General features: G+C 59.3%; 54 protein-coding genes (2 of these 54 only partly in view). 29 read left to right on the top strand and 25 right to left on the bottom strand.

The features are described from left to right. Window positions 1-1,713 carry the 3' portion of an NADP-dependent malic enzyme gene (locus tag AC13QY_RS15020; RefSeq protein WP_113355273.1) on the top strand. 564 nt of this gene lie to the left of the window's left edge, so the window shows 1,713 of its 2,277 coding nt (coding positions 565-2,277); its start codon lies beyond the left edge, outside the window; its stop codon occupies window positions 1,711-1,713. 195 nt (window positions 1,714-1,908) lie between these two features. Continuing rightward, complete coding sequence (locus AC13QY_RS15015; protein ID WP_113355271.1) at window positions 1,909-2,664, top strand: hypothetical protein; 756 nt, start codon at window positions 1,909-1,911, stop codon at window positions 2,662-2,664. A 52-nt stretch (window positions 2,665-2,716) separates the two neighbouring features. On the opposite strand, the gene AC13QY_RS15010 is transcribed toward AC13QY_RS15015, so the two are convergent. From AC13QY_RS15010 to AC13QY_RS15000, 3 genes are all read right to left on the bottom strand, one after another. Further along, window positions 2,717-4,450, bottom strand: coding sequence for an ankyrin repeat domain-containing protein (locus AC13QY_RS15010; protein ID WP_113355267.1), 1,734 nt, complete (start codon window positions 4,448-4,450; stop codon window positions 2,717-2,719). Window positions 4,451-4,614: 164 nt separating this feature from the next. After that, window positions 4,615-5,439, bottom strand: coding sequence for a TolB family protein (locus AC13QY_RS15005; RefSeq protein ID WP_113355263.1), 825 nt, complete (start codon window positions 5,437-5,439; stop codon window positions 4,615-4,617). 31 nt (window positions 5,440-5,470) lie between these two features. After that, the gene (locus tag AC13QY_RS15000) at window positions 5,471-7,150 is read right to left on the bottom strand and encodes an NAD+ synthase (protein WP_113355301.1); all 1,680 of its coding nucleotides are present in this window, start codon (window positions 7,148-7,150) and stop codon (window positions 5,471-5,473) included. 189 nt (window positions 7,151-7,339) lie between these two features. Between AC13QY_RS15000 and AC13QY_RS14995 the strand changes: the two genes are divergently transcribed. Both AC13QY_RS14995 and AC13QY_RS14990 read left to right on the top strand, forming a co-directional pair. Then, window positions 7,340-9,271, top strand: coding sequence for an LTA synthase family protein (locus AC13QY_RS14995; RefSeq protein WP_113355261.1), 1,932 nt, complete (start codon window positions 7,340-7,342; stop codon window positions 9,269-9,271). 157 nt (window positions 9,272-9,428) lie between these two features. After that, window positions 9,429-9,965, top strand: a complete 537-nt coding sequence (locus AC13QY_RS14990; RefSeq protein ID WP_113355259.1) for a DUF1003 domain-containing protein — start codon at window positions 9,429-9,431, stop codon at window positions 9,963-9,965. Window positions 9,966-9,968: 3 nt separating this feature from the next. Here AC13QY_RS14990 and AC13QY_RS14985 read toward each other — a convergent pair whose 3' ends face one another. The 5 genes from AC13QY_RS14985 to rpiA form a co-directional block, all read right to left on the bottom strand. Further along, on the bottom strand, window positions 9,969-10,394 hold the full coding sequence (locus AC13QY_RS14985; protein ID WP_113333144.1) for a GFA family protein: 426 nt from the start codon (window positions 10,392-10,394) through the stop codon (window positions 9,969-9,971). Window positions 10,395-10,552: 158 nt separating this feature from the next. Then, window positions 10,553-11,926: a class II 3-deoxy-7-phosphoheptulonate synthase gene (locus AC13QY_RS14980; protein WP_113355255.1), complete on the bottom strand. Its 1,374-nt coding sequence runs from the start codon at window positions 11,924-11,926 to the stop codon at window positions 10,553-10,555. 154 nt (window positions 11,927-12,080) lie between these two features. Then, a complete protein-coding gene (gene gor, locus AC13QY_RS14975; RefSeq protein ID WP_152096064.1) occupies window positions 12,081-13,466 on the bottom strand; it encodes a glutathione-disulfide reductase in 1,386 nt (461 codons plus the stop codon). A 184-nt stretch (window positions 13,467-13,650) separates the two neighbouring features. Continuing rightward, window positions 13,651-14,205, bottom strand: coding sequence for a DUF2059 domain-containing protein (locus AC13QY_RS14970; protein WP_488493629.1), 555 nt, complete (start codon window positions 14,203-14,205; stop codon window positions 13,651-13,653). Between the two features lie 13 nt (window positions 14,206-14,218). After that, a complete protein-coding gene (gene rpiA, locus AC13QY_RS14965; protein ID WP_113333105.1) occupies window positions 14,219-14,920 on the bottom strand; it encodes a ribose-5-phosphate isomerase RpiA in 702 nt (233 codons plus the stop codon). Window positions 14,921-15,115: 195 nt separating this feature from the next. On the opposite strand from rpiA, the gene AC13QY_RS14960 reads away from it, so the two are divergent. Next, the gene (locus tag AC13QY_RS14960; protein ID WP_113333104.1) at window positions 15,116-15,790 is read left to right on the top strand and encodes an HAD family hydrolase; all 675 of its coding nucleotides are present in this window, start codon (window positions 15,116-15,118) and stop codon (window positions 15,788-15,790) included. Window positions 15,791-15,967: 177 nt separating this feature from the next. After that, window positions 15,968-17,143, top strand: a complete 1,176-nt coding sequence (locus AC13QY_RS14955) for a TIGR02281 family clan AA aspartic protease (protein WP_173004624.1) — start codon at window positions 15,968-15,970, stop codon at window positions 17,141-17,143. A gap of 99 nt (window positions 17,144-17,242) precedes the next feature. On the opposite strand, the gene AC13QY_RS14950 is transcribed toward AC13QY_RS14955, so the two are convergent. Continuing rightward, on the bottom strand, window positions 17,243-19,141 hold the full coding sequence (locus AC13QY_RS14950) for a L,D-transpeptidase family protein (protein ID WP_488493628.1): 1,899 nt from the start codon (window positions 19,139-19,141) through the stop codon (window positions 17,243-17,245). Window positions 19,142-19,547: 406 nt separating this feature from the next. Between AC13QY_RS14950 and fumC the strand changes: the two genes are divergently transcribed. The 4 genes from fumC (at window position 19,548) to AC13QY_RS14930 (ending at window position 24,658) form a co-directional block, all read left to right on the top strand. Then, on the top strand, window positions 19,548-20,939 hold the full coding sequence (gene fumC, locus AC13QY_RS14945) for a class II fumarate hydratase (RefSeq protein WP_113333101.1): 1,392 nt from the start codon (window positions 19,548-19,550) through the stop codon (window positions 20,937-20,939). Between the two features lie 122 nt (window positions 20,940-21,061). Beyond that, entirely contained in the window at window positions 21,062-21,622 is a 561-nt protein-coding gene (locus AC13QY_RS14940) for a nucleotidyltransferase family protein (protein WP_113354613.1), read from the top strand. Between the two features lie 163 nt (window positions 21,623-21,785). Then, window positions 21,786-23,393, top strand: coding sequence for a fumarate hydratase (locus AC13QY_RS14935; protein WP_113354612.1), 1,608 nt, complete (start codon window positions 21,786-21,788; stop codon window positions 23,391-23,393). Between the two features lie 197 nt (window positions 23,394-23,590). After that, window positions 23,591-24,658: a GGDEF domain-containing protein gene (locus AC13QY_RS14930; protein ID WP_488493627.1), complete on the top strand. Its 1,068-nt coding sequence runs from the start codon at window positions 23,591-23,593 to the stop codon at window positions 24,656-24,658. A gap of 54 nt (window positions 24,659-24,712) precedes the next feature. On the opposite strand, the gene AC13QY_RS14925 is transcribed toward AC13QY_RS14930, so the two are convergent. Beyond that, window positions 24,713-25,321, bottom strand: a complete 609-nt coding sequence (locus AC13QY_RS14925) for a pyridoxamine 5'-phosphate oxidase family protein (RefSeq protein ID WP_112721185.1) — start codon at window positions 25,319-25,321, stop codon at window positions 24,713-24,715. 56 nt (window positions 25,322-25,377) lie between these two features. Continuing rightward, window positions 25,378-26,343, bottom strand: a complete 966-nt coding sequence (locus AC13QY_RS14920) for an alpha/beta hydrolase (protein WP_113354610.1) — start codon at window positions 26,341-26,343, stop codon at window positions 25,378-25,380. Between the two features lie 45 nt (window positions 26,344-26,388). Here AC13QY_RS14920 and AC13QY_RS14915 point away from each other — a divergent pair, with 45 nt between their 5' ends. Then, complete coding sequence (locus AC13QY_RS14915) at window positions 26,389-26,874, top strand: MarR family winged helix-turn-helix transcriptional regulator (RefSeq protein WP_113354609.1); 486 nt, start codon at window positions 26,389-26,391, stop codon at window positions 26,872-26,874. Here AC13QY_RS14915 and AC13QY_RS14910 read toward each other — a convergent pair. After that, window positions 26,868-28,067 (bottom strand): low temperature requirement protein A, encoded by a 1,200-nt coding sequence (locus AC13QY_RS14910; protein WP_113354608.1) that lies wholly within the window; start codon window positions 28,065-28,067, stop codon window positions 26,868-26,870. The genes AC13QY_RS14915 and AC13QY_RS14910 overlap by 7 nt on opposite strands. A gap of 31 nt (window positions 28,068-28,098) precedes the next feature. Continuing rightward, entirely contained in the window at window positions 28,099-28,473 is a 375-nt protein-coding gene (locus tag AC13QY_RS14905) for a gamma-butyrobetaine hydroxylase family protein (RefSeq protein ID WP_113354607.1), read from the bottom strand. A gap of 133 nt (window positions 28,474-28,606) precedes the next feature. Here AC13QY_RS14905 and moaA point away from each other — a divergent pair, with 133 nt between their 5' ends. Together moaA and AC13QY_RS14895 are read left to right on the top strand one after the other, a co-directional pair. Continuing rightward, entirely contained in the window at window positions 28,607-29,656 is a 1,050-nt protein-coding gene (moaA, locus tag AC13QY_RS14900) for a GTP 3',8-cyclase MoaA (protein WP_113354606.1), read from the top strand. Between the two features lie 20 nt (window positions 29,657-29,676). After that, window positions 29,677-30,429, top strand: a complete 753-nt coding sequence (locus AC13QY_RS14895) for an MBL fold metallo-hydrolase (protein WP_113354605.1) — start codon at window positions 29,677-29,679, stop codon at window positions 30,427-30,429. A gap of 103 nt (window positions 30,430-30,532) precedes the next feature. Here AC13QY_RS14895 and AC13QY_RS14890 read toward each other — a convergent pair whose 3' ends face one another. Beyond that, window positions 30,533-33,082: a methyl-accepting chemotaxis protein gene (locus AC13QY_RS14890; protein ID WP_113354604.1), complete on the bottom strand. Its 2,550-nt coding sequence runs from the start codon at window positions 33,080-33,082 to the stop codon at window positions 30,533-30,535. A 334-nt stretch (window positions 33,083-33,416) separates the two neighbouring features. Between AC13QY_RS14890 and AC13QY_RS14885 the strand changes: the two genes are divergently transcribed. The 3 genes from AC13QY_RS14885 to mobB are packed head-to-tail and all read left to right on the top strand — an operon-like array spanning window position 33,417 to window position 35,516. Beyond that, complete coding sequence (locus tag AC13QY_RS14885) at window positions 33,417-34,328, top strand: DMT family transporter (protein WP_113354603.1); 912 nt, start codon at window positions 33,417-33,419, stop codon at window positions 34,326-34,328. A 10-nt stretch (window positions 34,329-34,338) separates the two neighbouring features. Then, window positions 34,339-34,989 (top strand): molybdenum cofactor guanylyltransferase MobA, encoded by a 651-nt coding sequence (gene mobA / locus AC13QY_RS14880; protein ID WP_113354602.1) that lies wholly within the window; start codon window positions 34,339-34,341, stop codon window positions 34,987-34,989. After that, window positions 34,986-35,516 (top strand): molybdopterin-guanine dinucleotide biosynthesis protein B, encoded by a 531-nt coding sequence (gene mobB / locus AC13QY_RS14875; protein WP_113333089.1) that lies wholly within the window; start codon window positions 34,986-34,988, stop codon window positions 35,514-35,516. The genes mobA and mobB overlap by 4 nt, the downstream gene beginning before the upstream one ends. 50 nt (window positions 35,517-35,566) lie before the next feature. On the opposite strand, the gene AC13QY_RS14870 is transcribed toward mobB, so the two are convergent. Further along, window positions 35,567-38,095 (bottom strand): OmpA family protein, encoded by a 2,529-nt coding sequence (locus tag AC13QY_RS14870; protein ID WP_488493626.1) that lies wholly within the window; start codon window positions 38,093-38,095, stop codon window positions 35,567-35,569. Between the two features lie 357 nt (window positions 38,096-38,452). On the opposite strand from AC13QY_RS14870, the gene AC13QY_RS14865 reads away from it, so the two are divergent. The 4 genes from AC13QY_RS14865 to AC13QY_RS14850 all read left to right on the top strand — a co-directional run bounded on the left by AC13QY_RS14865 (window position 38,453) and on the right by AC13QY_RS14850 (window position 41,443). Further along, window positions 38,453-39,235, top strand: a complete 783-nt coding sequence (locus tag AC13QY_RS14865; protein WP_113354600.1) for an ABC transporter substrate-binding protein — start codon at window positions 38,453-38,455, stop codon at window positions 39,233-39,235. Window positions 39,236-39,353: 118 nt separating this feature from the next. Continuing rightward, entirely contained in the window at window positions 39,354-40,166 is an 813-nt protein-coding gene (locus AC13QY_RS14860) for an ABC transporter permease (protein ID WP_113354599.1), read from the top strand. Further along, window positions 40,163-40,993: an ABC transporter permease gene (locus tag AC13QY_RS14855; RefSeq protein WP_113354598.1), complete on the top strand. Its 831-nt coding sequence runs from the start codon at window positions 40,163-40,165 to the stop codon at window positions 40,991-40,993. The genes AC13QY_RS14860 and AC13QY_RS14855 overlap by 4 nt, the downstream gene beginning before the upstream one ends. A gap of 183 nt (window positions 40,994-41,176) precedes the next feature. Then, complete coding sequence (locus AC13QY_RS14850; protein ID WP_015340141.1) at window positions 41,177-41,443, top strand: usg protein; 267 nt, start codon at window positions 41,177-41,179, stop codon at window positions 41,441-41,443. A 44-nt stretch (window positions 41,444-41,487) separates the two neighbouring features. On the opposite strand, the gene AC13QY_RS14845 is transcribed toward AC13QY_RS14850, so the two are convergent. After that, a complete protein-coding gene (locus tag AC13QY_RS14845) occupies window positions 41,488-42,213 on the bottom strand; it encodes a DUF2270 domain-containing protein (RefSeq protein WP_113354597.1) in 726 nt (241 codons plus the stop codon). Window positions 42,214-42,359: 146 nt separating this feature from the next. On the opposite strand from AC13QY_RS14845, the gene AC13QY_RS14840 reads away from it, so the two are divergent. From AC13QY_RS14840 to AC13QY_RS14825, 4 genes are all read left to right on the top strand, one after another. Then, the gene (locus tag AC13QY_RS14840) at window positions 42,360-43,184 is read left to right on the top strand and encodes a methyltransferase domain-containing protein (RefSeq protein WP_113354596.1); all 825 of its coding nucleotides are present in this window, start codon (window positions 42,360-42,362) and stop codon (window positions 43,182-43,184) included. A gap of 115 nt (window positions 43,185-43,299) precedes the next feature. Beyond that, complete coding sequence (locus tag AC13QY_RS14835; protein WP_113333082.1) at window positions 43,300-43,992, top strand: glutathione S-transferase family protein; 693 nt, start codon at window positions 43,300-43,302, stop codon at window positions 43,990-43,992. Next, a complete protein-coding gene (locus tag AC13QY_RS14830) occupies window positions 43,985-44,329 on the top strand; it encodes an ArsR/SmtB family transcription factor (protein WP_069613092.1) in 345 nt (114 codons plus the stop codon). The genes AC13QY_RS14835 and AC13QY_RS14830 overlap by 8 nt, the downstream gene beginning before the upstream one ends. After that, window positions 44,326-44,802: an SRPBCC family protein gene (locus AC13QY_RS14825; protein ID WP_488493625.1), complete on the top strand. Its 477-nt coding sequence runs from the start codon at window positions 44,326-44,328 to the stop codon at window positions 44,800-44,802. The genes AC13QY_RS14830 and AC13QY_RS14825 overlap by 4 nt, the downstream gene beginning before the upstream one ends. Here the strand turns inward: AC13QY_RS14825 and AC13QY_RS14820 are convergent. The 4 genes from AC13QY_RS14820 to AC13QY_RS14805 all read right to left on the bottom strand — a co-directional run bounded on the left by AC13QY_RS14820 (window position 44,799) and on the right by AC13QY_RS14805 (window position 48,809). After that, complete coding sequence (locus AC13QY_RS14820) at window positions 44,799-45,599, bottom strand: ABC transporter ATP-binding protein (RefSeq protein ID WP_145317116.1); 801 nt, start codon at window positions 45,597-45,599, stop codon at window positions 44,799-44,801. The two genes, AC13QY_RS14825 and AC13QY_RS14820, sit on opposite strands and share 4 nt — an antisense overlap. 10 nt (window positions 45,600-45,609) lie before the next feature. Then, complete coding sequence (gene ssuC, locus AC13QY_RS14815; RefSeq protein WP_152096070.1) at window positions 45,610-46,446, bottom strand: aliphatic sulfonate ABC transporter permease SsuC; 837 nt, start codon at window positions 46,444-46,446, stop codon at window positions 45,610-45,612. Between the two features lie 24 nt (window positions 46,447-46,470). Continuing rightward, window positions 46,471-47,646 (bottom strand): FMNH2-dependent alkanesulfonate monooxygenase, encoded by a 1,176-nt coding sequence (gene ssuD, locus AC13QY_RS14810; protein WP_113333078.1) that lies wholly within the window; start codon window positions 47,644-47,646, stop codon window positions 46,471-46,473. A gap of 194 nt (window positions 47,647-47,840) precedes the next feature. Next, window positions 47,841-48,809, bottom strand: coding sequence for an aliphatic sulfonate ABC transporter substrate-binding protein (locus AC13QY_RS14805; protein WP_113354593.1), 969 nt, complete (start codon window positions 48,807-48,809; stop codon window positions 47,841-47,843). A 140-nt stretch (window positions 48,810-48,949) separates the two neighbouring features. Here AC13QY_RS14805 and AC13QY_RS14800 point away from each other — a divergent pair, with 140 nt between their 5' ends. Continuing rightward, window positions 48,950-49,948 carry an NAD(P)-dependent oxidoreductase gene (locus AC13QY_RS14800; protein ID WP_488493624.1) on the top strand — a complete coding sequence of 333 codons (999 nt, stop codon included), beginning with the start codon at window positions 48,950-48,952 and terminating at the stop codon, window positions 49,946-49,948. 62 nt (window positions 49,949-50,010) lie between these two features. Here the strand turns inward: AC13QY_RS14800 and AC13QY_RS14795 are convergent, their stop codons facing one another. From AC13QY_RS14795 to AC13QY_RS14785, 3 genes are all read right to left on the bottom strand, one after another. Further along, on the bottom strand, window positions 50,011-50,499 hold the full coding sequence (locus AC13QY_RS14795) for an Lrp/AsnC family transcriptional regulator (RefSeq protein WP_069613098.1): 489 nt from the start codon (window positions 50,497-50,499) through the stop codon (window positions 50,011-50,013). A gap of 67 nt (window positions 50,500-50,566) precedes the next feature. Next, window positions 50,567-51,199 (bottom strand): uracil-DNA glycosylase family protein, encoded by a 633-nt coding sequence (locus AC13QY_RS14790; RefSeq protein ID WP_113354591.1) that lies wholly within the window; start codon window positions 51,197-51,199, stop codon window positions 50,567-50,569. Continuing rightward, the gene (locus AC13QY_RS14785) at window positions 51,196-51,765 is read right to left on the bottom strand and encodes a thermonuclease family protein (RefSeq protein ID WP_152096071.1); all 570 of its coding nucleotides are present in this window, start codon (window positions 51,763-51,765) and stop codon (window positions 51,196-51,198) included. The genes AC13QY_RS14790 and AC13QY_RS14785 overlap by 4 nt, the downstream gene beginning before the upstream one ends. Window positions 51,766-51,888: 123 nt before the next feature. Here AC13QY_RS14785 and AC13QY_RS14780 point away from each other — a divergent pair, with 123 nt between their 5' ends. Then, window positions 51,889-53,418, top strand: a complete 1,530-nt coding sequence (locus tag AC13QY_RS14780) for a sensor histidine kinase (protein ID WP_113354589.1) — start codon at window positions 51,889-51,891, stop codon at window positions 53,416-53,418. A gap of 117 nt (window positions 53,419-53,535) precedes the next feature. On the opposite strand, the gene AC13QY_RS14775 is transcribed toward AC13QY_RS14780, so the two are convergent. Then, window positions 53,536-53,928, bottom strand: coding sequence for a diacylglycerol kinase (locus tag AC13QY_RS14775; protein ID WP_092716218.1), 393 nt, complete (start codon window positions 53,926-53,928; stop codon window positions 53,536-53,538). Between the two features lie 186 nt (window positions 53,929-54,114). Next, on the bottom strand, window positions 54,115-55,131 hold the full coding sequence (cobT, locus tag AC13QY_RS14770) for a nicotinate-nucleotide--dimethylbenzimidazole phosphoribosyltransferase (protein ID WP_152096072.1): 1,017 nt from the start codon (window positions 55,129-55,131) through the stop codon (window positions 54,115-54,117). A gap of 127 nt (window positions 55,132-55,258) precedes the next feature. On the opposite strand from cobT, the gene AC13QY_RS14765 reads away from it, so the two are divergent. The 3 genes in view from AC13QY_RS14765 to AC13QY_RS14755 are tightly spaced (at most 19 nt apart) and all read left to right on the top strand, a layout consistent with a single transcriptional unit that may run on beyond the window. Further along, a complete protein-coding gene (locus AC13QY_RS14765) occupies window positions 55,259-56,035 on the top strand; it encodes an adenosylcobinamide-GDP ribazoletransferase (protein ID WP_113354588.1) in 777 nt (258 codons plus the stop codon). A gap of 19 nt (window positions 56,036-56,054) precedes the next feature. Continuing rightward, window positions 56,055-56,276: a DUF1289 domain-containing protein gene (locus AC13QY_RS14760; RefSeq protein ID WP_113354587.1), complete on the top strand. Its 222-nt coding sequence runs from the start codon at window positions 56,055-56,057 to the stop codon at window positions 56,274-56,276. Beyond that, window positions 56,273-56,945: the 5' portion of a retropepsin-like aspartic protease family protein gene (locus AC13QY_RS14755; protein ID WP_113354586.1), read on the top strand. Its footprint extends 29 nt past the window's final position; the window shows 673 of its 702 coding nt (coding positions 1-673); its start codon is at window positions 56,273-56,275; the stop codon falls past the right edge of the window. Before AC13QY_RS14760 ends, AC13QY_RS14755 begins: the two co-directional genes overlap by 4 nt.

Below are 56,945 nucleotides of genomic sequence, written 5' to 3'. Positions count from 1 at the left end.
GTCAAGATCGTCGCTTCCGGCGCGGGGGCGGCGGCGCTCGCCTGCCTTAACCTGCTCGTCATCCTCGGCGCCAGGCGCGAGAACATCTGGGTCCACGATATCGAGGGTCTGGTCTACAAGGATCGCAACGTCCTGATGGACGCGTGGAAATCCGTCTACGCTCAAGATAGCGACAAGCGCGTGCTCGCCGAATCCATTCCGGGCGCCGACGTCTTCCTCGGCCTGTCGGCTGCCGGCGTGCTGAAACCCGAATTGCTGGCGCAGATGGCCGAAAAGCCGCTGATCATGGCGCTCGCCAACCCGACGCCGGAAATCATGCCGGATCTCGCCCGTGCCGCCCGTCCCGATGCAATGATCTGCACTGGCCGCTCGGACTTCCCGAACCAGGTCAACAACGTCCTCTGCTTCCCCTATATTTTCCGCGGAGCGCTCGATTGCGGCGCCAAGACGATCAACGAAGAGATGAAGATGGCCGCCGTGCGCGCCATTGCCGCGCTTGCCCGCGAGGAACCTTCCGATGTCGCCGCCCGCGCCTATACAGGCGAAACGCCGGTCTTCGGGCCCAATTACCTGATCCCCTCGCCCTTCGACCCGCGCCTGATCCTGCGCATTGCGCCGGCTGTGGCGAAGGCAGCCGCGGAAAGCGGCGTCGCCCTGCGCCCGATCAAGGATTTTGACGCCTATATGGACGAGCTCAACCGCTTCGTCTTCCGTTCGGGCTTCGTGATGAAGCCGATCTTTGCGGCTGCGAAGATTGCCGAGCGCAAACGCGTCGTCTTCTCCGAAGGCGAAGATGAGCGCGTGCTGCGCGCCGCCCAGGTCCTGCTCGAGGAAGGCACCGCCGTCCCGATCCTAATCGGTCGTCCTTCCGTCATCGAGACGCGCCTCAAGCGCTACGGCCTGAAGATTCGCCCTCATACGGATTTCGCTGTCATCAATCCCGAAGACGATCCGCGCTTCCGCGAGTATGTCGAACTTTATTTCTCGCTGGTCGGCCGCGCGGGCGTTATCCCAGAAGCAGCCCGCACGATCGTCCGTACCAACACAACCGTTATCGGCGCGCTTGCCCTCAAGCGCGGCGAAGCTGATGCGCTCATCTGCGGTCTCGAAGGCCGTTATGAGCGTCATTTGCGCATCGTCCGCCAGGTCATCGGCAAGCGGCCTGATGTTCGGGATTTCTCGGCATTGAGCCTGCTCATTTCGCAGCGCGGCGCCACCTTCTATACCGATACCTATGTGACGTTTAATCCGTCCGCCGAGGAAATCGCGGAATCCACCTGGCTGGCAGCCGAGGAGATCAAGCGCTTCGGTATCGAGCCCCGCGCCGCTCTCGTCTCCCATTCCAACTTCGGCTCACGGGAGTCGGAAAGCGCTACCAAGATGCGCGAAGCGCTGGCTCTCATTCGCGAGGCAGCGCCGGATCTGGAGGTCGACGGCGAAATGCATGGCGACAGTGCCATTTCCGAGAGCCTGCGCCGGCACGTAATGCCGGACAGCGCGCTCTCCGGCGAAGCCAATCTACTGGTCTTCCCCAATCTCGATGCGGCCAATATCACGCTCGGCGTGGTCAAGACCATGACCGATGGTCTGCATGTCGGCCCGATTCTGCTCGGGACGGCGCTCCCGGCCCACATTCTCTCGCCGTCTGTCACTTCGCGCGGCGTGGTCAACATGGCGGCGCTCGCCGTCGTCGAAGCCTCGCAGATCGCCTGATATCACGTCTAGCAGCCACAGCCAGAATGACACCGCGTTTCATGCATTCGCGGTGTCGCCTATCCCCTGGCTATCGGCGGCTGCGACCTGCAATTTCACGAAAATCCTCTCGAAATCCGTGCTTTTTCATGGATACGTTGTTAAGCTGCTGCGTGTAATCTTCAGCGACTTAAAACCGCTTTCGAGAGCAGAACCGTGAACCGCGGCATAAAACAAGCTTCCATTGCCTTCTTTTCCCTGCTGACGGCCACATCGGCGGCCCTCGCACAGGTCGATCTCTGCGACGAACTGCGCGGCCGCTATGTCGACATCAGCGAAGTGATCGGCGCCAGCCAGGAAACACGCCAGCTCTCGCGCGCCATCGTGCAGCAGAACCTGATGATCCGCCGGACGATGAGCGATCTGCGCAACCAGGGCTGCGTCGAAGGCGACGATGGCGTTTTTGACGGCCAGGACAGTCAGGGCGTCTGCGATGACATCAGGCAATCGATCGATCAGATGCGGCACGATCTCTCCCTGCTGATGGATCAGCGCGAGCAGAGCGTTGGCCGCGTCGATGCCGTTGCCATGCAGCGCCGGCAGTTGCTGGACACGATGCAGCGCAACGGCTGCAGCCTGCCGGCTTCGGCAACGCCGGATATTGTCATCGATACCCACACGAAAATGGATGCCTATGCGCCGCAGGAGCAGTCCCTGGCCAAGCCCGAAAGCTCCATTACCGTCATCGAGACGCCAAGGCTCCAGAAGAATTCCAGCCTCGAACAAAAGCAGGCACCACCGACGGCGGCGCCCAAGGTAACACAGGCGCAGCCGCAGCAATTTCCGCCGGATCGCCCCTACGATCCTTCGGCCCATAAGGTTCGCCAGGTCGGCCCGCAATTTCTCGCGACCGACCAGGGCAGCATCGACCTTAAACATCCGAAAGAGGCCGGGCCGCAGCCGGCACAATAATGCGTGGGCGGATGTTGCCCATCTCCGCCCGACTGCGTTGATTTCATGTCGTTCAAGGCTGGCGCAACAAGGAGATGATGGCCTCATCGCCCGTCTCTCTCGCGAGATCGCGATAGGACTGTCCGGAAACATCCCTGACCGAGCGATCCGCACCCTTCGCCAGCAGGATGCGCACCGCCTCGCCGCAGCGATTGACAATGGCAAAGCCAAGCGGCGTCATCCAATCGCGATCGGTGGCCTGCCCATGAGGGCGGAAGTCTCCGAAGCGGATATTCACCTGTTCCGGATGCCTATCGAGAATAGCAGCCAGCTGATCGACCTGACCGAAAGTGGCCGCCGCGAAAATATCGAGCGGATAGGCCTTCAGAAACTCGACCATCTCATCCTTGCCGTTATATTCGGCCCAACCGATCGGCGGCGCATGAAAATTGGGATCACGAACGGTGGTGTCCGCTCCATGCTCGATCAGCAGCTTCGCCATCTCCATATGGCCATGCAGCGCGGCTTCATGCAGCGGTGTTCGGCTTGTCATTGCATTGACGTCAAAATCCAGCGCCAACATGAGACCCACGGCGCGCAGATCATTTTCGCCAGCAGCCTCGTGCAGCATGTCGGGATGAGCTTTATCCATCGCTGCTACGATATTAAGATTGTTTCCGCCCTGCTGCTTGAAAAGCATCATGATCTGCTCTGCGTCGATGTCACCCGCCTTAATCTGAAGATAGGCCCAATCCTCCAGCTTCAGGCGAACCGCGACGGCACCCTTCTGAATAAGGTATGCTGCCAGCTTGCTATCGCCACTCAGGCGAACCCATTCATAGGGAGTCCTGCCGTTAATGGGCTTATGGACATCAGCGCCATTCTCCACCAGCAGACGTACCCGCTCGCCCATGCGATGTTCCAGCGCCCAGGCAAGCTGATAGTCGAAAACAGTCTGCATGTTCTCGACGAATTTGCCGTCTTCGCGCACGAACCAATTGTTCTTATCCCTAGCGGACAAGCCATATTCGATCAGCAATTTCAGGCATGTATCGTCCCGCTCGAACATGCGGTTGTAGAGCGCCTGACTATCATTGGCTTCAGCGCCCGCATCGAGCAGCAGCCGCGCGAATGCCTCGCATTCCGGATGCGGCGGCTGACGATCCTTTCCCGCCTCGCCTTCGCCGAAGACGCCGGTCAAAACGGTGAAGCGATACTGACCGGCATCGAGAAAGAAGGCGTTGACATCGGCCCCGCGCCGAACCAGCTCACGGGCTGCCGGCAGGCTGGAACGACCCGGCACGCGAGCATAGGCTGCGTACATCAGCGGAGTGAGATCATGCGGCCCGCCCCTGCGATCGAGAAGCTGTGGCTGTCGATCAAGCCAGCGACCTACCCGGTCGGCGTCGCCAAGCGCGGCGGCGACATGGATGCTTTCGTCGGCAATCTCCGGATGGGACTCCAGCAGCATTAGCGCCTCATCGAAGCGCGCGGGATCGGCGGGAATATTGGCAAAATACGAAACGGTCGCCAGCGACAGGAAACGGTTGGCGAGCTGATCCCGTGGGATATGCTTGCGATCGCCGCTTTCCAGATGTGCCTTGAGCTTCGCCCAACTCGAAAAGCCGAATTCGCGGGCAAGAACGAGCTGAATGTCCTGCAGTCCAACGCTGGCTATATCCGCAAAATAGGGCATAACGCGGCTGCGCGCCGAAGTATCGCCGGCTTGAACGGCCTTAAGGAAAGACTTGGCCTGCTTTTTAAGGGAATCGAGAGTGGCGTCGACAGCCAAAGAGCGCGTGGTCACGGTAGACCTCCTTCCATTTACGTCCGGTATCCGCGCCCACAGACTGAAAAGAGGTGTGGCAGTCTCACTTTAAATGCATCAGGTGGGCCTAGCCCTTCCCGCGGATCGGATGCGCCCTGAGAACGCATCCAGATCTATCGCGCCGGTTGCGCTCTGTCCAGAGCTCAGGCAGGCTCGTAGCGGACATAGGCGAACTCGTCCCCATCCGGTGACCAGTTCGGCACATTGATCGATCCCTGCCCGCCAAAGAGCTCGAACAGCGTCGTCAGGTTGCCGCCATCCATATCCATCAGCCGCATCCGCACATTGAGATCGCGCGGATGATCAAAGACGTCAGGATCATAGGAGATCAGGACCACCTTGTCGTTCTTTGGCGACGGATGCGCGAACCAATTGCCGTAATTATCATGGGTCACCTGCTCGAGGCCGGTGCCATCAGGATGGATGCGCCAGATTTGCATCAGGCCGGTGCGGCTCGAATTGAAATAAATCCATCGCCCGTCGGCCGAATAGTCAGGTCCGTCATTGCGGCCCTCGCCATGCGTCAGGCGGGTCTCTTCGCCGCCATCGATCGAGATCGTATAGATATCGAAAACGTCGTTGCGGATGCCGCAGTAGGAGAAGCGCTTTCCGTCCGGCGACCAGCCATGCCAGTAAGAGGGCAGATTGGTCGTCACCTGCCTTGGCGTGCCGCCCTCTGCCGGCAGAACATAGATGCAGGATTTGCCATGCTGCGTCTTGTCGGAAATGGCAATCAGTGAACCGTCCGGCGAGATGCCGTGATCGTTGTTGCACAGGGTCGCAAAGCCGGTATCGATCTGGACGATCCCACTGCCATCCAGCGGCAGCCGATAGAGCAGCCCGTCGCCATTCAGCAGCAGATAGCGGCCGTCAGGCGAATAGTTCGGCGCCTCGATCAGCTGGTCCGTTTGCCAGACGATCCGGTTCGCACCCGTGCGGATATTATAAATCTCGACCGAGCTGCGCATTCTTCCTCTCCCTTGCCGTTGGATGCCGCGATCAGCGATCGCGGAACCGGTTGGTGATCGGATAGCGGCGATCGCGACCGAAATTCTTCTTGGTGATCTTCACACCCGGCGCAGACTGGCGGCGCTTGTACTCGGCGAGATAGAGCAGATGTTCAACGCGATGTACGGTCGCGACATCATGGCCTCGGGCCACGATCTCCTCCACCGACATCTCCTTTTCCACCAGGCATTCGAGGATATCGTCAAGCACCGGATAGGGCGGCAGTGAATCCTGGTCCGTCTGGTTCGGCCTTAGTTCCGCCGAAGGCGCCTTGTCGATGATATTATGGGGGATGACCTCGCCCGAGGGGCCGAGCGCGCCCGGCGGCACGTGCAGGTTGCGCCAGCGCGACAGCGCGTAGACCTGCATCTTGTAGAGATCCTTGATCGGGTTGAAGCCGCCGTTCATGTCGCCATAGAGCGTGGCGTATCCGACAGACATTTCCGACTTGTTGCCCGTCGTCACCACCATCGAACCGAACTTGTTGGAGATCGCCATCAGGATGGTGCCGCGGGCGCGGCTCTGCAGGTTTTCCTCGGTGATGCCGCTTTCCGTGCCTTCGAAAAGATCGGACAGAGCCGAACTGAAGCCGGTAACGGGATCCTCAATCGGCACGATATCGTAGCGGCATCCGAGCGCCTTGGCGCAATCGGCCGCATCCTTCAGCGAATCCTGCGAGGTATAGCGATAGGGCAGCATGACGGTGCGCACACGCTCTTCGCCAAGCGCATCGACGGCAATCGCCGCGCAGATCGCAGAGTCGATACCGCCGGACAGGCCAAGCACGACCGACTTGAAGCCATTCTTGTTGACATAGTCGCGGAAGCCCAGCAGGCAGGCGCGATAATCCGCCTCCTCGCCCTCCGGAATATGGGCCATCGGCCCTTCGGCGCAATGCCAGCCATCGCCATTCTTCTTCCAGGTCGTCACCGCCAGCGCGGTCTCGAACTGGCTCATCTGGAAGGCCAGGGTCTTGTCGGCATTGAAACCGAAGCTGGCGCCATCGAAAACCAGTTCGTCCTGGCCGCCGAGCTGGGCGGCATAGATCATCGGCAGGCCCGTCTCGATGACCTGCTTCAGCACGACCTGATGGCGCACGTCGACCTTGCCGCGATAGTACGGCGAGCCATTCGGCGACAGAAGGATTTCCGCACCGCTTTCAGCCAGCGTCTCGCAGACGCCGAGCTCGCCCCAGATGTCCTCGCAGATCGGGATACCCAGTCGCACGCCGCGGAAATTGACCGGACCGGGCATGGCGCCCTGATCGAACACGCGCTTCTCGTCAAACTCGCCGTAGTTCGGCAAGTCTACCTTGTCACGGATCGCAATCACCTTGCCGCCATCGAGAACGGCAATCGAATTGTAGCGGCCCGTCTCGTCCTGCCGGGGAAAGCCGATGATCACGCCAGGGCCGCCATCGGCCGTATCGGCAGCCAGAGCTTCCACCGCCTTCCAGCAGGCGCGGATGAATGCCGGCTTCAGCACGAGATCTTCCGGCGGATAGCCGGAAATGAACAACTCCGTCAGCAGGACGATCTGCGCGCCTTCGCGCGCCGCTTCGGCCCGGGCCTCACGCGCCTTGGCGAGATTGCCGGAGACGTCGCCGACCGTCGGATTGAGCTGCGCGACGGCGATGCGGATGGTGTGGGTAATCTGGCTTTGCTCTGTCATGCCATACATTTAGCGATGCCATCTTTCTTCCGCAACCGCCTTCCTTCCCGCACACGCATCAAAGATCGCACTACGCGCAGAGGAGGTATTTTTGCCCCAAAAAATACCAGGCCAGCCTTGCAGTTCATGAAGAATTCATGACAGAAGCGTGACACTTATATGAATATTTTGTAGCTTTTGGAGAAAGCATTGGTCGCATTGGTCATCGAGTCCGCCTTGGCGGGCAAGCTTGCCCTTTTCCAGAAGATCGGCGCGGCAAAACAGAAGTCTGCCGCTCTGCGCCTGCTTCTGAGCCTTACGCTGACCCTCCTTTTCTCCCTGTCCATCGTTATGACGGTCGAATGGGTTGCACGCGGCGAATTCGCCTCCGCTTGGACCTATCTCCTTTCCCCGTCCCGTCCGGGCCTTGCCACCATCGGCGTTGTCATGCTGACCATGCTGACACTGGATGCCTTGATCGGTCGCGCGCATCTATCCGCTTTGATCGTCGCTCCAGTGCTGCTCATACCGGCCTTCATTTCCAGCCAGAAGCAGAATTTTCTCTCCGATCCGCTCTACCCTTCGGACTTCCTGTTTGGGCGGCAGATCATGGAGCTGATGCCGGTCATGGTACGTGATCGCCCTTGGACGGCGATTGCCCTGGCAATCGGCATCATCGCCGGCACCGGCGCCATGATCCTGTTCTGGCGCTATATCCGGAGCCACACGGTCGCACTTTCGCGAAACGAGCGCCTTGCCCGGCTTTCGATCTGCCTGCCGCTGGCAGCACTTTTCGCCTCACAGATGGACCCCACACAATATTCCTATGTTCGCGAGAAGCTGGGGATCATACCGATCGTCTGGGACCAGACGGAAAATTACAACCACAACGGCTTCATCGTCGCCTTCGCGCTGAACCTGCCCATGGCCGACATCAAGTCACCGGCCGGATACGGCGCTGGCGCCATCGACACCATGCCCGCAAGAAATTACGGCTATCTCTCCGGTCCGCGCCAAAAGCCCGACATTATCATGCTGATGAGCGAATCCCTCTGGGATCCGACGCGACTTTCCAACATCGCCTTCACACCGGATCCGATGCCGACGATCCGCGCCAGACAATCGGGCAATGTCTTCTCGCCGGAATTCGGCGGCATGACCGCCAATGTCGAGTTCGAGGCACTGACGGGCTTTTCCAACGCCTTTCTCCCTTATGGCAGCATTCCCTATCAGCAATATGTGCGCCGCCCGCTGCCGTCGCTTGCCACTTTCTTCCGCGGCGAAGGCTATACGGCGCGCGCACTGCATCCCTTCAGCGGCTGGTTCTGGAACCGTAACGAGGTCTACAGGGCTTTCGGCTTCGAAGAATTTCATACCCAGGAGACTTTGCCGCCCATGGATAAACGCGGCATGTTCGCAGCCGACGACTCCCTTATGAAGGAAATCATGAGCGAAGGAGACGCCGCCGAGCGTCCCTTCTTCTTCTTCGCGGTCACTCTTCAGGGACATGGGCCTTACGAAGCCGACCGCTATTCTGAGAATACCGTCGATATCGCGGGCAATTTGAACGACGATGACCGTGCGGCGCTCGCTACCTATGCACAGGGCGTTCGCGAAGCCGATGACAGCCTGAAGATGCTGATGGATTGGGCCGAAAAGCGCGACCGGGAAACCATTATCGTCCTCTGGGGCGATCATCTGCCGCCGCTCGGCAGCGTCTATCCAAACACCGGCTACATGCCGCAGCAGGTGGCAACCCGCAAGGCGCCGCTCGACGTCATGAAGAAGGAGCACGAAACGCCGCTCGTCGTCTGGTCGAGCAAGAAGGGCGTTCGCAAGGACATCGGTACCATCAGCCCCTCGCAGCTGCCTTATCACCTGCTGAAAACGGCAGGCTATGAGCATCCTTTCTATACGGGCTTTCTCGGCCGCGTGCAGAAGAAATACAACATCGTCGACCGCTATCAGCTGGCAACCCGCGACAGCCAGACCTTCCCCGATTGGGGCCGCAAGGAGCCGGAGCTTGACCCGACCGTGCGCGACTATCGCTATCTGCAGCACGACATGATGTTCGGCCACCAATATGGTTTGGAGCGCTTCTTCCCGTCTCATGCGGAGCTAATGGGCCAGGAAGACAGCTAGCCCATTATAAACATGAGTTAGTGCGGGTGTTTTTTTGCGATAACAGTACGCGCAGCAGCTCCATGCGCAATCGAGTTTGAAACCCTTCCCTCGTTGCATTTTTCCCCATTGGTCGAATAGTTGCATTCAATGCCACAAGGACCTTGGAGCCCTCCCAATGCATAATCTTCCCAACTTCGTTCATCTGCATTTTGACAAGACAGCCGATCAGCTCGGCGATATCGAAAAGCGCGTTCTTAAAAAGGCGCACGAGCGGAAAATCATCTCCACCGATATCAACGCCGCCATCTCGGCGGAATCCTCCCGGGGGCAGCGTCTCGCAGACAGCATCGCCCGTGTCGGCGGCTCATGGTCCTTCATTATCGCCTTCCTGCTGTTTCTGGCCTTCTGGTGCGTCATCAACACGATCCTCCTCACCACGAACGCCTTCGACCCCTACCCCTTCATCTTCCTGAATCTCGTTCTCTCCATGCTCGCCGCGATTCAGGCGCCGATCATCATGATGTCACAGAACCGGCAGGCCGAGCGGGATCGTTTCGAGGCGGCCAAGGATTATGAAGTCAATCTCAAGTCCGAGCTGGAAGTGCTGTCCCTGCATCAGAAGATCGACATGCAGGTGTTGACCGAGCTTGCGGTGGTGCGTGAAGAACTCGCCAAACTGAGCAAGCTCGTTGCCGAAAAAGGCACCATCTAAAGGTCAATCGGAGGGGCCTGCCGTCAACAGCCCCGGTCGCCCCTGCCGATATTGCGGCAGTCCGTCGCTGATCTCGTAATAATCGCCCTTGTCGGCGCAATAGATATGATAGCCCATCTCAAGGCCGCTCGGCTGATCGAACAGACCGGCCATGATCGATATTTCATCGGCGCCATCGGCCACCCAAAACAGAGCCGAGCCGCAGATCCTGCAAAAGCCGCGGTGAGCGAATGTGCTGGCACGATACCAGGTGATCGCCTCTTCTCCCTCGATGACAAGATTTTCGCGTGCGACATTGGTCGCGGCATAATAGAGCCCGGTCTGTTTGCGGCACTGCGAACAATGGCAGGCGACCACTTCGCGCAGTTTTCCGTGCGTCCTGAAACTTACACTGCCGCAGAGGCAGGCTCCCGTGTGTTCGTGGCTCATCATCGCTCCCCTTATTTTGAGGCAGCCTTGCCGAGAACGGAAGTTGGGTCAATTTCAAAGAACTGAAGCGTCTTTCAGCCAAGCTGATCGCTCCTAGCCCAAAAGCGAACGGGCCGGTTTTCGCCGGCCCGTTCGAGAGATCATGAATGCGGCTTCGCTCAGCCGTGTGCGCGCATACGCTTCTCGTCCCGACCGCCCTTCATCCGCTCAGCGAGCAGGAAGGCAAGTTCCAGCGCCTGGTCGGCATTGAGACGCGGGTCGCAATGTGTGTGATAGCGATCCTGGAGATCCTCGGCGCCGACCGCGCGGGCGCCGCCCGTGCATTCGGTCACATCCTTGCCGGTCATCTCGATATGGATGCCGCCCGGATGCGTGCCCTCGGCGCGATGGATCTGGAAGAAGCTTTCCACTTCCGACAGGATGCGTTCGAACGGACGCGTCTTGTAGTTGTTGAGCGTGATCGTATTGCCGTGCATCGGGTCGCAAGACCAGACGACCTTGCGGCCTTCCTTCTCAACGGCGCGAATGAGGCGCGGCAGGTTGTCGGCAACCTTGTCGTGACCGAAACGGCAGATCAGCGTCAGGCGGCCAGCTTCGTTCTGCGGGTTCAGGATGTCGATCAGATTAAGCAGATCGTCCGCCTGCAGCGAAGGACCGCACTTCAGACCAATCGGGTTCTTGATGCCGCGGAAATATTCGACATGGGCGTGGTCGGCCTGGCGCGTACGGTCGCCGATCCAGAGCATGTGGCCGGAGGTGGCGTACCAGTCGCCGGTCGTGGAATCGACGCGGGTAAAGGCTTCTTCATAGCCAAGCAGCAGCGCTTCGTGGCTGGTGAAGAAATCGGTTTCGCGCAGGCTTGCGTTGCTCTCGGCGGTGATGCCGATCGCACGCATGAAATCCATGGTCTCGCCGATACGATCGGCAAGCTTGCGGTAGCGCTCGCCCTGCGGGCTGTCCTTGACGAAGCCGAGCATCCACTTCTGGACGTTTTCCAGGTTGGCATAGCCGCCCATGGCGAAGGCGCGCAGCAGGTTCAGCGTCGCGGCAGACTGACGGTAGGCCATCATCTGACGGTCGGGATTGGGAATGCGTGCTTCCTCGGTAAACTCGATACCGTTGATGATGTCGCCGCGATAGCTCGGCAGCGAGATGCCATTCTGCGTTTCGATGTTCGACGAGCGCGGCTTGGCGAACTGACCAGCAATGCGGCCAACCTTGACGACCGGCAGCTGCGCACCGAAGGTCAGCACGACCGCCATCTGCAGGAAGGCGCGGAAGAAGTCACGGATCGTATCGGCACCGTGTTCTGCAAAGCTTTCGGCGCAATCGCCGCCCTGAAGCAGGAAACCGTTGCCCTCTGCGACATTGGCGAGATGCGCCTTCAGGCGACGGGCTTCACCGGCAAAAACGAGTGGCGGATAGCTTGCAAGCTGCGCTTCGGTCTCTGCCAGCGCTACCTTGTCCGGAAAATCCGGCACCTGTTGGATCGGTTTCTGCCGCCAACTGCTCGGGGTCCAATTCTGTGCCATCTCACTCACCTGCTTGTACGCCCGATCTCGGTCGGGCGGCCCGTCGTCGTAAATAACGCGCGCTTATAAACCTTTGCCGCCCGCTTGCAAAGGCGGGCAAACTACTGTGCGAATCTTTTATGGTGCAGTCGATCTCAGAGCCAAAACGAGCGCGTTACACGCGCTCGCCGTTGCGAATGCGATAGCTCGGCGAATACATCGTTACCAATTCTTCCGCCGCCGTCGGATGCACCGCCATGGTGCGGTCGAAATCGTCCTTGGTGCAACCGGCCTTCAGTGTGATGCCGAGAAGCTGCGCCATCTCGCCGGCATCGTGGCCGAGAATATGCGCGCCGATGACCTTGCGGTCCGCGGCGTTGACGATCAGCTTCATGATCATCTTCTCGGCTCGACTCGAAAGCGTCGCCTTCATCGGCCGGAACTGCGCCCGGTAAACTTCGAGCTCCGGATAACGCTTGGCAGCGTCTTCCTCGGTCAGGCCGACCGTACCGATCTCCGGCTGCGAGAAAACGGCCGTCGGGATGAGTTCGTGATCCGGCCGGGTCGGATTGTCCTTGTAGACCGTCTCGATGAAACACATGGCCTCGTGGATCGCCACCGGTGTCAGCTGTACCCGGTCGGTGACGTCGCCGAGTGCGTAGATGTTCGCAACGGAAGTGCGCGAATATTCGTCGACGATAATAGCGCCCTGGTCGTTGATTGCGACGCCGGCAGCCTCAAGCCCGAGATTTTCGGTATTCGGCGTACGGCCGAGCGCCAGCATGACGGTATCGACCGTCAGGAGCTTATCGTTCTTCGTCCGAACACTGAGCCTGCCCTCTACCTTCTCGACATTCTCAATGATGTCATGGCAGAGAATACGGATGCCCTTCTCCTCCATGGCCTCGTGAAGGCCTTTGCGCAGGTCCTGATCGAAGCGCGAGAGTATCTCGGCGCCGCGATAGATCAGCGTCGTCTCGACGCCCAGACCATGAAAGATGTTGGCGAACTCGACGGCGATGTAGCCGCCGCCGGCAATGAGGATCGATTTCGGCAGTTCCTTCAGATGGAACGCTTCGTTCGAGGAGATGCAAAGCTCGTGACCCGGCAGTGCCGTGTGCAGATTCGGCCGACCGCCAGTCGCAACGACGATGGTCTCGGCGGTCACGGTCTGGCCGGTCTTCAGCAGCTTGATCGTGTGGGCATCGACCAGCTCGGCGCGGGTATCGAAGATCTCCGCCTTGGCATTGTCGAGCCCCTTGCGATAGAGGCCCTCCAGTCGGGCGATTTCCTTGTCTTTCGCCTCGATCAGTTTCTTCCAGTCGAAGCTGCTGTCGCCGACCGTCCAGCCGAAACCGGCCGCATCCTCGAAATGCTCGCTATATTGCGAAGCGTAGACGAACAATTTTTTCGGCACGCAGCCGCGAATGACGCAGGTGCCGCCATAGCGATATTCCTCGGCGATCCCGACCTTCTTGCCAAGCGATGCGGCCACGCGCGCGCTGCGCACACCGCCCGAGCCGCCGCCAATCACGAAAAGGTCGAAATCAAACGAAGGCATGGATCGCTCCTGTAGACATCAAGTTGCGCGCGAAGCGCCATTGGGGGTCGGCACTCATATAGGGAGCCGAGACCCAAAAAGAAAAGCCCGGAATCGATCCGGGCTTCGAATTTGTAACTGCTTGCCGCAGATACCGAAAACTACAAACCTAGCTGTCGAAACCGCTGCGGCGGCGAACCGTTGATTACTGCTTCGGCGCCGGCTGAGCGACCGCACCGGCATCCGGCGTAACGACCGGCTGCTTGACGACCTTCTGCAGGGCATCGTTGCTCTGCTTTGCGAGATCGCGCGAAATGCCCTGGCTCCAGATATCGGCCGCCTTGTAGAGTTCGCGGGTGGCGAGCGGACCGTCCTTGAGAAGCTTCTTGCCTGCCGCCGAATTGTAGAAATCTGCAATCGCCTTCAGTTCGTCGGCAGAGAAGGCCTTGGCATAGGTGATGGCCGCTTCACGCTCCAGATCGGCACGGCGCGGTGCGAGCGCGAGCGCGGTGGCGTCGACGGTCGAGTTGATCGCATCGCCGAAATTCGGGTTTGCCTGGATCATCGTGCTCTTCAGCTGCTCGGCGAGGTTCGGCAAGATGTTGTCGAACTGGTTGGTGATGCCGAGAGCATTGATCGCGGCGCGGGCAGCCTTGATCTGATCCTCGGAAACCTCTTGAGCGCTTACGGAACCGAAAGCAATGCCGGAAAGAAGGATGGTTGCAGCGGCAAGACGGCCAAGACCCGCAAATTTGATCATGAGATGAGTGCTCCTATGTATTGTTCGCCTGCAACGTGCGCGCACCGGCGGGGCCGGCAATGATCGCTTGTGTCGCCATATGGATAAAGAGCCCGTGTTCGACAACGCCGGGAATCGAATAGAGCTCGCTCGACAGCGCCTCTGCATCAGGAATACGGCCGAAAGATGCATCGACGATATAATGCCCCCCATCGGTGACAAAGAGGCTGTCGCCCGCGCGGCGCATGTTGAGCGCGCCGGAAAGCCCAAGACGCGAGGCCGCCTTCTCGATGAGGATGCGAGTGGAAACGAGACCGAAGGGATTGACCTCGATCGGTAGCGGAAAGGCTCCGAGGGTCTCAACGACCTTGCTCTGATCCGCGATCACGATCATGCGGGCTGAGGAAGCAGCAACGATCTTCTCGCGCAGCAGCGCGCCGCCGCCGCCCTTGATCAACGTCAGCGCACCATCCAGCTCGTCGGCTCCGTCGATGGTCAGGTCAAGTTCCGGAAGATCGTCGAGCGACTTCAACGGCACGCCGAGTTCGTTGCAGAGCTTGGCCGTTCTTTCAGATGTGGGAACGCCCTCAATCGAGAGGCCGGCGGCGACCTTTTCGGCGAGCAGGCGAACGAATTCCTCCGCCGTGCTGCCGGTGCCGATCCCGAGCCGCATGCCGCTTTCGACGTGAGCGAGCGCGGCTCTCGCAGCCTCGATTTTCATCTGGCGGGCGTCCATGCGCCACCTGCTCCCATTGTTACGTTGGTCTGCTGTTTACACGGCTCTCCAGCCAAACGAAAGCCAAAATAACGGCATGATATAGAAATCCCCGAGGCCTTCCCGCCTAGGCTTTCCGGCGCTTCGGTTGCAATTGCCCGCGCGATCTTTTAACTCCGGAAGACGCACTCTTTTCTATGCAAAGGCCGATTCCTCGTGAAATCTCCCCTTGTCGTATTCGATCTCGACGGCACGCTGCTGGACACGCATGCGGACCTGATCGTCAGCCTGAACCATACGATCGCCGCACTCAAGCTTCCGCCGGTCACTTACGACGACGTGACGCATCTCGTTGGCAACGGCGCGCAGGTGATGATCGAGCGGGCCTGCAAGCTGCATGGCTATACGCTGACATCGGAAGAATTACCGGCTCTGCTACAGCGCTTCATAACCCATTATTCCGAGACGATGCCCGGCGTCACGCAGCCCTACCCCGGGCTCCTGGCCGCGCTTACAACACTGCGGAACAAAGGCTACAAGCTGGCCGTCTGCACCAACAAGATGGAATCGCTCGCGCGCACACTTCTCGACCGGCTCGAACTGACCCAATATTTCGAGGCCATTACCGGCGGCGACACCTTCACTGTCCGCAAGCCGAATGCCGAACACCTGATCGGCACCATCGAGCGCGCGGGCGGCGACATCGCCCGGACGATCATGATCGGTGACAGCATCAACGACATCCTTGTCGCCCGCAATGCCGGCGTCCCCTCCATCGCGGTCCCCTTCGGCTACTCCGATGTCGGCATCGAAACGCTTGGACCGAACCGCATCATCTATCACTATGACGAGCTGACGCCTGAACTGGTCGAGGGACTGCTGGCGGCCTGAGAATACTAAAATCCCTGTCGGTTCGAACGGCGCGGTTGTAACGGGTCTTGCGCGATTCACGCGCTTCAGCCACAACTTATCGACGTTCTGCTATCAGCGTCATAACCGCGCAAGCGAAAGGCCCGCTGCGCGATGTTGCCGAGGTGGGACGATCACTCGATAGCGGAGCGCTCCCCCTTGCTCGTAGCAGATCCTGAAGACCGTAACGCCGGTAGATTGCCAAGCCGCAGGGGGTGGTTTGCTCCTATTGTCCGAACATCGATTATCTGTGGTGCACTATGCGCAGGTATTTGGTTCTACATCTACGGCGACCGCATTATAGGGTACGTCGAGACGGAAACCGGAGCTGGAGCCAAACCCGATGCCGCTCTGACCGCGGTCTATAAGCATTTCGACATCGCACCTTTGCCGAATATTGTTGCAGGCAGACCCGCGATGGCAGCCGATCTCGATATGTTACGGCGAGAGCATTGTGATTGGAACGCGGTCTACAAATTCGCAGATGAGCTAACGAAGCAGGGCTATCGCCGCGAAGCGGCCAAAGTCTTCATTGCCTTCTCCGACAAGTGCAAGCCGTCGAACATCGCCTTGAGCTCAGCGGCACAAATTCTTGACGATCTCAGCGACTTCGACGAAGCGCTGAAAGTCTCTAACCAAGTGATAGCAATGTCCCCGGGGATGCCCAATTTCTATTTCCAGCGAGCGCGAATTCGCCAAAATGCCAAGAAATATCGGGACGCCATTGACGACTACTATTCGGTCATCGGCCTTACCGACAATATCGCGATACTGAATAGTGCCGTATTTGAGGGAATCTCCGCCAGCTACCGCGAGCTTGGTGAATATTGCGAGGCGATCGGACCGCTGCAACTCTGGGTTTCAACTAACCCCGATAGAAACGACACAGCGGTCGTGCGTGGGATCATTAAACTCTATGAAACAATGGGCAAATGCGCCTCGACTTACGCGACAGGCAGCGATCGATTTCCGACGCAGGGCAAGAACGTCATCCTTGCCAAGGTCTCGATCAATGGCACAGACGGCGTGTTCATCGTCGACACCGGTGCAAGCTTCGTCGCGGTGAGCAAAGCTTTCGCCGCACGAGCCAAGCTGCCGGTCGACGGCAACAACGGAATATCTCTTCAAACGGCAAACGGCGTTTCTCAAGCCACACGCACAACGGCGACCACCGTGAAGGTCGGTCATGTCCAAGCTAGCGATATCACGGCCGTGGTTCTCGACGACACCGCGGCACTTGGCGCCGAAGTCGACGGACTACTCGGTCGTTCCTTCCTCTCCCGCTTCGACGTTACCTTCGGCAGCAGGGAATGGCGGATCGAGGCGAAGAATTGAACTGAAACGCCCGCTGACGCTGCGTGATATTCTCATACGACAGGCAACAAAAAACGGCGGCACATGGCCGCCATTTTTGTTTTCGCCACTGAACAGACTTTAGATCTGAGCAGTCCGCGCCTTTGAGGTCGCATCGAGCGCCTTCTGTGTGGCAGCATCGCGATCGTAGACATCGTTGAAATACTGGATTACGCCGTCCTTGTTCGGCCAGGCGGTGAAATAGGCGATGTAGATCGGGAACTTCTGCGGCACGGCCACAGCCTTGTTCTGGCCGGTAGCGATCTGCTTGGCGACGTCATCAACCGTGGTGTTCAGTACGGCGGCGGCCATCGCGCGCGGATCGGCAAGACGGACACAGCCGTGGCTGAGTGCGCGCATATCCTTCTTGAAGAAGCTCTTCTGCGGCGTGTCGTGCATGTAGATGGCGTGCGAGTTCGGGAAGAGGATCTTCAGTTCACCGAGTGCGTTGTCGCTGCTCGGCGGCTGGCGAACCGAAATGCTCTTCGTCGAGCCATACCAGTCGACGCTGGACGAAGCGACGGCGCGGCCGCCCACTTCGACCTGATAGCCCATGCGATCGAGATAGTTCGGATCGGAACGCAGCTTCGGCAGCATCTCGTTGATGATGATCGACTGCGGAACGCCCCAGAATGGGTTGAATTCGACCGTCTGCACCTGATTTTCGAAGAAGAAGGTCTGGTGCTGCTTGCTGCCGACGACGACGCGCATCGACAGCTGCTCCTGATTGTTATTGTAGTAATAGACCATGAAGGCCGGCTGATTGATGAAGACGTAACGCGGGCCTAGTTCGTCCGGCAGCCAGCGCAGCTGCTCCATGGCGATGACCAGCTTCTGGATCTTCACATCGTTGTTCTCGCCGACCATCGCGCGAACGGAGGACGGGCCGATCACGCCGTCGGCCGTCAGACCCTTTTCGCGCTGAAAGTCCTCGACCAGCGACACGAGCTCGGGCGTGTAGCTCGGCGTGCCCAGATAAGCGGAGAAAAGATCGGCGTGAGCCGTTTTCAGTGCATTCGAGCCGCGATGCTGTATCGCCTTGACGATATTGGCCATTTCCGGCGAGCTATCACCCGGCTTCAGCGTACCGGCGAGCGAAATGGAAATGTGACTGCCGTCCGTTCCGGCCTCGGAACGCAGCTTCGCAAGCTCCGCCTTCAATTCCATGAATTGCGGGTTGGACGGGCTGCGGCTGTTGAGATAGGCGGCAGCATCGGGGCTGGCGCGCAATACATCGAGCATAGCCGTCAGATTGACGTCCTTGCGCTTGAAGTCGTGATAGCCGGAGATCTTGTTCGGGTCGAGACGACCGCGAACCGTATCCTGGACGAACATCAGCACCTTGCTGGAGAGCGTGAGCTCAAATTGCATGAGAGCCCGATCACGCAGCACCGGGTCGGCATTTGCGGCATTGTCGCCGGGCAGTGTTACCGCATAGTCGGCAGGATCGAGGCCGACGGAACCAGCATCGGCAAGGACCGCCATCGCGGCCTTCGCCTTGTCGCTGACGGCATGATCTGCAACCCAGAGAAGCGGCTTGCTCTGATCGGCATAATAGGTTTCGATCGCCTTGGCGATATCGTTGGTCGCCATGACACGGGCATCCGCCAGATAGCGGCGCTGCGAGACTTCGGCATCAATAGCAACCGGCGTGGGAGAGGCATCTGCAACGGCGCCGGTCACAACCGGATCAGCGAAATGCACTGTCGACACCAGCCGCATCTGGTCGGCCTTGTAAGTATAGTATTTCGGCGCATCGACGGTCGGCAGCGGCTGCTTTGCCCGCGGAGGCTCAACGGAGTTCAGCGTCTGCGCCGGGTTGACGGGAACCGGAGCCGAAACCTGCGTGCTCTGCTGACGGCCCTGACCGCCACGGATAAAATCCATGAGGGTCATAGCACTTGCGGAGGTTGCGCCAATCGAGGAAAGGCAGCAGGAAAGAGCCAGGACGGATGCTGTGGCTTTGATGGCAAGTTTCATTCTCTAATCAGTCCCTGTATCGTACGGTAACTTCGAGCTCGACGGTGCTGTTTTCAACTCGGCCGCGATGTCTCAGACATCATACACCCACTACACTGAAAACGACGAGACCCCGCCTTTCGTTCAATGCCTCAACTTCACGTGACGAAGCAGTGGCGTCTTCCGCGCTTAGTCCACACCGAATTATGAAATTATTGGTTAATCTTTTATTGAAATTTCCCTGGCTTTTTGAGGGGCGTAAAATGCGCCTCCGCGAATATATGCCAGGCGTGTTAAAAAGGGCACGCCCGACGACCGCATTGAAAACATGATTTTTATAATCATGAATGGCGCTTTGATGTTTTCATGAGCACGGTTCGCACCTATATGGCTGCTATCTGTCTCAATGGAAAGCAGGACCACGAAGATGACGTCCACCCGCACCGAAACCGATACCTTCGGCCCGATCGAAGTCGCCAGCGACCGCTATTGGGGCGCGCAGGCGCAGCGCTCGCTCGGCAATTTCAAGATCGGCTGGGAAAAGCAGCCGCTCTCGGTCGTCCGCGCCCTCGGCATCGTCAAACAGGCGGCTGCGCGCGCCAATATGGAGCTCGGCCAGTTGGATCCGGCGCTCGGCAAGGCAATCGTCGATGCGTCACAGGAAGTCATAGATGGCAAGCTTAACGATCATTTCCCGCTTGTCGTCTGGCAGACCGGCTCGGGCACGCAGTCGAACATGAATGCCAACGAAGTGATCTCCAATCGCGCAATCGAGATGCTCGGCGGCGTTATGGGTTCGAAAAAGCCCGTGCATCCGAACGACCACGTTAACATGAGCCAGTCGTCGAACGATACCTATCCGACTGCCATGCACATCGCCTGCGCCGAGCAGATCGTCCATCACTTGCTGCCGGCGCTCAGGCACCTGCATGCGGCCCTGGAAAAGAAGGTCGCCGACTTCGCCCATATCATCAAGATCGGCCGCACTCACACGCAGGATGCAACGCCACTGACGCTCGGCCAGGAATTCTCAGGCTATGCCGCCCAGGTCGCCTCGTCGATCAAACGCATCGAGCTGACCCTGCCGGGCCTTTGCGAACTCGCCCAGGGTGGCACCGCGGTCGGAACCGGCCTCAATGCGCCGATCGGCTTTGCAGAGAAGGTCGCTGACGAGATCGCCAAAATCACCGGCCTGCCCTTCGTTACCGCCCCGAACAAGTTCGAGGCGCTGGCCGCCCATGATTCGATGGTCTTCAGCCATGGCGCCATTAATGCCGCGGCAGCCGCACTCTTCAAGATCGCCAACGACATCCGCCTGCTCGGCTCCGGCCCGCGCTCCGGTCTCGGCGAACTGGCGCTGCCGGAAAACGAACCGGGCTCGTCGATCATGCCGGGCAAGGTCAATCCGACACAATGCGAAGCGCTGACGCAGGTCTGCATTCACATCTTCGGCAACAATGCCGCCCTCACCTTTGCCGGCAGCCAGGGCCATTTCGAGCTCAACGTCTACAATCCGATGATGGCCTACAACTTCCTGCAGTCGGTGCAGTTGCTCGGCGACGCCGCCGTCTCCTTCACCGACAACTGCATCGTCGGCATCGAAGCCCGCGAGGACAATATCAAGGCCGGTCTCGAACGTTCGCTGATGCTGGTGACGGCACTCGCGCCGAAGATCGGCTACGACAATGCCGCCAAGATCGCCAAGACCGCTCACAAGAACGGCACGACCCTGAAGGAAGAAGCTCTGGCGAGTGGATTGGTATCATCGGAAGAATACGATGCCATCGTCCGGCCGGAAACGATGATCGGTCCGAAGTGAAATCACCCATTGGAACAAGTCGTCCCGGCAAATGGCCGGGGCACCCTCTGTGGAGACAGTCTCCACTCCCTTGACGAGATTGATCAATCTTTAGAACATAAAGCGAACAAATGGAGGTATCAATGTCGATAACGACATCCGACTTTGTCGCGCATGTAATGGAGAATCAGATCAATAGGGAACTATTTGATCGCCTTCCTACTCTCGAGCTACCCCAATGCATCCTTACTGCCGGATGCCTATTTCAAACGGTGTGGAATTTCAAAAGTGGGCATCCGCCGACATGGGGCATCAAAGATTATGATATCTTCTATTTTGATGATCGAGATCCATCGTGGGAAGCCGAAGATAAAGTCATTCAGAAGGTGAAGCGGGCTCTCGGACGTTTGGCGGACCGGATCGAGGTTCGAAATCAGGCTCGAGTTCATCTTTGGTATTCGAAAAAATTCGGAAAGCCCTATCCGCCTCTTAAGCGCGCGGAAGAAGGCATTGATCGCTATCTGATTTCCTGCACCCGTGTTGGCATAAGAGCAGAAGATGGAAGCGTGTACGCGCCAGATGGCTTCGATGACATGTGGCACGGCGTATTGCGCATAAACCCCGCCAATGCACAGCCAGACCTATTCCAACGAAAATGCGCCGATTTCCTAATCAGATGGCCTTGGTTATCCATAAAATATTGAGAGCATTGCAACGCAGGCATCAAGCGCCCGCCTTCTGCTTGTCTGAACTAATCGGATGATACCTCGCACCACTAGGTCACCATCAACAATTGCTTTTGCCTCAAGCCGGATTTAGATCGTTTCCAAACATCTTCCCCGCCATCCGGCTTGAAAGGTTTCCCAAATGGCTGACGATCTGTTTCCTCTCGGCGACGACACGACCCCCTACCGCAAGATTTCGGGCGATTACGTCTCCGTCGACACCTTCAAGGGCCAGGAAATCCTGACCGTCGAACCCGAGGGCATCCGCCTGCTCGCCGAGACGGCTTTCGCCGATATCAACCACCTGCTGCGCCCCGGCCACCTGAAGCAGCTCGCCTCGATCCTGGAAGACCCGGAAGCCACCGATAACGACCGCTTCGTCGCCTACGATCTGCTGAAGAATGCCAATATCGCCGCTGGCGGCGTGCTTCCCATGTGCCAGGACACCGGCACCGCCATTATCATGGCCAAGAAAGGCCGCCGCGTCTGGACCGAGGGCGGCGACAGCAGCGCGCTGGCAAAGGGCGTACTCGATGCCTATGAGAAGAAGAACCTGCGCTACTCGCAGCTCGCACCGATCAAGATGTTCGAGGAAAAGAACACCAAAAACAATCTGCCCGCCCAGATCGATATCTATGAGGAAGGCACCGACGCCTATGAATTCCTCTTTGTCGCCAAGGGCGGCGGCTCGGCCAATAAGACCTTCCTCTATCAGGGCACTCCGTCGCTTCTGACGCATGACCGCATGCTGGATTTTCTGAAGGAGAAAATCCTGACGCTCGGTACGGCCGCCTGCCCGCCTTATCATCTCGCCATCGTCATCGGCGGCACGTCTGCCGAGATGAACTTAAAGACGGTCAAGCTCGCCTCGACACGGTATCTCGACTGTCTTCCCACGGAAGGCTCCGAAAGCGGACATGCCTTCCGGGATATCGAAATGGAGAAGGAAATCCACAAGCTCACGCAGAGCCTCGGCGTCGGTGCCCAGTTCGGCGGCAAGTATTTCTGCCATGATATCCGCGTCATCCGCCTGCCCCGTCATGGCGCATCGCTGCCGATCGGCCTCGGCGTCTCCTGTTCTGCCGATCGCCAGGCCAAGGGCAAGATCACGCGCGACGGCATCTTCATCGAGCAGCTCGAAACCGATCCGTCCAAGTACATGCCCGAGATCGATGAAGCCAAGCTCTCGGAGTCCATGGTCCGCATCGATCTCAACCGGCCTATGGCGGATATCCTGGCAGAACTATCCGCACATCCCGTCAAGACACGGCTGTCGCTCACCGGCACGATCATCGTGGCACGCGACCTGGCGCATGCCAAAATCCGCGAGCGCCTGGAAAAAGGCGAAGGCATGCCGGAATACCTGAAAAACCATCCGGTTTATTACGCCGGCCCGGCAAAGACACCGGCTGGCTATGCTTCCGGTTCCTTCGGCCCGACAACCGCGGGCCGCATGGATAGTTACGTCGACCAGTTCCAGTCCTTCGGCGGCTCCATGGTCATGCTCGCCAAGGGCAATCGTTCACGCGCCGTACGGGAAGCTTGTAAGAAATATGGCGGCTTCTATCTCGGTTCGATCGGCGGGCCGGCTGCCCGCCTTGCTCAAGATTGCATCAAGAAGGTAGAGGTTCTCGAATATCCGGAACTCGGCATGGAAGCCGTCTGGAAGATCGAAGTAGAGGATTTTCCCGCCTTCATCGTCATTGACGACAAGGGCAACGATTTCTTCCAGGAACTCAATCTCGGATAGAAAAAACCACTTGCGATCGAACATATCGAAAGGGGCGCATCAGCGCCCCTTCTGTAAAACCATCCTTCAATTGTAATTATTTCCGAATAAAACCGTAATCACCGAGGATTTTTCACAATCACGTCCTTAATATTTTCTCAAAGAATCTTTGCATAGATAAAGAAGGGGTTTAACCAATACATGTTACGGAGCTCACGATGAGTACGGCGATTGCGCCCAAGGCGCAAATTCCCGACGTGGCAGGGCAGATTACATACGCCATGCGATCCATGGGGATCGCACCTATTCCGCGCAATTACGAACTTTTCTACGAAGCTTATATAGGCTCCAATCTCGCTCTCACCCGTGAACTGGCAGCCCTCGGCAAGAGCGCCACCCAGGAAGAGCTGGACGACATCGGAGCCAAATATTTTCCGCATCACGCGGGTCGTGTCTTCGACGATGCGCATACCCGTCTGACCACCGAACTCGATGCCGTCCTGCGCGCCCTGCGCCAGGAACAGACGACGCTCCAAAGCTACAATCGCCTGCTTGGCGAGACCTGTGAGAGCATAAGTTCGAGGAGCCACAACAGCGCCGAACTGCTGCGTGGCGCCATCGACATGCTCGCCGCAGCGACAGGCGACACCATGGCTCATGGTGAAAAGACGGTCGAGAACGTCGCCCAGCGCAGCCAGGAAATGGAGCTGGTTCGCAAGGAACTGGACGAATATAAGCGCATCGCCAGTACCGACGCATTGACCCGGCTTTCCAATCGCCGCGCCTTCGAGGACCGGCTGGTCTCGATCTTCGACAATCAGCTGACTAGGCCGACGACCGCTCTGGTGCTTGCCGATATCGATCATTTCAAGCGGATCAACGACACTTTCGGCCATCCGGTCGGCGACAAGATCTTGGCGACCGTCGCCTCGATCATCCGCGCCAATGTGCGCCGCGACGTTTTCGTCGCCCGCGTCGGCGGCGAGGAATTCGCCCTCATTCTGGAAGCCACCAGCATCGAGGACGTTACGACAGTCTGCGAACGGGTACGTCGCACCTTGGAAGCGACGCCGTTCAAGAATTCGCGCACCAGGGTCGATTATGGTCCGATCACTCTCTCCCTCGGCATCTGCATGGCTTCGGAAGCAGCCGATTCGGGAGAGCTGTATAACAAGGCCGATCTGGCGCTCTACTGCGCCAAGAATGCCGGCCGCAATTGCAGCAGCGTCTATCAGGACGGCATGCAGAAGGATTTCACCAAAAGTTGGCTCATCTACAAGAATTAGAAGCGAAGCCAACCAACCGCCGGCGCTGCTTTCCCAGGCATGCCGGCGGCTTGTTTACCAAAGCGTCTTGGCGGCCCGCGCCGGCGCCTCGCGGTCATAGGTTTCCTGGTCGAAATCGGCCTTTGCAGCCTTAAGCATCATGCCTGGACTCGGCAGACTTGCCGGATCGACGAACCGCTCCGCATTCCACAGCTCGGCCCGCATCACCGCTCGCGCGCACTGGAAATAGACTTCCTCAATCGTGATGACGACAACGCAGCGCGGATGCTTTCCATCCATCTCGAAACTGTCGAGCAATGCTGGCTCGATCGAGACGACAGCCCGACCATTGAGCCGCATCGTCGTATTCGATCCCGGGATCAGAAACATCAGCGCTATGCGCGGATCGCGCACGATATTCGCAAGAGAGTCGACGCGATTGTTGCCGCGCCAATCCGGCAGATGCAGGGTCTTCTCATCCTCCACGCGAACGACTCCACCCAAGTCGCCGCGCGGTGAACAATCAAGCCCTTCAGGCCCGACCGTTGCCAGAGCCATGAAGGGCGACGCTTCGATCATCCGGCGATAAAGTGGTGTCAGGACGCTCGTTACCTTCGTGATCGACGCTTCACCGGCGTCGCCATAGAGCTGCTTCAGTTCCTCGACGGATGTGACGATGTGCATGCGGCCTCACGCTTCTCTGTGGCAATCCACTCAAATCCGAGGCGGCGCAGACATCGTTATGACGAGCGACGCAGCGGAGTTCGGTAGAACGATAGCACCGTCCCGTCATGATTTTCGAGCGGATTTTCCTCCTCGATATCTTGGGCAAGGAAGCTCTGGATGGCGTCAAGCACGGGTGCAGCACTCACAATGCGCCGGTGCCCGAAACCGTTGGCCCAGAAGATACGGACATGCGCGCCCTCGGCGGCATAGCCGCGCGCGTGATCGGCGCTCACTTCCTTATCATCCTCGGCGTGGATGACAAGAACTGGCCGGCTCGGATCGAGCCGGTCGCGCTTCTGGTCATAGGAAGCGAGCGTCCTGCCCGTTACCAGGCGAACCTCGTCTTCCAGGGCCGCCTGCGTCGCTGGTCCAAGTCGCATCAGGCGGCCGAAATCCTTAAACAGCCAGCCCATGGCGCTCGGCGCGCCGATCAACACCAGTTTGCCTGGCCGAATCGGTTCGATGCCAGGCAGAAAGCCTGCAGATGCCAGCGTCAGCGATGCGCCGCCGAAAGAATGTCCGATCGCGGCATCGAAGGCTCCGAAACGGGCCGACGCCGCGGCAATGGCGGAGACGGCCAAACGCACATTCAAGAACCGCCCGCCTGAGCGACCATGCCCGGGAAGATCGAGCGAGATCACCTCCGCTCCATCGTCGGCAAGGAATGCGGCCAGTTCGGACATGTATTCACTGCTGGAACCCCAGCCATGGACCACGAGATAGCGCTTGCGCGTTCCCTTGGCTCCGCCGTTGAAGCGGTAGGCCATGGCACGGCCGCCCGGAAGCGGCAGCATCACCTGCTCTGCTGCGAGAAGACGCTGCCTGCCTTCCATATGCGCCGCCTTGGCCTTCGAGCCGCGTGGGCGACGCGAAGGCGTCAGACAGAAAAGCCGGAAAGCCGCCTTGCCGGCGAGCCGCGGAGACAGCCTTTCGAGACTGGCGAGACTCGACCGGGTGACCTTGAGCGTAAAGGATGGCATAGTGGGAATCCGATAATGTTCAACTATGAACAATAAAGTACAACGATGAACAAAAATCAACCCCTTCCCTGGGACCATCCGCGTTTTCGAAGCTGGATCGCCGTGGCGCGCGCCTGCCAGCTGATGCAACAATCACTCGGACGGGCATTGGCGCATCTCGACATCAAGCCGCCGCACCTCGACATTCTCGTCAACCTGTTTCGCTTTGAAGGCATTTCCCAGCAGGAACTCGCCCGCAAGCTATTGGTCGGCCGCTCCAACATGAGCATGTTGCTGCCGCAGATGGAAAAGCGCGGGCTGATCGAACGGCGCGGCGACAAGCAGGACAAACGCGTGCTTCGCCTCTACCTGACGGAGGAAGGGCGCCGTGTAACCGAGGAAGCCATGATCATCCAGACCGCGCTCATCGACCGGATGCTCTCGGATGCGCCGATCGAAGAATGTGAAGCGATCACCGTGCACATGGAACGCGTCGTCAGTCTCCTGCTACAGGAAGAACGTGAACCGCTGGAGCTTGCTGGCGATCAATGATCACCGGCTGAGCGCGCCGAAGGAACGACCCGGTTCAGCGAGGCGAATTCCCAGATCGCGACGACGACGAGTACGGCCGTGGCGAGGATGCCGAGCTGATAGACCACAACCATTGGCAAGGTAAGCAGCAACAGCGCCAGCCCAACAAGCCCCGCCATATGCGATAGCGGCGGCCGGCCGGTGGTTACCCCTTTGAACCAGAGATTTCCAAGGAGAAAGACCGCCGGTCCGCCGAGTAGCGCGGCTGCAGCGTGCATGTCGGCGGCATCATGTGGATGAGCAAAGAGAAATTCATCTCCAACGACGCTCAGGATAATGCCGGCGAGGATGGGAATATGCGCATAGGTAAACGCCTGCCGCGCGAGGCTGCCGGGCGTGTCGTCATGCTCGATGCGATGGGCCGCCCTTTCATGACCGAATTGAAAATAAATCCACCACAGAGCAACCGTGCCGACGAAAGCGGTAATGAATACTGCTACGATCAACGGCGTCACCGGCTGCTCGGCAAAGGTTTTGCCAGCCTGCAGCACTGCTTCGCCGAGGCAAATGATAACGAAGAGCGCGCAACGTTCGGCCAGATGCGCGCCCGACACATTCCAGTCCGCCGGCGTCGATTTGCCAAGCCCAGGCACCCGGAAGCCGAGCGCAGGGGCCGAATATTCGATGACGAGAGCGATCAGCCAAAGCACAATAAGAGCATCGCCTTCGATCAGCGCGCCCGAAATCCAGAAAATGCCGGACAGGACGAGCCAGCAGGTGATCCGCAGGAAATTGCGATGGTTGGCCGCGCTGGCATTCTTGAGAGCGTAGACTGTGAACAGCGAGCGCCCGACCTGCATGAAGACGTAGGCGCCGGCAAAGAAAATCGCTTTCTCGCCAAAAGCCTCGGGAATAGCGGCGGAGAGGATAAGTCCCGCAAACATCAGCGTAAACAGCATGATACGCACCGGCATGCGGTCGGGATCGAGCCAGTTCGTGACCCACGCCGTGAAAATCCAGACCCACCACACTGCAAAGATCAGCATGATGGCTTCGAGCGCTCCCAATGGGGTGAAATGCTCGGCCAGCGCATGCGCAAGCTGCGAGATCGAGAAAACGAAAACCAGATCGAAAAACAGCTCGACGAAGGAAACCTTGCTCTCGTTCTTGCTGCCCTTGGCGCGAAGCCAGTTTTCCCTACCCCCAAGGATCATGCTTACGCCCCCTATCCGTTATCGGAGTTTGCTAGTGCGACCTTCCAGCCGGGTCGCGGCTGAGACCCTTTTCCTTCAGCTCAGCCTCATAGGCCGCGAAAAGCTCCTGGCCCCTTTCTCCAAGCTCGCGCAGATAGGACCATGTGAAAATGCCGGTATCGTGCATGTCGTCGAACCCGATGCGAACGGCATAGTTGCCGGTCGGCGTCATGGACATGATGCCGACATTGCGCTTGCCCGGCACGGTAACCTTTTGTCCCGGCCCATGTCCCTGGACCTCGGCGGAGGGGGACAGCACCCGCAGCATCTCGGCCGGCAAGTTAAAGCTCGCGCCGTTATCGAACGTCACGATGAGGTGACGGCGATCCTTCGAGACCCGCAATTCGGTCGGCCAAACGTCACTCATCGATTTTCCCATGCCTTTCAGTGTGTTTTCGAGAATTATGCCGCCACAGCTCCACACGCAAGTATAATTGAAAGTCATTTTCCTTGACGCAACAATCGCCTATGCACACATTAGCAGCGTGATGGAGATTTGAGTGAACAGCATTGTCGGTACGATAGGCGGCGCCTCGCCGCTGGCAGCGGATAGAAGCCCGATGATTGACCCTTTCGGGCGCGCGGTCACCTATTTGCGCGTTTCCGTCACCGATCGCTGCGATTTCCGCTGCACCTACTGCATGGCCGAACACATGACCTTCCTGCCCAAGAAGGATCTGCTGACGCTGGAAGAACTCGACCGGCTCTGTTCCGCCTTCATCACCAAGGGCGTGCGCAAGATCAGGCTTACCGGCGGCGAACCTCTGGTGCGCAAGAATATCATGTTTCTGGTCCGCAAACTCGGCGAGAGCGTGAAAAATGGCGCACTCGACGAATTGACCCTGACGACCAACGGTTCTCAGCTCGCCCGCCATGCCGAAGAACTTTACGATAGCGGCGTCCGGCGCATCAACGTGTCGCTCGATACTTTGGATCCTGATAAATTCCGTACGATCACCCGCTGGGGAGATTTCTCCAAGGTGATGGAAGGCATCGACGCGGCGCAGAAGGCCGGCCTGAAGATCAAGCTGAATGCCGTCGCGCTCAAAGGCTTCAACGATACCGAAATTCCCGACCTGCTGCGGTTCGCGCATGGTCGCGGCATGGACCTGACCGTCATCGAGACCATGCCCATGGGCGAGATCGACGAAGACCGCACCGACCAGTATCTGCCGCTCTCCCAGTTGCGCGCCGATCTCGAAGATCAGTTCACGCTGACGGACATCCCTTACCAGACGGGCGGCCCTGCCCGCTATGTCGAAGTCACAGAGACCGGCGGTCGCCTCGGCTTTATCACGCCGATGACCCATAATTTCTGCGAGAGCTGCAATCGCGTGCGGCTCACCTGCACGGGTACGCTCTATATGTGCCTGGGGCAGAACGATGCGGCCGACCTGCGCACAGCGTTGCGCGCAAGCGAGGATGACGCCCTGCTCCACGCCGCAATCGACGAAGCCATTACCCGCAAGCCCAAAGGTCATGACTTCATCATCGACCGCACGCACAACCGCCCAGTGGTCGCGCGCCACATGAGCGTTACCGGCGGCTAAATTAAATCGAGACAATCTACATGCAGCTTGAGCTTATTCGCAACGCGACGCTGAAGATCAGCTATGGCGGCCATGTGCTGCTGATCGACCCTTACTTTGCACCGCGCCATAGTCTTCCGTCCTTCACTGGCCGCTCTCCCAATCCGATGACGGAACTGCCACGTTCGATCGACGATATTCTCCAGGGCGTCGAGCTGGTGATTGTATCGCATCTGCATACCGATCATTTCGATGCTGTGGCCAAGGAGCGCGTGCCGAAAACATTGCCGATCCTTTGCCAACCCGGTGACGAAGGACGTATCCGCGACGCCAGCTTCACAAATGTGACCCCGCTTGCGCAATCGATCACTTGGCAAGGGCTGACAATCACGCCCCGGCAGGGCAGCCACGGTGTCGGGCCAGTAGTGGAAAAAATGGGGCCGGTCATCGGCCTCACGCTGGAAGCTGCCGGCGAACCTACCGTCTATTGGGCTGGCGATACCGTGCTTTACCCTCCGGTCATCGAAACGATCCATGAATTCTCGCCCGATATCATCGTCACCCATTCCTGCGGCGCCCGTTGGGACGGCGACCTGATCGTCATGGATGACAAACAGACGCTCGAAGTCAGCCGGCTCGCACCGCAAGCGACTATCGTCGCAACCCATATGGAAGCGCTCGATCACGCGACCGTCACACGCCAGGATCTTCGCCAAACCGCAGAAGCAGGTGGTCTCGATCCGTTGCGCCTGTTAATCCCCGCCGATGGTGAAACGCTGAATCTCGGCCGGTAATTCGTCCGCGGCGCCGTGATCGCGACAGTAAGCTTCAATCAAAATGCGCCGAACCATTAGCCCGGCGCATCAATCGGTTATTGGCCTTATCTAAAGCACCGCTTTATGCGGCGCGATATCGCGCATCCGTACTGCTGTAGCTCGCATATTCCACCTCGCCATCGCCGGTGCGGAAGCGATCAATCTTTTCCGACAGCATGTCGACCCGCTGGCGAAGGCCGTGGATCTCCGCGTTGTTCTCCTCAACCATCGCCGCGTTGCGCTGCGTGATCAGTTCGACTTCGGAAACGGCACGCGTCACTTCCTCGATACCAGTCGACTGCTCGGTGGTGGCAGAGGAAATATCGGCAACCAGCCTCTGGACGCCGGTGACATGGTTGATGATCTCAGCCAGTGCCGCGCCGGTCTGCTCGACCAGATGTACGCCATTCTGCACTTGGGCAGAACTTGCCGAAATCAGGCCCTTGATCTCCTTCGCCGCATTGGCACAGCGCTGCGCCAGTTCGCGCACCTCCTGGGCGACGACGGCAAAGCCGCGGCCCGCTTCGCCGGCACGGGCTGCCTCGACCCCTGCATTTAGCGCCAAGAGGTTGGTCTGGAAGGCGATCTCGTCGATGACGCCGATGATCGTGGCGATCTTCTCGGAGGAACGGTTGATCTCGCTCATGGCGCCCACAGCCTTGGCAACCACTTCGCCCGACTGCGTCGCATAAGCCTGCGTCTCATTGACGGAGGTCGCCGTCTGCCGTGCACGATCGGCGGTCGAGCGCACGACGTCGCTGAGGCGATGCAGCGCCCGCGAGCTTTCCTCAAGAGCGGCCGCCTGCTGTTCGGTGCGCCGCGCCAGATCGTCAGCCGACATGGCAAGGTTGCCGGTGCCGCCCTTGATTTCCTCGGCCGTATAGCGAACGTCCGTCAGGGTTTCGCGCAGAGCTTCGACCGCATGATTGTAGGTGAAGGCCATTTCCACGAAATCGGCGGAAAGATCCTCACGCATGCCCTCCTCCAGATTGCCGTCGGCAAGCTTGGCGAGAACATCGGCCAGCGCATTGAGCGCCTGCTTCTGCTCGGCTTCGATGCGGGCGCGCTCGGCGGCGCGGCGGGCGGCCTCTTCGGCGGAGAGCGCACGGGCGCTTTCAGCCTCCCGCTCCAGCCGGACATTTTCGAGCGCGGCATCGCGGAAGACGCTGACGGAGCGCACCATGTCGCCGATCTCGTCGCCGCGATTGCGGCCGTCGATCGCGACTTCCAGGTCACCGCTGGCAAGGCGTGTCATGACGTCGGTGACACGCTTCAGCGGTCCACGCAGGGTTTCCACCAGCATCAGTCCGCCGATGATGGCAAGCAGCGTGCCGACGATCATGGCGATGACCGAGACATTGGCCGAGCGTTCGCTGTCTTCCTTGCCGAGTTCCTGCGCCTGGGCGACAAAGCCACGCAGCGAGGTCATCGCATCGGCCAGTAGGGTATTGGACTGAACGCGCGTCGTCTTCCAGTCGGCTGCCGTCTGAAGCAGATCGGCCGATCCATTGGTCAGGCCGTCGATCAGCGGCTTCATGTGAGCGGAAAAATCACGCATGGTGGCGTTGGTCTGGCCAAGTTCCGAGATCCTGGCAGCAACGCTCTGCAGATCCTTGAGGTCCGTAAGCACTGGCTCGCGCGATGCAGCATCGCGGACATTTTCCATACGCGAGGCATGCAGGGTCAGGCGATCGACGAGACCGAGCGCCTGATCCACGTGATCCAGAAGCTCCTTCTGGCCATCGATGATCTTGTCCAGACTGACGAAACGATCGGCGGCTGTATCGCTGTTCTTGGCCGATTGCAGCGTCATCTCGCCTTCGATCTTCACGAAGCTCTGCAGGATCGGCGCCATGGCCTCGACCTTTTGGTCGGGCGTACCGGAGCCCTTCAGGACCGCGTCGAGCTTGTCGGCAGCATCGGAGGCATTCGCAACGAGGCTGGCGCCGCGCTTCGAAACCAGTGCCTTTGAAACCGTCACCTGCTTCAAGATGGCATCGGCGTAGGTGCGTGCATCGGAAATTTCTTCCGTGGAGTCGGCTGCCATTTGGACTTGAATGCGCAGATTGCTCATCTTCTCCGAAAGGCCCTTATAAGCGGCGGCATCGTAGAGCAGTTCTTTGGCAAAGGTCTCCTTGTCGCTGAAATCCTTGCGGATGATGTCGATCTGCTTGCCGGCCGCCTTGGCGGTCGCCTCGACATTTTGCACCGCCTTCCGGATGGCTTCGACGTCGCTGTCCTGCTTCTGTTTGATAGACCAGAGCGTGGCTTCCTGCGTGCGCATCTTGGCGGCGAGCTCGGTGACCGGAACGATTTTGGCGCGCTGATCGTCGCTGAGCAGCCCGCTCAATCGACGGACACCCTGTTCCTGCGCATCGACCTTGTCGGCCAGTGCCTGGCGCGTATCATCGGAAGGTGACCCCGTGAATTCCTGGAGGGCAGCCTGCAGGTTCTCGAAATCGCTGATATTTTCGATCGTGGCGCGCGTCACGGTCATGTGACCGTTCAGAATATTGGCGGTGTGATAACCGACGAGGCCGACACCGGCGATGAGAACCACCAGCGGTACCACGAAAATTAGGACTTTGGTGACAATCCTGCGGCCTTGCAAAAGACGATCAATGAAAAACATGCGGCGCCTCAACTGGATTATTAAAAATCTCCAGCGGAGGCGGGATCGTCATTCCTGCTGCGCTGCGGTAGGTGCTTCTGCCTCATGCAAAACCGCTGTGAGCCTCGGGAAATAAGATTGAATAAGGATTAATCGCCTGCCCGAAACTCTTCGCATTGGCAAAAAAATTACAACCGCCGTATCATTTCGCGACCATTACGCGAAAAACCAACCTTTCTTTCGCAGCAATTTCGCCGCACTGCACAATCGAATTCAACTGCACCCAAAGCACAGCCGATTCCAATTTGCCGAAAACGGCGCTAATCCAGATGGGTATATCGGGGACTCATCTCTTATGCGACTGACCAAGAATACGCAGGGTGCGCTCTTCATGGCGGCTGCCATGGCCGGCTTCTCCTGCAGCGATGCGCTGTCCAAGACAGTCATCGCCACGATGAATGCAGGCGAAATCATCTTCATCCGCGGCCTGTTCACGAGTTTTTTCGTCTATCTGCTCGCTCGCCGAATGGGCGCTCTGCGCAATTGGCGCGTCATCCTGCAGCCGATGATTGCGCTGCGCATCGCCTGCGAAGCACTGGCGGCGGCAACCTATATCACCGCTCTTGGAATGATGCCCATCGCCAATGCCTCCGCCATCCAACAGGCAGTACCGCTTGCCGTGACGCTTGGCGCGATGATTTTCCTGAAGGAGCCTGTGGGATGGAGGCGATGGACGGCCATTGTCGTCGGCTTCGTCGGCGTGCTGATCATCATCAGGCCCGGCCGGGACGGGTTCACGACAGCGGCCCTCCTTGCCATCGCCTGCATGTTTGCGACCGCCGCCCGCGATCTGGCGACACGCTGCATCGATAAGAATGTGCCGTCGCTGATGGTCACGCTCTGTACGGCAATTTCCATTTCCATATTCGGAGCATTGTGCATCGTCCCCTTTGGCGGTTGGCAGCCAGTGAGCACGACATCGCTCCTGCAGATCCTGCTGGCCTCCGTGCTGGTGCTGATCGGCTACCAGAGCGTCATCTTGGCCATGCGCACGGGCGAAATCTCTTTCGTCGCGCCCTTCCGCTATCTCAGTCTCATCTGGTCGGCCCTGCTCGGCCTGATCGCCTTTGGCGAGGTGCCGGACGGATGGTCTGTTTTCGGCGCTGCCGTTGTCATCGCCTCCGGCATCTATACTTTCTATCGCGAAAGCAAACGGCGGGCGGCCGAGCCCATCGCGCAGGAATCAGAACCCGGCGTTCCCGCCTGAGGTCGCAACCATGTCCGACTTCATCGCCAATCCCGAAGATATTCCCGTCGTTCTGCTTGCGGGCGGCCGTTCCAGCCGCATGGGCGCAAACAAGGCCTTCGCACCGCTCGCCGGCGAAAGCCTGCTCGCCCGCATCGTCTCCAAGATTGAGCAACGGCAAAGCAAGCCAATCGCACTGAATGCGGATGCCGATTGGCCGGACGCTATGGGGATGCTGCTCATACCGGACACAATTCCCGGTAAATTGGGGCCGCTCACAGGTGTGCTCGCTGCGTTGCAGGACGCGCGGTCGCGTTACCTAGAGGCCTCGCATATCGCCACTCTCCCCATAGACAGCCCCTTTTTTCCAGCCGATCTTATCGCCCGCCTCGCCGAGGTCATTCACGGCCCTGACGAGATTGCCATTGCCGCATCTCTTGGTCAGGATCATCCTGTTTTCGGTCTCTGGCCCGTCTCCGCAGCCGACGATCTGGAGCGATGGATCGCCACGGACGCAAAGCGGCGCGTGAGAGATTTCCTCGCCCGGCATAAAGTGCGGCGGGTGGAGTTTCCCGCGATCCAAACGGCAATCGGGCCTCTCGACCCCTTCTTCAACATCAATACACCAGCCGATCTCGCAGAAGCGGAGGCATGGCTGGCAGCTTTGGAACGCACGTCATGACGAAATCTCGGCCCAAAATCTTCGGCATCGCCGGCTGGAAGAATTCCGGCAAGACGGGGCTTGCCGTGCGGCTGGTCACCGAGTTCACCCGGCGTGGCTATCGCATCTCGACCATCAAGCATGCGCATCATGATTTCGATATCGACAAGGTTGGCGCCGATAGTTTTCGTCATCGCGAGGCTGGCGCTCATGAAGTCACCATCGTTTCAGGCACGCGCTATGCCATCATGCACGAATTGCGCGGCGCGCCCGAACCGAGCTTCGAAGAAATACTGGCGCGTCTCGCCCCCTGCGACCTCGTTTTGATCGAAGGTTACAAGCGCGAACCGATTCCGAAGATCGAGGCGCGCCGGCTGGAAGCGGCAAAGCGCGAACTGCTCGCCCCGCAAGACCCTCACATCGTGGCCATCGCCGCGGATCATCCGGTTGAAGACGCCGGTTCGCTCGTCGTTTTCGACCTCGACGACACGATCGCCATCGCCGATTTCATCGCTGCAAAAGTGGGCCTCGGCAACCCGACGAAATAGAAGGGCCGCCGGTTTCCCGGCGGCCTTGCCGTTCAGCTGTAAGCTGATCCTTACCGGTTCGATGCGACCGGGCGCACCAGCGGCGTAATGCGGCGGATGGTGACGCGGCGGTTTTCCTGCGACGGACCGAGCGTATTCACCTTGAGATACTGCTCGCCATAGCCCTGAGTAACCAGGTTTTCGGCAGGAATGCCGTAGACATCCGTCAGTACGTTGGCAACCGATTCCGCACGTTGGTCCGACAGGATCAGATTGCTCTGGGCCGAACCCACCGCATCCGTATGGCCCTCGATCAGGAAGGTTTCTGTCGGATCGCGCTTGATGATCTTCAACATGCCATCGGCGACACCGCGAAGGGTGCTCGCCTGCGACATCGGAATCTCGGCGCTGCCCGTTGCGAAGGTGATCGTGTCGAGGTCGATGCGGCGGATCTTGTCTCGGATACGAGCCGAATAGCGGACTTCGTTGACCGAATAGATGCGCTCGACCGGCTCGACCGGAGGCTCACGCAGGAAGTCGTAATAGTCGGCGTTGCGGTTCGATGCCGTGTCGATGATGTACTGGCTCAGCGGAATGAGCAGTCGCATCGGCGGCAGGCTGTCGCCCGGATCGCGGAAGTAGTCGTCATTGTCCGGACGATCTTCCAGTTCCGGCGAGTAGAACAGCACATATTCGCGGCCGCTGGCGTCGATGCGCGAGCGCTGGATGATGTCGCCGTAGCGGTTGCGGATCGTCACGACGCGATCGCCATCGGGCTGATCGATCGTTTCACGATAGCGGTCGCGCGACAATTGTTCGTAGACCGGCCGCTCGCCACCTCGGATGAAGCGCTCGCTGTCGTCGTGACGAACGACATAGGTGTTGTCGACATTCACGATGGTCCGGTTGTCCTGATTGATGATGGTCTGGACCGTCGTTCCCTGCGGTGGGGCAAAGTCCGGCCGGCGATCGATGCGGCGGCCCTGCTCGCTGGTCACGGCTTCCATCTTGACCGGGGGTTGCGGCTGGGCGCCGGCTGCCGCGCGCTGCGCCTCGGCATCGGAGGTCGGCGGCTTGGTGTAGGCCGGTGGTGGCTGCTGGGCCGGAGCATTCTGAGCCTGTCCGCTCTGCTGAGCCTGACCCGCCTGTCCACCACCACCCTGGGCGCCCGGAGCAGCGGGGTTCTGTCCGTTGTTCCGATGCTCGCCTCGACGAACCGCATCCTTCTGGCTGTCCAGAACCGCGCTTCCGTTTTCGACCGGCAGGATGACGGGACCATTGGCAGAGGCTGGGTTTTCCGCGATCTTCTTGCGGCGCTCCAGTTCCTGCGGCGAGACCTGCTCGGCCGGAGGCACCTGGATTTCGCCAGCTTGCTGGTCATTGCCGTTTGCGGCGGGAGCCGTTGCACTACCTTGGGCCGGCGTCGCGGCGCCATTGGCGGGCTGCTGCTTGCCGGGCTGCGACGTCGCCGGGTTGCCAGCCTGAGCGGGTTGTCCTTGCGGCGTGCCCTGCTGGGCCGGCTGCTGCGGATTGGCTGCGGGCTGCTCGCCCTGCTGCTGGTTCTGCGGCTGCTTACCGTGAGTTTTATCGCTACCCTGCTTCTGGCCCTGCTGGGCGCCAGGTGTCGCTGGTGTCCCGGGCTGGGTCTCAGGTTGCGCCTGCGTCTGGGGCTGAGCTTGCGTTCCCGGCTGTGCCTTATGTCCCTGGGTAGGCTCGCCGGCCGGTGCCGGCTGCTGCTCGGCAGGCTGCTTTGCCGGAGCCTCGGTCTGACCTTGCGGCTTGGGATGGGCGTTCTGTTCGGGCTGCGCCTGCTTTCCAGGCTGAGCCTCCTGATTCGGCTGTTCGCTGGCGGCGGGAGCCTGCTTCTCGGTCGGAGCCGGCTGCTGTGCCTTCGCACCAGGCTTGGCCTTCGGCGGCTGGGCTTCCGGCTGCGCTTCCGTAGCAGGCTGCTGCTCTACCTTCGGCTGCGGCGCTTCGGCCGGCTGCTTTTGCGGCTTCGGTTGCTCTTGCTCCGCAGGCTGTTTTGCTTCCGACTGCTTGGCCTTCTGCTTCGGCTGCGGGGCTTGTGGCTCTGCCTCGGGAGCGACGGCCTTAGGCTGCGGTTTGGCTTCGGGCTGTGCCTGAGGCTGCTCTTCAGCCGGCTGCTGGCGCTGCTTCTTCGGCTCGGGTGGGGCTTCCGCGGCCGGTTGCTGCTTCTGCGGCTTGGGCTGCTCCTGCTCCGCTGGCTGCTGATGTTCGGCCTTCGGCGGCTTGGCTTCCGGCTGCTGCTGCTTCGGCGCCTTCTGCTGCGGCTCGCCTTCAGGCTCGACCTGCTTCATCTGGTGCTGCTGCTCGCCGCCACCCTGATGCTTCTGACCCTCTCCGCCTTCGGCAGGCTTCTTGTGCTTGAGCTGCTCCTCATCGGGCTGAGCTGCCGGCGCTTCCTGCTGCGCCACCTCGAAACTGGTGTCGAGGGCCATCGCGGCCACATCACCGATGCCATTGTTCAGCGGTGCTATGGGCTGTTCACGAAGTGCCGCCGCTGCTGCCGGCTCGAAGGCGAGCGATAGCGAAAGCAGCGGAAACGCGGCGCTGGCAAATAGTCTGGATCGCTTTCCCATAGGGGTCTCCTCTTATGATCTTTGTCCGCCGAATTGCGAATCTCAGCGGCAAGGCGATTGCCTCAAGATCCCGGCCAATTTTCGGTTCTCGTGAGGCTGAATCGCGGCAAGCCGCTATAAGTTCCCGCACTATTAGGTTGCCGCAATTAACCCTGGCTGAACGCAGCGGATGGGTTTCGTTCAGATTTCCCTTTGGCGGGCTTGCATTGCGCAAAGGCAGGTTGCCTTCGTAATTCCAGTTGCATTTTCCAGAAAAAAAGTACGAATATCGCCGCAAGGCGGGCTACCGGCCCGCTCCACTCGAGCCGTCTGCCAAAAACAATAATGGGCTGCCGGCCACCAACAGAGAGGGTCAATATGCGCATCTCCACTCGTCTTCTTGCCGCCGCGTCCTTTGCCGCGATGTCGCTTGTCGCCGGCGCGGCGCTTGCCGACGGCGACACGCTCGTCATCGGCACCGACGCGACCTATCCGCCGTTCGAATCACTCGATGCAGGTGGCAAGTTCGTCGGCTTTGACATCGATATAGCCAATGCGCTTTGCGATCAGATGAAGGTCAAGTGCACCTTCGTGAACCAGGATTTCGACGGCATCATTCCGGCTCTGCAGGCCAAGAAGTTCGACGCGATCGTTTCCTCGATGTCGATCACGCCCGAACGTGAGAAGATCGTCGACTTCACCAACAAGTACTACAACACGCCGCCGGCGATCGCCGTTCCGAAGGACTCCACCCTCAAGGAAGCCACCGACGAAGCCCTGAAGGGCAAGACGATTGGTGCGCAGTCGTCCACGACGCATGCGAACTACGCCTCGGCGCACCTGAAGGATGCCGAGCTGAAGCTTTATCCGTCGGCCGACGAATACAAGCTCGACCTCAGCAATGGCCGCATCGACGCCGCCATCGACGACGTGGTCGTGCTGTCGGAATGGGTAAAGTCCGATGCAGGCAATTGCTGCAAGATGCTCGGCACGCTGAAAATCGATCCGGTCATCAACGGTGCGGGTGCAGGCATCGCCGTCCGCAAGGGCGATACGGCTCTCAAGGACAAGCTGAACGCCGCGATCGCTGCGATCCGCGCTGACGGCACCTATAAGAAAATCCAGGACAAGTATTTCGATTTCGACGTCTACGGCGACTGATCGCCCGTCGATTCCCTGGGAAAAGACGACGGCGGAAGCTTGCCCTTCCGCCGTTTTTGTTTGACAACGAGAAGAATATAAGCAGAAACGCGGCAAAAGCCGCTAGGGGAAATATAGCATGAGCGGATTGTTTTCCGCCCTTGGTTCCTTGTGGACCTGGTTGAGTACGATTTTTGATCCATTGTGCGGTCCTGCGGGACTGTTCACCGTGTTCAGCATGTTCCGACCGGATACCATGCTCGCTTGCGGCGATACGGGCTGGGGCGACGAACTGGCCGGCGGATTGAAGATAACCATAGCCGTCTCGGTCCTGACGCTGCCGCTTGGCGTCATCATCGGCTTCTTCGTCGCGCTCGCGCAGCAATCCGAGGAAAGGCCGTTGCGGCTTGCGGCAGGTGTCTTCACGACGATTTTCCGTGGCCTGCCGGAACTGTTGACGCTTTTCATCATCTACTACGGCATGCAGATCCTTCTGCAATCGCTACTCGCCAAGTTCGGCTACAATGGCCCCGTCGAGATCAATGCATTCGCGGCCGGCATGGTAGCACTGGCGATCGTCTTTTCCGCCTATTGCTCGGAAGTCCTCCTCTCTGCCTTCAAAGCCATTCCCAAAGGTCAGTATGAGGCAGGTGATGCCCTTGGATTTCATCGGGCGCGAACCATGCGGCTTATCATCGTGCCGCAACTCGTACGTATTTCCTTGCCAAATCTCGGGAACCTCTGGATGAACCTGCTGAAGGATACGTCTTACGTGTCCATCATCGGCCTTGCCGACATCATCAGGCAGACGGGGATTGCCGTTCGTGCCACCAAGGCACCTTTCACCTTCTATTCCATCGCTTGCCTGTTTTATCTGACACTGGCCGTCATCTCTTCCGTCGGCCTCTTCTATCTCGATCGATGGGCTAAACGCGCGGAGGTCCATCGATGAGCCATGCCGAAGTTCTGATCGCCGCGCGACCGGCACCGCCGGAGACGGTCAGGAAACTGTCCAAAGCGCGCATTGCCGGTTATTTCTTTTTGACCCTCTGGGCCATTCTCGGTATTTCGCTGCTGGCGATGATCGTCTTCGGCTGGGACGTCGACAAGCTCGAAACCTACGGCCCGAGGCTTCTGCATGGCCTGGGCATTACGATCAAACTGGTCGCCACATCCTTCATCCTCGGCGCCATCCTCTCGATACCGCTCGCTTTCGCCCGTATGTCGAGCAATAAATTTCTAAGCACGCTGACCTATTGCTATGTCTATCTGTTTCGCGGCACGCCGCTGCTGGCCCAGATTTTCATGGTCTATTACGGTTTCCCGAGCTTCCGCTGGTTGCTGGAAGACATAGGTCTCTGGTGGTTCTTCAAGGATCCCTTCTATTGCGGCGTCTTCGCCATGACACTGAACACGGCCGCCTATCAGACGGAAATCGTCCGAGGCGCCATTCAGAGCGTGCCGAGGGGCCAGCGGGAAGCCGCCAGCGCGCTTGGTATCCATACCTGGATCGCCTTCCGCAAGATTATCATTCCCCAGGCGCTCATCGTGGCGCTCCGCCCTTACGGCAATGAGATCATCCTGCTGATCAAGAGCTCGGCCACCGTCTCCATCATCACCGTCTACGACCTGATGGGCGAGACCCGCTATGCCTTCTCACGCACCTATGATTACCAGATCTATCTCTGGGCAGCGATTTTCTACCTCGTGATCGTCGAACTCATGCGGAATGGCTGGGCACGGATGGAAGGCCGGCTGACGCGGCATCTCAAGCGCTGATCTCGCCAAGGCTGCGCCCAGGCGCAACCTTGGCAGCACTCCCACATAGATGCTGCTAACACATTGATTTCTGTGAATAAATTTAGTTCATGACATTTTTGTAAAGCTTGAGTTTACCATCTGCTGTTTCCATATTTGAGTGACCATGAGTCACGAAAAAATGGGAACGGAAAGAGAAAGCTCATGCATAACGACATGCAAAAGCAGTTGCAGGGTTATGGGTTGACCACGGCGCAGATCTTCTACCGCCTGCCCGATCATCCGCAATTCCTGCAGACCTATATCTGGCAGGACTATGATCTCGCCCCGAACTTCCCGGAAATGCGCGGCTTCCTGAAATTCTGGCAGGAAACGCTGGATGGCCCGCTGCATTCCGTGCGCTATGTCCATCGCAAGCTGATTTCAGCAACCGAATGGCGGGCGCTAAAAGGAGAATTCATCCTGCACTAAGCAGCCGGATCGCCTGGACGACGTCGCGATCGGCTGTGCCGCCGTCAGACATGCGCCTCGCCATGGATGAAATCCCCGTCGTCCGGCCCGCGACGGACCGCACCGTAGAGGACGAAGGCATAGAATACCGCGACGAGGATGATGACCGCTTCGCCGGGCATCGGTCCGAGTGCCGCATTCTCGATAATATAGCTCCACGAGTGCGGCATCTCTTGCACGCCACCATTCGTCTGGAGTCTCGGTGTTGAAATCTTCAATATCCAAGCAAGGAGCAGGATTCCATACATCCAGCAGTAATTGCGCCTTAACCGCCGCTGCGCCGCCTCTGCATAGCTGAGTAAAAGCCGCGGAGACCGAAGGCTGGCCGCGATCGGCAGCGCCCAATCGGAACTGAGTTCGGCCTGCGGCGCCAGAATCTGGGCGAAATAGTGCCGCTCCAATTGCCGCACCCGCGAGCGGTAGACATCGAAGAAGCGATATCGCCGCGCCTCGATCATCAGCAGCAGAGTGATCAGCATCATGCCGAACAGCAAAACACCGTGATGCGATGTCGGCGTCGACAGCGACACGGACAGTAGAGCCGCAACCACCGTGATCGCCCAGTTCGATGTCCGGTCGATGCGATCGCGCCAACTCGTCATCCTCCCCAATTCACCCCGATAATAATGAGTCAGCGTATTGGTGACTTCAGCCGACGTCGACGGCAAGGAGGGGCGGCCGCGCTCCGCCGGGCCGCTTGTCGGGTTGGGTGCGGTGAGTTCATTGTCCATGGTGATTCCTCCCTTATTTTTTGTTCGGATAGCGCCCTCCCCAAGCCGCCTATGCCGAAGGTCATATTCTGCGCCTGCACGGCAAGCATTGCAAAAGCCGATCAGGCATCTTAATGCCTGCGTGACAAAAGGAAGGGCCTGTAACCATGGCAAAGAAGAAGATCGACGAAGACGCTCTGGCGGAAGCCTATAACCGGGCATTGACGCTGGAGAAGGCCGGCGATATCGACGCTGCGGTGCAGGCTTACGAGCATGTTCTGGCTCTCGACCCGGAGGATCATGGCGGCGCAGCCGTGCGCATCGCCTCGATGGGACGCGGCGAAACGCCGGTCAAGGCGCCTGATGCCTATGTCGAGACGCTCTTCGATCAGCATGCCGAGGTTTTCGAGGATGTGCTGGTGGAGCAGCTCGGCTACCACGTCCCGGTTCTCGTGCGCCAGCGCCTGCAGGCGCTTGGTCTCGGCCCCTTCAAGCGCATGCTCGATCTCGGCTGCGGCACGGGCCTGACGGGTGGCACGTTGCGCGATATCGTCGAGGATATCACCGGCATCGATATTTCCGAGAACATGGTCGAAGTCGCCCATGAGAAGGACATCTACGAGACGCTCTTCGTCGCTGAGGTCGAGGATTTCCTTGACGACAACGATGAGGATGCCTTCGATCTCATCACCGCGACGGATGTCCTACCCTATCTCGGCGCCCTGGAACCGCTCTTTTTTGGCGCAGCCGAAAACATGACGCCGGGCGGCCTCTTCATCTTCTCTTCGGAGACCCTGCCTGAGGCGACCATGGCTGGACGTCCCTATATGGTCGGCCCGCATCAGCGCTTCGCCCATTCGGAAGCCTATGTACGCGAACGGCTGACTGCGACGGGTTTCGAACTCGTCGAAATCACCGACATCAACGTCCGCATGGAAGATGGCCAGCCAACGCCCGGCCATCTGGTCATTGCCCGTCGTCTCGCCGATTGAAGCGAAATACATCACGCCGAAAATAGTTATCCATTTGGATAACTATTTCCTTGCGCGGCAACCAGCAACCTGATACTTAGCCATTCAGATAAGTATCAGCTCGGAAGGTTGTCGCATGTCCCTTATTCTCTATCAGCATCCGCTCGCCTCGTTCTGCCACAAGGTCTTGATGGCGCTTTATGAGAACGGAACACCCTTCGAAAGCCGCATCATCGATCTCGGCAATGCGGAATCGCGTGCCTCGCTGGTGCGCCTCTGGCCTCTCGCCAAGTTTCCAGTCCTGCGCGATGAAGCACTCGACAGCACCGTTCCGGAGACCAGTATCATCATCGAATATCTCGACCGGCATTATCCCGGCGCAACGCAGCTGTTGCCGACCGAACTTTCGGATGCCCTGTGCGTCAGGCTCTGGGATCGCTTCTTCGATCTCTATGTGCAGGAGCCGATGCAAGCGATCGTCGCGGACGTCCGCCGCACAGACGAGAATCGCAGCCCGCAAAGCGTCGCCGACGCCGAGACCTTACTGCGCACCGCCTACGGCATGATCGAAAAGCAGCTGGACGGAAAGATTTGGATCACCGGCGACAGCCTGACCATGGCGGATTGCGCCGCCGCGCCAGCTCTGTTCTACGCTGAAACCCTTGTCCCCTTCGCCAAAGAGCATGGTCGGCTGAGAGCTTATTATCAACGCCTTATCGAGCGCCCGTCCTTCGCGCGCGTATTGCAGGAAGCAATGCCTTATTTCCATATGTACCCTTATAGTGACAAGCTGCCGGCGCAGTTCCGGCCGGAAAAGCCGAATGCTTGAGGAAACACAGGCACTCGACCGGATGTTCCAAGCCCTGTCCGACCAGAGCCGGCGCGGCATGATCGACAGGCTCGGACGTGGACCGGCCTCGGTCACGGAACTGGCACAGCCGCTCGACATGGCGCTGCCGACCGTGATGAAACATCTGCAGGTGCTGGAGACGAGCGGACTGGTACTATCTGAAAAGACCGGCCGGGTGCGCACCTATCACCTGCGCAAGGAAGCGCTGGCAGCTGTCGAGCGCTGGATTGCCGAGCGCAAGGCGTCCTGGAACAGGACCTTCGACCGGCTCGACCTCTTTCTCGCTGATACATCGACGGAGACGACAGACGAATGAGCATCAGATCGACAGACCATACGACCATCACCATAGAGCGTTATTTCAAGGCGCCCCTGCCGAAGGTTTTCAATGCCTGGGCAATCCCCGAACAGAAGCAGCGATGGTTTGCCTGTCACGGCGAATGGAAGCAGCTGGATTTCCAGCTCGATTTCCCCACTGGCGGCAGCGAAAGCAACCGTACTGCCTCCACGGATGGCGTCGTGCATGCCTATCAGGCGCGCTATATCGACGTCGTCCAGAACGAGCGCTTCATCTATGCCTTTGACATGATGCTCGACGACGTCAGGATTTCCGTGTCGCTCGCAACTGTCAATTTTGCCTCAGAACCCGGCGGCACGAAAATGACCTTCGTCGAGCAGGTCGTTTTCCTCGACGGCTATAGCGACAATGGCTCGCGCCTCATGGGCACGGAAATCGGCTTTGACAATCTCAGGCTCTACGTCGAGGGGAACGATAGCGGGCCGAATTAACCCCGTGCGTCACCAAGGATCGCCGCCAGCAGCTGCCCTTCGAGCTCTGCCAGCGCCGGATTGCCATGGCGGCGCGGATGCGGATAGGGAATGGCAAGATCGAGCACGATCCTGCCCTCGTCCAGCACCACGACGCGATCGGCCAGATGCACGGCTTCGCTGACGTCGTGGGTAACAAGCACGGCGGTAAAGCCCAATTCACGCCAGACGCGGTTCAGCAATTCCTGCATGCTGATGCGGGTCAAAGCATCCAGCGCACCGAGCGGTTCATCGAGCGCGAGGATACCGGGTTTGCTGACAAGCGCACGGGCCAGCGCCACGCGCTGCTTCTGTCCGCCGGAAAGGCTGGACGGCCATTCGCCGGCCTTCTCGGCCAGCTGCACCTCGGAAAGAACGGCGGCCGTTTCCTTGCGTGAAATATCCTGCGGGACGCCCTCGCCCAGACCTACCGCAACATTGTCGGCGACAGAAAGCCAAGGCAGCAAACGCGGCTCCTGAAACACGATGCGCGTATTCGGTTGCGCGTCACTGCGGTCGGCTGCCTCAAAGCGCAAATGGCCCGCACTCGGCTCTTCCAGCCCCATAAGGATGCGCAGCAGCGTGCTCTTGCCGCAGCCGCTCTTGCCGATGACGGCGACGAACTGGCCGGCGGGAATATCGAGATCGATGCCACGCAGGACGCGGTTGTTGCCGAAACTCTTCTCCAGACCCTTGATATGGATGGCTGCCGCGCCCGTAACTTGGGAGGCGACATTTTTGGCTTCCGCCCGCGGGCGATCGAGTGTGTTGACGCTCATGGGAAGCTCCTCAATTCTGATAGGCCGGGTTCCAGCGCAAGGCCCTGCGCTCGATTGCCCGTGCGACGACATCGGCGAGCTTGCCGAGGATGGCGTAGATGACCAGCGTCAGCACCACGACATCGGTCATGCCGAACTCGCGGGCATTGTTGGCCATGTAGCCGATGCCCGACGATGCCGCGATCGATTCGGCAACGATTAGCGTCAGCCACATGATGCCGAGGGCAAAGCGCAAGCCGACCAGGATGGACGGAAGGGCGCCGGGGAAAATGACCTTCCGAAACAGCGTCCAGTTGCTCATGCCATAGACCCGCCCCATTTCGATCAATCCACGGTCGACATTGCGCACGCCGTGATAGGTATTGAGATAGATCGGGAAGAGCACGCCGAGCGCCGTCAGGAAAAGCTTCGATTCCTCGCCGATCCCGAACCAGAGGATGACGAGAGGCACCATGGCGAGATGCGGGATGGTGCGCAGCATCTGAAGCGTCGTATCCGTCAGCTGTTCAGACAGCCGCGAGACGCCATTGGCGATACCAAGGAGGAAGCCGATCGAACCGCCGACAAGCAGGCCGGCAAAGGCGCGGCCGGCGCTGACAAGGATATTGTTCGGCAGCTGCCCGGAAATCGTGGTCTGCCAGAAGGCGACCACGACTGCCGCCGGCGACGGCATAATACGGGTGGAGATCCATCCAAGCGACGAGCCTAGCTGCCATGCCGCGATGACGACCACCGGCAGCAGGAACGGCAGAAATCTCTGGAACGAGATGCCTTGCCGCGCGACCCTGGCCTGGCGCGTGCGCCGCTCCGAGGCCACGCGGACGAAGGACGTGTCGAATGCCGACATGGGGATCTCCCTTTTGAGCTGGCGTTACGAGCCGGAAACGACCTTCAGATTGCCGCCATGGCTGCCGCCGGCGAAAATCTGCTTGGCGCCGAATTCGTTGCGGAACCCGGCACGTTGCTCGTCACGCTTCAACCCCAGCTCGGGGAAGAGAAGCTCTGCAACACGATAGGCTTCCTCCAGATGCGGATAGCCCGAGCCGATCACGGTTTCGATACCGAGCTCCTGATACTCCCGCAGCCTCGCGGCAACGGTCTTCGGTGAGCCGACAAGCGCCGTACCGGCGCCAGCACGCACCAGACCGACGCCGGCCCAGAGGTTGGGCGACACCTCAAGCTTGTCGCGGCGGCCGCCATGCAGTGCGGCCATGCGCTTTTGCCCGACGGAATCGGACTGGTTGACGAATTGCTCCTGCGCTTCGCGGATCGTCTCGTCGTCGAGCTTGGAAATCAGCTTGTCGGCCGCAGCCCACGCCTCTTCGTCCGTCTCGCGAACGATGAAATGCAGACGGATGCCGAAGCTGACTTCGCGTCCCCGCTTGGCAGCGGCCGCCCGCACCTTTGCAATTTTCTCGGCGACCTGTGCCGGCGGCTCGCCCCAGGTCAGATACTTGTCGACGCGACCGACTGAGAATTCGATGCCGGCATCGGAAGAGCCGCCGAAATAGAGCGGCGGGCGCGGCGCCTGCACCGGCGGTAGGCCGAGCCTTGCATTGGTGGCCTTGATATACTTGCCCTCGAAAGTGGACGAGCCCGTCTCCAGAAGCTCTTCCCAGACATGGAAGAATTCATCGGCATGGGCGTAGCGCTCATCGTGTTCCAGATGAATGCCGTCACCGGCCAGCTCCGCCGGGCTGCCGCCTACGACGATGTTGAGCAGCACTCGGCCATTCGAGACACGATCGAGCGTCGAGGCGAGACGGGCATAATAGGCGGGCGACGCCGTACCCGGGCGGATCGCCACCAGGAACTTCAGCTTCTGAGTATGTGCCGAAAGAGCTGCAGCGGTGACAAAAGATTCTTCGCAGGAAACACCAGTCGGCAAAAGCACACCCGTATAGCCCAGCCGGTCGACCGCCTGCGCGATCTGCTGGAGATAGCCGATCTCCGGGCCGCGGTTGAGATCGGCCGTGCCCAGATAGGTGCCGTCACCGGAGGTCGGAATGAACCAGAGGAAATCGATGGGTTTTGCGGTCGCGGTCATGAAGCTTTCCTGCTTTCTGGATGCGCGTGGTCGGGAGCCACCTCCCGATGTTCGATCCGGATAGTGGCATAGACCAGGGATTATATCGACAATATGGATTTTCTAATCGCCTGTATCTGGCGAAATATTTTTGCTGATAAAGCCTATGCCCGTAGTGTTTGGGGCGCAGGCGATATCCGCGTATCTTGTCAGCCTCAGCTCGCCTTCGGCCGCCAGACGATGTCCGTGACGTTGAGCTTCTTCGGAACGATGCCAAGATTGTAGAACTCGTCAGCCAGCCCCTGCTGATAGGCGATCGCCGCATCTGTAATGGTTGAGACGCCGCCAAGATTCGCACCCGGACGCGTCAGCACCACCCGCGTCACCTCGGCCGGCACACCGGTGATTTCGGACATAGCCTTAACGGTGTTGTCCAAATCCGATTGCGCCGCCGCCCCCACCTTGGCCAATTCGTCGATGACGTCGATAATCACCTGCGGATTATCCTTGGTGAAATCGCCGTTCGCCAGGAAATAGCTGAAGGAATCGACGATGCCCCGCGCAGTCGCGAGGATGCGTGTATCCGGATCAGCCTCTGCAATGGCGAGATAGGGATCCCAGATCGACCAAGCGTCGATCGCGCCCGTCTTGAACGCAGCGGACGCATCCGGCGGCGCGAGATCGAGCGGCTGGACATCGTTGATACCAAGCCCACCTTTGCGAAGCGCCTTAACGGCGACGTTGTGGGCGCTGGAGCCGCGCTTGAAGGCAAGCTTCTTTCCCTTGAGATCGGCAAGCGTCTGGATCGGCGAATCCTTGCGCACGAGAATGGCGGAGCTTTCGGGGCTGCCGGTGTAAATGCCGACATAGAGCAGATTGCCATTGGCAGCCTGCGCAAACAGCGGCGGCACATCGCCCGTGGCACCGAAATCGAGAGCACCGGCGCCGAGAGCTTCAAGTAGCGGCGGACCGGATGTGAATTCTGACCATTCCACGGATATGCCGCGATCGGAAAGTCGCTTTTCCAGCGCCCCTTCGCGCTTCGCCAATGCCAATACGCTGTTCTTCTGCCAGCCGATCCGAAGCGTCGTGGCCGCGGCCGCACGTGACTGTCGAACGGAAGGTAAAGCGAAAGCTGCCGCCGTCGCACCGAGAAGGCCGAGTGTCTGTCTGCGCGAAATCATCGAAGATCCCTTTTCATGAGGCCTCGGCGCTTCCGCGGCCATCGGCTCGTTGTCGATGGCTTAAGATCGCAAATCCATAGATTATATCGACAAAGGAAATTATGAAAATTCGCAACGAGAGCGAAATTCAATTCCAATAAATGCAAAAATTGGAAATGAGATTTCAAATCATATACCATGGTGACAAGTTGCCCGACAAATCGGTCTTTCGTCTCTCTGGCCTTTCGGCTAAGCCTTCGAAACAAATTCGGTCACGGAGTTATGAAATGGCAAAGGTCTCGTTCATCGGCATGGGCGTCATGGGCTATCCCATGGCCGGGCATTTGAAGGTCAAGGGTGGGCATGACGTCACCGTCTATAACCGCACCACCGCCAAGGCCGAGGCATGGGCCAAACAATATGACGGCATGTTTGCCCCTACCCCAGCTGAGGCCGCTGAAGGTGCCGATTTCGTCTTCACCTGCGTCGGCAATGACGACGACCTGCGCTCGGTGACGACAGGCGAGAACGGCGTCCTTTCAACCATGAAGGCGGGCTCCGTGCTCATCGACAACACGACGGCGAGCGCTGAAGTCGCCCGCGAACTCTACGCCGCCGCAAAGGAAAAAGGCGTCGACTTCATCGACGCCCCGGTTTCCGGCGGACAGGCGGGCGCGGAAAACGGCGTGCTGACCGTCATGTGCGGCGGTGACGAAGTCGTCTTCGAGAAGGCTCACCCTGTCATCGACGCCTATGCCCGCATGGTCGGCCTGATGGGGCCTGTCGGCGCGGGACAACTGACCAAGATGATTAACCAGATCTGCATTGCCGGTATCGTCCAAGGCCTGGCCGAAGGCATTCATTTCGGCAAGCAGGCAGGGCTCGATATCGAAAAGGTCGTTGAGGTCATTTCCAAGGGTGCCGCCGGCTCCTGGCAGATGGAGAACCGCCACAAGACCATGATTTCGAGCAAATATGATTTCGGCTTCGCAGTGGACTGGATGCGCAAGGATCTCAGCATCGTGCTCGAGGAAGCCCGCCGCAACAAAGCCAAGCTGCCGCTCACCGCCCTCGTCGATCAATTCTACGGCGACGTCCAGGCGATGGGAGGCAATCGCTGGGATACCTCCTCGCTGCTCGCGCGCCTGGACAAGAAGTAAAGGGCCGCAGCGAAATCAGCGGCTTCTTCTGAGCGCCTCTTCAAAACGGCGCTCAGTTCATGTCAGTCCTCGTTGGACTTGGCATTTTCCAGCAGCATGTAATCGAGCGGCAGTTCCGTCGAGTACTTGATCTGCTCCATCGCGAAAGCCGAGGAGACGTCTCGGATTTCGATCTTGGCGATCATGCGCTTGTAGAAAGCGTCATAGGCAGCGATATCCGGAACGACGACGCGCAGAAGATAGTCGACATCGCCGCTCATGCGATAGAATTCCACCACTTCCGGGAAATCAGCGATCACTTCCGAAAAGCGCTTCAGCCATTCGATGGAGTGGCTGTTGGTGCGGATGGACACGAAAACCGTGACCTTCGTGTTGACCTTTTCCGGATCGAGCAAGGCCACGCGACGGCGAATGACGCCATCCTCTTCCATCTTCTGGATGCGGCGCCAGCAGGGCGTCGTCGAGAGACCGACCTTCTTGGCAAGATCGGCTACGGCCAGAGTGGAATCCTCCTGCAGCAGGCGCAGGATTTTGCGGTCAAGACGGTCCATTTAAAGCATCCCTTCGAATTATATTCTCTCTATAGCTTATTTTTAGCGATAGAAAAGAAACTTTTTCTCAAGGAAGCAGGCTTTTCACACGTTGCTGCAAAACGGGAAGCAACTCGGCCTCGAACCAGGGGTTTCGTTTCAGCCAGCCGCTGTTGCGCCAACTTGGATGCGGCAATGGCAGGACGGACGGCGACCGGTTGGTTAGAAGGTAACGCCGCCACTGCGCGACCGTCTCGGTCATCGACCCCATGCGCTCCGCCCCAAGATGCCAAGCCTGAGCATATTGACCGATCGTCAGGATCAATTCGATCTGCGGCATCGCATCCATCGCCCGCTGCCGCCACAACGGCGCACACTCCTTGCGCGGCGGCAGATCGCTTCCCGCCTTGTCATAGCCCGGAAAGCAGAAGCCCATGCCCATTATGGCGAAGTGGTCCGGATTGTAGAAACTTTCGCGATCCACGGCGAGCCACTGACGCAAACGGTCACCCGAGGCATCGTTGAATGGCAGGCCGCTCTCGTGAACGCGCAATCCCGGCGCCTGCCCTGCGATGAGTATCCGCGCAGTCGACGATAGTGTCGCAACCGGACGCGGCTCATGTGGCAGGCGATCCGCCTCGCCCTTGGCCGGTGCGTCCCGACAGAGACGGCAGGCCGCAATCGCGGAACGCAGGATCTGCAATTCGCTCTCCTGCTTCATGGGGCGCTCCATCCGACAAGCTGGCGTAAATAGCCGAACAATCCGGCAATCGGATCGTTGTCACCAGCCATACGCTCCTCGCGCCGATAGTCGCTCGGCCTCTCGAAATCACTGGCCCAAAGCCCGGCTTTCGCCTGCCGTGCGCTCCGTTCCTCGCTCGCATAGGCACCATAGGAAACCGCCATGCCGTTGCGAACCATCGCGGCGTTGATATCGAGATCGCCGGTGACGCATGTCACCAGCAGGCGACCATAGCGATCCCTCTCCCATCCCCGGCATTCGGGCGCTCCGGTCTTAATCATTGTGGCAAGCGCCTTGCGTGCTTCTTCGCCGCAGGCCCAATCCGCGCCACTGCGCTGGCAGTGCTGCCGATATTCGGGAGCATCGATGCCTTTCAGCCTCAAGCGTTCGCCGCTGGCGGAAAGCGTGTCGCCATCGACGACATAAAACTTGCCGTTTTGAACGATTTCCGGTCGATTGTTCATCTTCAACGCGAATAATGCAAGAATGACAAGCAGCGCGAAAGTGACCACGCCGTCACGAAACAGGCGGCGCGACCGCATCACGTTGTTGCCTCCTTTAAGAACAAATCCTTGGCGAAGATGGCAAACAAATCATTTCGGCGCAGCATCTTCTTAAGATTTGAAGGCTAGTGTGTAGCCTCAGGCAGGCCAAGTTTCAATGTAACCATGAGCACCGGCGTCAGCACATCGACAGATAAAAACATTGTCGACCGATCGCGCAGTCACCGTAACCGGGCTGTGTCGAAGGCCGTGCGGCAAACGCGCGAACGCCTGCAAAGCGGCCATAGCCGCAATTTCGACCGCGAACTGATGATGATGCACATCGACACCTTACGGCAGAGTGCTGCCGTCGTGCCGATCTTCGTTATCGTGGTCGCCGTTCTCGGCGTCTACCTCACACATGATGCCGGCATTCTCTTCTGGACTATTCCGATCCTGACGGCCCATGCCATCAACATGCTGATCGGACGGCGCGCCAAGAAGCAGGAAATGTCGGCCGAAAGCGCCAGAAAGTGGCGACAGCTGCTCTTGCTGGGGCAATTGCTCGTCGGCTTCTGCTGGGCGCTCTTCACGATGCAAAATTGTGCGACCTGCGGTGGCGACAGTTTCGCCTTCTACAAAGGGACGACGCTGCTTGCGGCGATCTGCATCACGGCCATGTCCAGCTTCATGTTGCCGCGGGCTGTTCCATTTTCCTTCGCACCGGCGACCGTCGCACTGGCCGTGGCCGCGATCCTCACGCGAAGACCCTCCGATATCGCCCTCACCGCAGCCATTTCGGTTGCCGTGATATTCTTCAGCTTCATCACCAACCGCATGTATCAATCGAACCTAAAGATCCTCTCCTTCCAATCGGAGAAGGACGATCTGATTGCCGAGCTGGAAGTCGCGAAGTCGATGTCGGATGAAGCGCGCCGGCGTGCCGAGGAAGCAAACCTTGCCAAATCGCGCTTTCTTGCTTCCATGTCGCATGAGCTTAGAACGCCGCTGAATGCGATCCTCGGCTTTTCCGAGGTCATGTCGGCGGAGGTCATGGGGCCGCTCAACAATCCGACCTATCGCGAATACACCAGTGATATTCATCGATCCGGCCAGCACCTGCTCAACCTGATCAACGAAATCCTCGATCTCTCGCGCATCGAGGCCGGCAAATACGAGCTGAACGAGGAAGCGATTTCCCTCCTCGATATTGCTGAGGATTGCATCGGCATGGTGCAGTTGCGCGCCCGCGCCAAAAACATTTCGATCTCATCGCAATTCGAAGCGCAGCTGCCCTCGGTCTGGGCCGATGAGAAATCGATGCGCCAGGTGATCCTTAATCTCCTGTCGAATGCGGTGAAATTCACGCCGCAAGGCGGCGAGATCAGCGTCAAGGTTGGCTGGACGGCCGGCGGCGGCGAATATGTCGCGATCAAGGATAACGGTCCGGGCATTCCCGAAGAGGAGATCCCGATTGTCCTGTCCGCCTTTGGTCAGGGCTCCATCGCCATCAAGAGCGCCGAACAGGGCACTGGCCTTGGTCTGCCGATCGTACAGGCCATTCTCGCCAAGCATGACGGTCAGTTCATGCTGAAATCAAAGCTGCGGGAAGGCACGGAGGTCATTGCCATATTGCCGCCCAAGCGCGTGCTGCAAAGCCTGCCGGCGGTTGAGGATGCGCCGCTCGCCGAACGGCGCAAGAAGAGCTTCGCTTAAACGCGGCTCGGGTCCGCTAGACGCGCCAGCTTTTCACGGCATCTCTGAACCGCACTATCTCTTTGTTGTCTCGCAATTCCGGACGGAAGACCGCTACGCACTTTTCTTGGAATTGCTTTAGCGAAACAACAGATGGCTGCCGATGACATAAAGAAGGTAGATGCCGGACGCGACCAGCATGCAGAGAACGGCAAACGAGCCGAGGTCCTTGGCATGTTTGCCGACATTGGAAATCTCCGGCGAGATCCGGTCGATCACCTCTTCCACCGCCGTATTCATGGCCTCAACTGCGAAGACGGCGAGGAACAACACCATGGCGATCACAATCTCGCCGATGGTCGCGCCGACCGCAATCAACAGGATCAGTCCCACCCCGGCAAAAAGCAGCTCCTGGCGAAAGGCCGATTCCTGCAACAGCCGCTGAAATCCGCCCCAGGAGTAGCCTGCAGCGGCGAAAAAATGCCGAATTCCGGTCTCCTTGTTGACCGCAGATTTTGAAAACTCAGCCATTCGCGCTCCGCCCGTAGTGTCCCGGTTGCAATCTGGATGCCTTGCGAATACCGCCTCACCGTGGGCGAAGCAAGGCGACGCCGCTCGCCGCCTTCAAAATTCATTGCAGATTTATGACGAGAAACCGATCATCTACAGGAAATTGAGGCGGCGAAACGCTTATTTCAACGTCTCGCCGCCAAGTTTTCAGTGCTTGTTCGTAACCCCGGCGCTTTCGAACGTCGCCATGCCCGAATGGCAGGCGGCTGCAGCCTTGACGATGCCGGCGGCCAGTGCGGCCCCCGTACCCTCACCAAGCCGCATGCCGAGCGCCAGAAGCGGTGTCTTTCCGAGCTTCTCGATGGCGCGGAGATGACCTGGCTCGGCCGAGACGTGCCCGATCAGGCAATGGTCGAGCGCAGAGGGATTGGCGGCCTTGAGAATGGAAGCGGCAGCCGTCGCGACATAACCGTCGATGATAACAGGGATCCGTTCCATGCGTGCGGCGAGAATTGCGCCGGCCATCGCCGCGATCTCGCGGCCGCCGAGGCGGCGCAGGATTTCCAGCGGATCGTTGAGATGATCGCGATGCAGCGCCACCGCCTTCTCGACGGCAGCGATCTTGCGCTTCAGCATCTCACCTTCCGAGCCGGTGCCTGGGCCAACCCAGTCTTCGGCCTTGCCGCCATAGAGCGCGTAATGAATGGCCGCGGCGATCGTGGTGTTGCCGATGCCCATTTCGCCGATGCAGAGCAAATCTGTACCGCCGGCAATCGCCTCCATGCCAAAGGCCATGGTCGCGGCACAGTCGCGCTCGCTCAATGCCGGTTCTTCGGTGATATCGCCCGTTGGGAAATCGAGGGCGAGGTCGAAGACCTTGAGGCCGAGATCGTAGGCAACGCAGATCTGGTTGATCGCGGCTCCGCCGGCTGCGAAGTTTTCCACCATCTGCTGGGTTACGGAAGGCGGAAACGGCGTAATTCCCTGCTTGGTGACGCCGTGATTGCCGGCAAAGATCGCCACCAGCGGCCGGGTCACGGCCGGCGCACGACCGGTCCAGGCGGCCAGCCAGAAAGCGATTTCTTCCAGTCTTCCAAGCGCGCCGGGCGGCTTGGTGAGCTGCGCATCACGTTCGCGCGCGGCCACGAGCGCCCGGGCATCCGGGCCTGGAAGGTCGCGCAGCAATGCGCGGAAATCGTCGAATGGGAGGCCGCTGACGCTCATGAATGCGTTCCTTGTCTTTTGGTCTCAAATCGGGTTCTTTGCGTGCGACTCTATTAGTCCTGGGAATCGGCGTGAACAACTCCAAAAGCGCCCGATGCTGTCGCGCGCATGGCGGGGAGAGGAAGAAATGCGGGAATATATGCGTGACATCGCGCGCGCCGTCGCTTTCTTGAGCCGCGTTCCCGTGCCGTCGTCCTTCTTTGAAGGCCATGACGGCAAGCTCTCGCGCGTTTCACGCGCTTTTCCCGTTGCTGGCCTGCTGATCGCCCTACCCTCGGCGCTGACGTTCAGCGTGCTACTCGCCCTCAGCGCCGATCCGTTGATGGCCGCATTGCTGGCGCTTGCCGTGCAGACGATCCTGACCGGCGCCCTCCATGAAGACGGGCTCAGCGACACGGCGGACGGATTGGGCGGCGGCAAGGATCGCGAGCGCGCGCTCGAAATCATGAAGGATAGCCGCATCGGCACTTATGGGGCGGCAGCGTTGATACTGTCGTTCGGATTGCGGGCGGCGGCACTTGCAGCCATCGCCCGGCATCTGCCGCCTGAGGACGCCGCTGTCGCAATTCTCGCCGCGGCCACCTTGAGCCGCGGTGCCATGGTCTGGCATTGGTACGCCCTGCCATCCGCGAAACCAGATGGGATCGCGGCATCGGCAGGCAAGCCGGATGGCGATGCCATGCAGCTGGCACTGATTGCGACATTGGGCCTCGCGATACTGCTCGTCGGTCCCGCCATGGGCGTTCCGGCGTTGGTTGGCTGCCTTCTCACGACGAGCGCCGCGACATTTCTTGCCACAAGATATGTCCGTCAGAAAGTGACCGGCCATACGGGCGATACGATCGGCGCGACTCAGCAGATTTGCGAGATCGCTTCCCTCTGTACCCTTGCCATGTGCATTTGAAGCATCGATATATGATCCCATGCTGACACCTTGCATCCTCGTCTGTTCCATCGACCAGAATACCGGCTATTGCTTCGGCTGCGGCCGCACGTCGGCTGAAATCGGCGCGTGGATGAGCTATAGCGACGACGAGCGCCGTCAGATCATGGAAGTGCTTCCGGAGCGCCTGACCAAGGTCGAGCGCAAGCCGCGCCGGGAGACTCGCCGCCAAAGGATGGCACGGGAGCGCAGCGCCGTATGAACCGCCTGAACATCGTTCTCGCCATTCTCGGCATCGGCCTCGCACTGCTCATCTTCAACAACAACACTGGCTCCACCTTCGGCATGCGCAACGACGACTTCGCGCGTGTCGTCTATCTCCTGCCGATCGCTCTGATGATGAGCGCTGCGGTGTGGGCGAGCCGGCATACGGTCAGCCAGTCGATCCGCAATCTGCTGATCTGGTTCGTCATCATCATGGCGCTCGCGACCGCCTATATCTATCGCTACGATGCCCAACAGGTCGGCAATCGCGTCTTCGCCGGCCTTATGCCCGGCCACGCCGTTGTCGTCACGACGAGCGAAGGCGGTCAGGAAGTCATCCTTCACAAGCGCTCGAACGGGCATTTCGAAGCACGGGTCATGATCAATGGCCAGCCGATCGACATGCTGATCGACACCGGCGCCAGCACCATCGCCTTATCGCAAGAGGACGCCGAGCGCGTCGGCATCATTCCGGAAAACCTCACCTATTCGCAGACAGTGTTGACCGCCAACGGTCGCGCCAGGGCGGCTCCCGTGGAACTTGGCTCCGTGGCAATCGGCCCGATCAAGCGCAGGGATGTCGAGGCGAGCGTGGCCGAAGCGGGCAAGCTTGATCAGAGCCTGCTCGGCATGAGCTTTCTCGAAACCCTGGGGTCGATGCAGATGC

Source organism: Martinezella sp. CNPSo 3795 (assembly GCF_057784475.1).
This window is presented reverse-complemented; position numbering and strand designations above follow the sequence as displayed.

Excerpts from the sequence above, each read along its gene's own strand:
- AC13QY_RS15005 (WP_113355263.1), bottom strand. The coding sequence starts at position 5,439 with ATGCGCAGCTCGGTCGAGATTTATAATATCCGCACGGGTGCGAACCGG.
- AC13QY_RS15000 (WP_113355301.1), bottom strand. The coding sequence starts at position 7,150 with ATGACAGAGCAAAGCCAGATTACCCACACCATCCGCATCGCCGTCGCG.
- AC13QY_RS14990 (WP_113355259.1), top strand. The coding sequence starts at position 9,429 with ATGCATAATCTTCCCAACTTCGTTCATCTGCATTTTGACAAGACAGCC.
- AC13QY_RS14985 (WP_113333144.1), bottom strand. The coding sequence starts at position 10,394 with ATGAGCCACGAACACACGGGAGCCTGCCTCTGCGGCAGTGTAAGTTTC.
- AC13QY_RS14980 (WP_113355255.1), bottom strand. The coding sequence starts at position 11,926 with ATGGCACAGAATTGGACCCCGAGCAGTTGGCGGCAGAAACCGATCCAA.
- gor (WP_152096064.1), bottom strand. The coding sequence starts at position 13,466 with ATGCCTTCGTTTGATTTCGACCTTTTCGTGATTGGCGGCGGCTCGGGC.
- AC13QY_RS14970 (WP_488493629.1), bottom strand. The coding sequence starts at position 14,205 with ATGATCAAATTTGCGGGTCTTGGCCGTCTTGCCGCTGCAACCATCCTT.
- rpiA (WP_113333105.1), bottom strand. The coding sequence starts at position 14,920 with ATGGACGCCCGCCAGATGAAAATCGAGGCTGCGAGAGCCGCGCTCGCT.
- AC13QY_RS14950 (WP_488493628.1), bottom strand. The coding sequence starts at position 19,141 with ATGAAACTTGCCATCAAAGCCACAGCATCCGTCCTGGCTCTTTCCTGC.
- fumC (WP_113333101.1), top strand. The coding sequence starts at position 19,548 with ATGACGTCCACCCGCACCGAAACCGATACCTTCGGCCCGATCGAAGTC.
- AC13QY_RS14940 (WP_113354613.1), top strand. The coding sequence starts at position 21,062 with ATGTCGATAACGACATCCGACTTTGTCGCGCATGTAATGGAGAATCAG.
- AC13QY_RS14935 (WP_113354612.1), top strand. The coding sequence starts at position 21,786 with ATGGCTGACGATCTGTTTCCTCTCGGCGACGACACGACCCCCTACCGC.
- AC13QY_RS14930 (WP_488493627.1), top strand. The coding sequence starts at position 23,591 with ATGAGTACGGCGATTGCGCCCAAGGCGCAAATTCCCGACGTGGCAGGG.
- AC13QY_RS14925 (WP_112721185.1), bottom strand. The coding sequence starts at position 25,321 with ATGCACATCGTCACATCCGTCGAGGAACTGAAGCAGCTCTATGGCGAC.
- AC13QY_RS14920 (WP_113354610.1), bottom strand. The coding sequence starts at position 26,343 with ATGCCATCCTTTACGCTCAAGGTCACCCGGTCGAGTCTCGCCAGTCTC.
- AC13QY_RS14915 (WP_113354609.1), top strand. The coding sequence starts at position 26,389 with ATGAACAAAAATCAACCCCTTCCCTGGGACCATCCGCGTTTTCGAAGC.
- AC13QY_RS14910 (WP_113354608.1), bottom strand. The coding sequence starts at position 28,067 with ATGATCCTTGGGGGTAGGGAAAACTGGCTTCGCGCCAAGGGCAGCAAG.
- AC13QY_RS14905 (WP_113354607.1), bottom strand. The coding sequence starts at position 28,473 with ATGAGTGACGTTTGGCCGACCGAATTGCGGGTCTCGAAGGATCGCCGT.
- AC13QY_RS14895 (WP_113354605.1), top strand. The coding sequence starts at position 29,677 with ATGCAGCTTGAGCTTATTCGCAACGCGACGCTGAAGATCAGCTATGGC.
- AC13QY_RS14890 (WP_113354604.1), bottom strand. The coding sequence starts at position 33,082 with ATGTTTTTCATTGATCGTCTTTTGCAAGGCCGCAGGATTGTCACCAAA.
- AC13QY_RS14885 (WP_113354603.1), top strand. The coding sequence starts at position 33,417 with ATGCGACTGACCAAGAATACGCAGGGTGCGCTCTTCATGGCGGCTGCC.
- mobA (WP_113354602.1), top strand. The coding sequence starts at position 34,339 with ATGTCCGACTTCATCGCCAATCCCGAAGATATTCCCGTCGTTCTGCTT.
- mobB (WP_113333089.1), top strand. The coding sequence starts at position 34,986 with ATGACGAAATCTCGGCCCAAAATCTTCGGCATCGCCGGCTGGAAGAAT.
- AC13QY_RS14870 (WP_488493626.1), bottom strand. The coding sequence starts at position 38,095 with ATGGGAAAGCGATCCAGACTATTTGCCAGCGCCGCGTTTCCGCTGCTT.
- AC13QY_RS14865 (WP_113354600.1), top strand. The coding sequence starts at position 38,453 with ATGCGCATCTCCACTCGTCTTCTTGCCGCCGCGTCCTTTGCCGCGATG.
- AC13QY_RS14860 (WP_113354599.1), top strand. The coding sequence starts at position 39,354 with ATGAGCGGATTGTTTTCCGCCCTTGGTTCCTTGTGGACCTGGTTGAGT.
- AC13QY_RS14855 (WP_113354598.1), top strand. The coding sequence starts at position 40,163 with ATGAGCCATGCCGAAGTTCTGATCGCCGCGCGACCGGCACCGCCGGAG.
- AC13QY_RS14850 (WP_015340141.1), top strand. The coding sequence starts at position 41,177 with ATGCATAACGACATGCAAAAGCAGTTGCAGGGTTATGGGTTGACCACG.
- AC13QY_RS14845 (WP_113354597.1), bottom strand. The coding sequence starts at position 42,213 with ATGGACAATGAACTCACCGCACCCAACCCGACAAGCGGCCCGGCGGAG.
- AC13QY_RS14840 (WP_113354596.1), top strand. The coding sequence starts at position 42,360 with ATGGCAAAGAAGAAGATCGACGAAGACGCTCTGGCGGAAGCCTATAAC.
- AC13QY_RS14835 (WP_113333082.1), top strand. The coding sequence starts at position 43,300 with ATGTCCCTTATTCTCTATCAGCATCCGCTCGCCTCGTTCTGCCACAAG.
- AC13QY_RS14830 (WP_069613092.1), top strand. The coding sequence starts at position 43,985 with ATGCTTGAGGAAACACAGGCACTCGACCGGATGTTCCAAGCCCTGTCC.
- AC13QY_RS14825 (WP_488493625.1), top strand. The coding sequence starts at position 44,326 with ATGAGCATCAGATCGACAGACCATACGACCATCACCATAGAGCGTTAT.
- AC13QY_RS14820 (WP_145317116.1), bottom strand. The coding sequence starts at position 45,599 with ATGAGCGTCAACACACTCGATCGCCCGCGGGCGGAAGCCAAAAATGTC.
- ssuC (WP_152096070.1), bottom strand. The coding sequence starts at position 46,446 with ATGTCGGCATTCGACACGTCCTTCGTCCGCGTGGCCTCGGAGCGGCGC.
- ssuD (WP_113333078.1), bottom strand. The coding sequence starts at position 47,646 with ATGACCGCGACCGCAAAACCCATCGATTTCCTCTGGTTCATTCCGACC.
- AC13QY_RS14805 (WP_113354593.1), bottom strand. The coding sequence starts at position 48,809 with ATGATTTCGCGCAGACAGACACTCGGCCTTCTCGGTGCGACGGCGGCA.
- AC13QY_RS14800 (WP_488493624.1), top strand. The coding sequence starts at position 48,950 with ATGCAAAAATTGGAAATGAGATTTCAAATCATATACCATGGTGACAAG.
- AC13QY_RS14795 (WP_069613098.1), bottom strand. The coding sequence starts at position 50,499 with ATGGACCGTCTTGACCGCAAAATCCTGCGCCTGCTGCAGGAGGATTCC.
- AC13QY_RS14790 (WP_113354591.1), bottom strand. The coding sequence starts at position 51,199 with ATGAAGCAGGAGAGCGAATTGCAGATCCTGCGTTCCGCGATTGCGGCC.
- AC13QY_RS14780 (WP_113354589.1), top strand. The coding sequence starts at position 51,889 with ATGAGCACCGGCGTCAGCACATCGACAGATAAAAACATTGTCGACCGA.
- AC13QY_RS14775 (WP_092716218.1), bottom strand. The coding sequence starts at position 53,928 with ATGGCTGAGTTTTCAAAATCTGCGGTCAACAAGGAGACCGGAATTCGG.
- cobT (WP_152096072.1), bottom strand. The coding sequence starts at position 55,131 with ATGAGCGTCAGCGGCCTCCCATTCGACGATTTCCGCGCATTGCTGCGC.
- AC13QY_RS14765 (WP_113354588.1), top strand. The coding sequence starts at position 55,259 with ATGCGGGAATATATGCGTGACATCGCGCGCGCCGTCGCTTTCTTGAGC.
- AC13QY_RS14760 (WP_113354587.1), top strand. The coding sequence starts at position 56,055 with ATGCTGACACCTTGCATCCTCGTCTGTTCCATCGACCAGAATACCGGC.